The sequence below is a fragment of the Mycolicibacterium pyrenivorans genome, from assembly GCF_025821625.1.
GTDB classification, from domain to species: Bacteria; Actinomycetota; Actinomycetes; order Mycobacteriales; family Mycobacteriaceae; genus Mycobacterium; species Mycobacterium pyrenivorans.
Genome location: NZ_JACKSH010000250.1, coordinates 1 through 56,132 on the forward strand (window position 1 = coordinate 1; position 56,132 = coordinate 56,132).

The window sequence follows — 56,132 nt, forward strand, 5'->3', positions numbered from 1 at the left end:
CTCTCGATCTGGCTCCCGGACACCGACACGGGGCAGCCGACCTCGGTGATCAGGATGCGGCGCAGCCGCTCCTTGTTGCGCTCCAACGCCTCATGCAGCTGGGTCAGGCAGTGATAGCGAAAGTCCACATCGCGCGACCAGTCGGTCTCGTCGAACGCCCGCCGCGCCGCACCCACAGCCCGACCCATGTCCTCGACGGTGCCGTCGGTGGCCTGACCGGCGACCTGCTCAGACGCCGGATGAACCACATCGAATGTCGCTCCGCTGTCGGTGAATTGCAATTCACCGTCGATGAGCATGCGCTGCTCGCCGGCGAGCACACCGGTTTCTGTCTCTGTAGCGGTCATGGCAGCTAGCTTTACAAGTTTTTGGCTCAGTGTCACGCGTTCTCGCCGACTTCGGTCGGCGGACGTCAGGAGGTCTTGATCCCCACGGCGTGCCGGAGCTGGTCGAGAAACTGATCGTCGTCGTCGCTGCGGACGATGTAATGCGACACGGCGACGCGGATCGCCGTCGCTGCCTTGACGGCTCCGTTGGGTCCTGGCAGCAGCTTCTCCAGCTGGGTCCGCATCGCGGGGATGATGTGCGCCAGCCGCCCGATCACGACCTCGGGCTCGATGTCGACGAGACGCACGCCCGAATAGGACTGCTGGTATTCGACGATGAACCGCATCGCCGCGTCGACGCGGTCGGTCCCGCGCAGCCCGGCGGTCGCGCGGGCGATTCCGGACTCGAACATCTCCCGCTCGAAGATCCCGAATGCGTCGAGCAGCTCCTGCTTGGAGGCGAACCAGCGGTACAGCGTCGGGCGGGACACCCCGGCCTGCAGGGCCACCTCGGACAGGCTCAGCTTCGTCTGACCGCTACGACCGAGCACCTCGGCAGTCGCGACCAGGATCCGGTGCCGCGTCGAGGTGTCCTCGGCGGCGTCGGATGATTCGCGTGCGGGTTCGTTCACGTCCTGGCCTCGGCTAGGGGTGTGGCGGGGGGTCGATGTCGATCGTAGAGGGTGCTGGTCTGCGGGGACGGCGGCTCGCGACGGGTGTCCGTCACAGGGACTTCTGCAGCATGGCGACGGTGTCGAGGTCCTCGAGCGCGGCGAGGCTGCGTTCGACCCCCTTCATCGCGATGTCCTCGACCTGCATGCCGCCCATCCCCGCCGTGATGAGGGCCGCGACATACGGGTAAAGCGCGCCCTGCCGGTAGCGATCCCACAGCTCGTCGCGGTCCAGCTCGGGACCCCCTCCCGCGACGAGCGCCCGCCGATAGACATCGAGAAGGTCCCGTTGCGAGGCCTGGCGGTCCTCGGCGGTCATGCTGGTGACCAGCGTGTAGGCGAGCTCCCTGCTCGGGTGCCCGCGGCGCACCGCCTGCCAGTCCAGCAGCCCGGCCCGCCCGTCGCGGAAGTACAGGTTGCCCGGGTGGGCGTCGCCGTGCATGACGGTGTGCGGCGGGCGGTCGATGAGTGCGGCGACCGCGCGGTAGTTCTCGTCGATGAACCGCCCACGCTCCAGCGGCAGGTCGGTCCGCTCGGCGAGCCGGCGCGACGACGTCTTGAGCAGTGGACCGGTGAGCAGCGCCGCGCTGTCGGCCGATGCCGCATAGAGCCAGCCCAACGGACCGGTGCCTGCAGCGGGCAGGCGACCCCAGAACGTCGCATGCAGGCGGGCGAGGAGCTCGACGACCTGCGCGGCGCGGTCGGTGTCGATCGGGTGCAGGGTGTCGGGAAACTCGCACGGTGTGGCCGCGGGGTCCGCCGGCTCTGCGAGATCCTCGAGGACGAGCACGAACCTGCCCGTCCACGGATCGAACTTCGCGCCGTGGCATCGCGGCACACCCGTCAGCTCGGGTGCCAGCTGGCGGTAGAAGCGCGTCTCGGTGTCGGCGAGGTTGCCGAGTTCGCCCATCAGCCGGGTAGCCACGGTCTCGGCCGCCATCTTGACGAAGACGGTGGCGGGGACGTCCACGCCGGTGAGCGCCAGCCGGGCCCGCGATGAGGTGCCGGCGTCCCCGTCGATGACCGACACCGAGGTGACCGTGCGTCCGATGAGTTGCGACATCGCCGCGGCGTCGAGGTCGCCGGTCGTGCGCGGCAGCCGACGCAGACGGCCGATCGCGGTGTCGGCGACGATCCGTCCCAAGCCGCGGCCCAGATGGGAGGCCAGGCCGGCGGCAGGAGCGATCCGATTTTCGAGGACGGACACCACGGGGCCTCCCTAGGCTGGACCTGCTAGCCCCACCAGGGTTACAAGACAGCGGCCCTTTGTAAAGGCTGCGGACAAGGACGGTGCATGGCCGGACCGCTGGAGGGCGTCAGGGTCGTCGAACTCGGGGTGTGGGTGGCGGGTCCCGCCGCCGGGGGCGTCCTTGCGGACTGGGGCGCCGACGTCGTCAAGATCGAACCGCCGGGCGGCGATCCGGCCCGGATGTTCGGCCGGATGCTGGGCATCAGCCCGCAGGACCGTCACCACGTCAGCCCGCCGTTCGAAATGGACAACCGAGGCAAGCGCAGCGTCGTGCTCGACCTGACGACCGAGGACGGGCAGGCGCGGGTTCGGGAACTTCTCAGTGACGCAGACGTTTTCCTGACCAACATCCGCACCGGGGCGTTGCGTCGCATCGGCCTGGACTTCGAGGCGGTGGCCACCGACAACCCGCGCCTGGTCTACGGGTTGATCACCGGGTACGGGACGGCAGGGCCCGACGCGGACCGGGCCGCCTACGACGTCGCAGCGTTCTGGGCCAGGGCCGGACTGGCACACCTGTTGAGCACACCGGGGGAGCCGCCACCCTTCCAGCGTGGCGGGATGGGCGACCACATGGCCGGGATGACCCTGGCCGCCGCGGTGTGCGCGGCGCTCGTGGCACGTGCGCGGACCGGGGCCGGGCAGTTGGTGTCGACGTCGCTGTACCGGCAGGGTGCGTACACGGTGAGCTTCGACCTGAACACGTTTCTGCTGACCGGACATTCGATCGCGATCGGCCAGCGGGAGTCGATGGCCAACCCCTGCATGAACAACTACACCGCGGGGGACGGGCGCCGGTTCTGGCTCGTCGGACTGCAGGGCGACCGCCACTGGCCCGCCCTGTGCAGCGTCATCCAGCGCCTCGGTTGGCTGACCGACGATCGGTTCGCGACGGCGCGCGCCCGGGCGGTCAACGCAGTGCAGTTGATCGGCGAACTCGACGCGATCTTCGCCGCCAAGACCCTGGACGAGTGGGCCGAAGCCTTTGCCGCACAGCCGGATCTGTTCTGGTCGCCCATCAACTCGCTGGAGGACGTGGTCGCCGACGAGCAGTTCCATGCCGCCGGGGGTGTCGTCTACGTGCCCGAGTCGGACTCCGGTGACCCGGACACCAGCGTGCCGATGGTCGCCTCGCCCGCCGACTTCTCCGGCACGCCGTGGCGGGTGCGTTCCTGCGCGCCGGAACTCGGGGAGCACACCGAGGAGGTGCTCGCGGAGCTGGCTCAGCGGACGAGTCGGTCGACGTAAGAGGTTCAGCTGTCGGCGATCTCGCCTTCGGGTGCCGGCGCGTGGTGTTTGACGCGCGCCGCGTGGCGCAGCTGGGCCAGGAAGTCTGCGCTGTCATCGCTGCGCACCAGGTACTGGGAGATCGCCACCCGTACCGCGGTCGCGGCCGATAGCGCGGCGTCGGGACCCGTGCACAGGCGTTGCAGGCGCTCCCGCATCAGCGGTAGCACCCGCGCCATCCGCTTGATGACCTGGTCGGGTTCGATGTCCACCATGCGCAGGCCGGGATAGGACAGCTGGTATTCCACGATGACGCGCAACGCCGCGTCGAGCCTCTCGTGAGCGGGTAGACCGGCGGTCGCCGCGGCGATGGCGTGCTCGTAGTAGTGCCGTTCCCAGACCACGAAGACGTCGAGCAGCTCGCGTTTGTCGGCGAAGTACCGGTAGAGCGTGGGCCGCGAGACCCCCGCCTCGGTTGCCACCTGGGACAGGGACAGCTTCGACATGCCGTTGCGGCCAAGGACTTCTGCGGTGGCCGCGAGAATCCGTTGACGGGTCGAGTTGTCGGGGCCTTCGGGGTCGTCTGGCCCCTGTGGATCACCCGGCAGGACTCGCGGCATGGTGACAGCTTTACAAATTAACGCCCGAGTGTCACGCTAATTCTGTGACAGCACCCTCGTTACATGAGCGTGAGCACAGCGCGATCGACATCACCTCACACGATTTCTGGAGCCGACCGTTCGCGGTGCGCGACGAGACGTTCGCGCGGCTGCGCGCCGGTGACGGGCTGACCTGGCATCGGCCGTTCCCTTCGCTGTTCCCGATGGAGGAGCCCGGCTACTGGGCGCTGACCCGACGGGCCGACATCGCCTACGTCAGCCAGCATCCCGAGCTCTTCACCTCCGAGCGCGGCGTGGCGCTCGACCCGATGCCCGCCGAGATCCAGCGCTTCGCGTCGTTCTTCCTGACGATGGACCCGCCGCAGCACACGACGTATCGGCGGCTGATCAGCTCGGCGTTCACGCCGCGAAACGTCCGCCAGATCGAAGAGCAGATCCATCGCGGCGCGGTGGCCATCGTCGACGATCTCGTCGGCGCGGGCGACATCGATTTCGTCGCAGACTGTTCGGCGCGACTCCCGATGCTGACCATCATGGAGATGCTCGGCGTACCGGCGGCCGATCAGCCCGCCGTCGCCGAGGCCGCCGAGAAGTTGTTCTCGATGAGCGACGACGAGTACAGCTCCATCGAAGAGCGGGCCACCAACACCATCAACGAGATCATGCTGCTGTCCAGCACGGGCGCCGAATTGGCGAAGTTCCGCCGCAACAACCCCGGCGACGACCTCATGACCAGCATCGTCAACGCCGAGGTGGACGGTCAGCGGCTCACCGACGAGGAGATCGGCGCGTTCCTGATCCTGCTGTCGTCGGCAGGCAACGACACCACCAAACAGACGACCACCCATGTGATGATGGCCCTTGTCGAGAACCCCGACCAGCGAGCCTGGTTGATGGAGGATTTCGACGACCGGATCGGCACGGCCGTCGAGGAATTCGTGCGGTGGTCCTCCCCGGTGCTGCAGTTCGCCCGCTTTGCCACCCGGGACACCGAGATCAACGGCCAACCCGTCGCCGAGGGCGACAAGGTCGGACTGTTCTACTGCTCGGCCAACCGCGACGAAACCGTGTTCGACGAGCCGGGGCGGTTCGACCTGGCGCGCTCGCCCAACCCGCACCTGGGGTTCGGGGGTGGCGGGCCGCACTTCTGCCTCGGTAACCAGCTGGCGAAGGCAGAGCTGCGAAACCTGTTCCGGGAACTGCTGACTCGGTGCAAGACCATCGAGTTGGGCGAACCCGACCTGCTGTACAGCAGCTTCGTCCACGGCGTGAAGCGGCTGCCCGCGCACGTCCGGTGACCCGTTGGGCAGATCGGACACGAAAGTGGAGGCGTGATGAAGGTCGAAGTCGATCTCGCCAAGTGCACCGGGCACGGCATCTGTGAGTCCATCGCCGAAGACGTCTTCGAGGTGCAGGACGACGGCACCGTGGTGATCCACGACGCCGAGCGCCCCGAGTCCGATCGGGACCGGATGCAGCAGGCCGTGACGCAGTGCCCGGCCGCCGCGCTGAAGCTCACCGACTGAGATCCGTGTGGCCGCGAGCGTGCAGCAGCGGTAGTCACGACGCGCGATCAGCGACATGGAATGCACGTTCGCGTCGCGGCGAGGGCTATCTGGGCGGGCGGGGGCGCACCAGGACCGACTGCTGAATCGCGCCGACCGCGCCGCCCTCGTCGAACAGCGTGCCGATCGTCGTGCCGATCCCGTCGGGCCCGTAACTGGTCTCGGCGCGGATGCCGATCCACTCACCCTCGGGCATCCGGTGCACGTGCACCGCCAGATCGGTGTTCAGGAACGTCCACCGCCGGATGTCGAGCTTGGTGCCGATCCCGTTCGCGTCGTCGGCGACCGCGAACAACCGCTCCAGCGGCGTCATCGCCTCGCCCTTGACCAGATCGACCTCGGGCCTGATCCAGGATTCGCCGGGTCCGTTGCTCATCGGCTTGGTGAGCCAGCGCCAATCCAGGCTGTGGACGTAGTTTCGGTCCCAGTCCTTCTTCATGTCACGGCCGACCGCCTCCGCCACCGGGCGCAGTGGCTGCGCGGGCGCGTGCACCACCGCGGCGGTGTCGAGGGTCTGCAGCCGCCACCCACTGGCCCGGGCGACCGGCCGAGGTGTGCCGTCGGGACCCGGCGCCAGCATCTCGGCGGTGATCAACTCGATCTGCTTACCGGAGCGTTCCCGCCGCGCGCGGACCCACAGATCCCCCTCGGCGGGCACCGGACCCAGCAGATCGACCAGGACACGGCTGAGCCTGGTGTCGTCGCGCGCCTCGCATCGTTGCAGTCCACGGACCAGCAACGCCGATACCGGCGCGGCGTGCTGGATGGCCGCAGACCAGGTGCTACGGACGAAATCGGTTGCGGTGAACCGCTCGCCGCGAGCACCGTCGATCTCGACGTCGCCGTCGACCAACTCGTAATAGGAATCCGACATCTCGGCCTTTCGGGACAGTTCAGCGCAGCACGGCTGCAGGGACATCGACGGTCGTGGCGTCCAGACGGGAGAGCTTCGTCCCGACAAGGCGTTGGGGGTAGGCGTCCGTGGACGACAGCAGGAACAGCGTCCGTCCCTCCGGACCGCCCAGCGCGCAGGCGATGGCCGTCCGGTCACCCATGTCGATCCGGTCGGTCACGGTGCACGCCCCGCTGCTGCTCTCGATGATCCGCTCGAACTGATGGGCCAGCGTCATCGCCGCCCAGACCCCGCCACCGTCGTCGAGGCAGATGCCGTCCGGCGGCCCGTCCAGGCCGTCGGCGAAAACCCTTCGATCGCTGAGGGATCCGTCCGCCGCGATCGTGAACGCGGTCAAACGGCGCCCGGTCGACTCAGCGACGATCAGCGTTGCGCCGTCGGGCGTGATGGCCATGCCGTTGGGGAAGTCGAGGTCGCCGGCGACGACGGTGGCGCGCTCGGCGCCGTCCCGATCGGGGTCGACCCGCACGATCACCCCGCCCTTGCGCGCCTGCGAGCCGACGTAGGCGCACCCGTGCCGATCGACGACCATGTCGCCGAGATCCGCGGGCACCAGCTCGGACAGGTCGGCGACCGTGCTGACCGTTTCGCCGTCGTATCCGAGCACCTGTCTGCACTGCGTGGAGACGATCAGCAGTGTCCCGTCCCGGCGGAATCCCAGCCCGGACGGCGAATGTCCGGCCAACTCCAGCGTGCTCATCTCGCCGCCGAGTGTCACGGTGTGCACGGCCTCACCGAGCATGTCGGAGAACCACACGAGGCCCTCGAACCAACGCGCACCCTCGCCGAAGCAGAAACCGTTGGCCAACGGGACGAGGGTCATCGGACCGGGACCCGGCCACACGCAGACGCAGAGCGCTCAGACACTTTACAAAACACGCGACAAGTGTCACGCTCCCTGAGTGTCACTGTCAACCACCCGCAGCCGATGTGCGCCCGCCGGTGAAGGGAAGTGCCAGCCGTGAACATGAAGAAATACCACAGCCATACCCTCCTCTACCTGCACGAGACGATCGATCTGGGATCTGCGGGCAGCGAGCAGTTCGTTTCGGAGTTCAGCGCCAACTACCACCCGATGATGAGCGAGCTCGGCGCGAGGCTGTTCGCGATGTGGGAGTCGACCCCGTACAACGGACACTGGCCGCAGGTCACCGTCGTCTGGGAGATCGACGCGTTCGCCGACTACGCGCGCATCGGCCGTGCGCAGACCCGCGGCGGCAGCCATGAGGCCGCCGCGGGGAAGTGGACGGCATACCTGCGTGACATCGGGGCCCGCGGAGAAGGCCGCATCATGTACGCGGGACGCAGCAACAAGACGCTGGCCCAGCTGCGGGACGCGGACTTCAAGGCGGGCTTGGTGATCCAGGAGATCATGCAGACCAAGCCGGGCCGTCAGGACGATTACATCCGGGAACTCGAACGGCTCTACGTGCCCTGGTCGGAATCCACCGGAAAGAGGTGGCTCGGGTCGTTCATCACCACGTTCCGGTTCAACGAGGTCATCCATTACTGGGCGCTCGAGGGGGACTGGGACTGCTTCGAGAACCACTACCCGTCGTGGAAGGACAGCCCACCCGCCGAGATCGTCACGTGGATGAGCGTCGCGCCCGCCCTGCGTGACGGCTGGGAGGACTCCATACTCGCCGCCCTGCCACCGTCGCCTCTGCAGTGAGCCTGAACATGACCGGGAAAGAACACTTCACCTACGACCCCTTCGATCCGGCAGTGATGGCCGACCCGCTGTCGTACTACCGGGTGCTGCGTGACCGGTACCCGGTGTACTACCTCGAGAAGTGGGACACCTACGCGCTGTCGCGCTTCGCCGACATCTGGAACGTATTGGAGATCAACGACGGAACGTTCGTCGCCTCCGAGGGGACGTTGCCTGCCGCCGCGGTGCTCGCCGACCACAACGACGGTCCGGTGCCCGACCCGCCGCTGCACCCGATGCCGTTCCACGCGAACTTCGACGCACCGCTCTACGACGAGGTCCGCCGCTGCACCGCCGCACCGTTCCGGCCCAAGTCCGTCTCCAAGCTCGCCGACCGGATCCGGACACTGGCCAACGAGCGCCTGGACGAACTGCTGCCGCGCGGCAGCTTCGATCTTACCCAGGACTACGGCGGAATCGTCGCCGCCTCCGTCGTGTGTGAACTCGTCGGGCTGCCAAGCGATCTCGCCGCCGATGTGCTCGCCACCGTCAACGCGGGCAGCCTGGCCCAGCCGGGCAGCGGCGTCGAGGTGGCCAACGCGCGGCCCGGCTATCTGGAGTACCTGGCGCCGGTCGTGGCGCGCAGGCGGGCGGGCGATGGTGACGATCTGCCGATCGTGGACAACCTGCTCGCCTACCGGTTGCCCGACGGATCGGCACTGTCCGACACCGAGGCCGCCGTGCAGATGCTCGGCGTCTTCATCGGCGGCACCGAGACGGTGCCCAAGATCGTCGCGCACGGGTTGTGGGAGCTCTCCGGCAGGCCCGACCAACTCGCCGCGGTCCGCGCCGACCCGGACGCCAACGTTCCGGTAGCGCGCGAGGAGATGATCCGCTACTGCGCACCCGCGCAGTGGTTCGCCCGCACCCTACGCAGGCCGTTCACCCTGCACGACACCACGATCCGGCCGGGGCAGCGGATCATCTCGCTGCTCGCGTCGGCCAACCGGGACGAGCGCGAGTACCCCGACGCCGACGAGTTCGTCTGGAACCGGCCGATCCCGCGGTTGCTCGCGTTCGGGCGCGGCCAGCACTTCTGCCTGGGCGCCCACCTCGCACGGCTGGAGATCGCGATCATGGTGACCGAGTGGCTCAAGCGGGTGCCCGACTTCCTGGTCGACGCCGACGCCGCGTCGCGGCCGCCGTCGAGCTTCCAATGGGGCTGGAACAACGTCCCCGTACAGATCCGGGCGGAGGTCGGCTGAATGTGGTCCCACCGGCTCGTCGCCCCATTCACCTTCGTGAAAACCGATGTGCCGCAACGCTCGCCGGAGTCCCTGGACGACGGCCAGGTGTTGCTGCGATTCCTGGCCGGCGGGATCTGCGGCAGCGACCTTCCCGGATTCCGTGGCGCCAAGGGCAGGCTGCCGGGGGACACCGGCGTCTCGGCCGCGGAGATGGACGGGTTCCCGATCCACGAGGTCGTCGGCGAGGTGATCGCCAGCCGCCATGCGGACCACCGCCCACGTGACCGCGTTGTCGGGTGGGCATCGGGGTTCGACGGGCTGATGGAACAGGTCGTCGCCGACGGGGACGGCCTGGCGCCCTACGACCCCGCGCTGAGCCCCGAAAACGCCGTCGGGTTGCAGCCGCTGGCCTGCGTCCTCTACGCCGTAGAGCAACTGCCCGACCTGACCGGCAGGCACGTCGCGGTCCTCGGCCAGGGCTCGATCGGGTTGTTGTTCTCCTTCGTCGCCAAGGCGGCGGGGGCCGCGCATGTCACCGGCGTCGACCCGGTCGACCGCGACGACGTCGGCCCGGCGTTCGGGGTCGACACCGTGGTCCGCGCGACCAGTGATCGCTGGGTGAGCCGGCTCGCCCCGGATGCCAAGCCCGACATCGTGATAGAGGCCGTGGGACACCAGGTCGCGACCCTCGGGCACGCGGTGGAGGCCGTCGCGCCGGGCGGCACGGTCTTCTACTTCGGGGTGCCCGACGACGACTCCTACCCGATCAGCATGCGCACCATGCTGCGCAACAACCTCACCCTGAAAGCCGGGATCACACTCGACCGGCGGCGGGTCCTCGACCGCGCGGACGCGTTCGCGCGCCAGCACCCCGGTCTGCTCGGCCGCTACCTGACCCACACGTTCCCCGCCGACGAGGTACAGGCAGCGTTCGAACTGGCCTGCCTGCCGGTGCCCGGCAGGGTCAAGATCGCGATCGTGCCGTGAGGTGGTGGTGACGATGAGCAGGCTGCAGGATGCGCTGGCCACCAAAGACCGGGTGTGGGGCGGCTGGGTGGTGGGGCCGACGATCCTCGGCCCCGAGGAGTTCGCCAGGGCCGGTTACGACTACATCGGATTCGATGTTCAGCACGGATATCTCGGCGACGCCGACGTCGCACTGATGCTGCGCAGGCTCGAACACGTCCCCGTCGCCACCGCGGTACGCCTGCCGACACCCGATGCCGCCCCGATCGGCAGGGTGCTCGACGCCGGTGCCGACGCCGTCGTCATCGCGATGGTCGAGTCCGCCGAACAGGCCGCCGCAGCCGTCGCCGCCACCAGGTACGCGCCGGCCGGCGTGCGCAGCTTCGGGCCGCTGCGCGCCGACGTGGGCCACGACCCCGCCGGTCTCCAGGCACGGGCGTCGGTGTTCGCGATGGTCGAAACCGCACGCGGGCTCGCCGCGATCGACGAGATCTGTGCCGTCGACGGGTTGACCGGTGTCTATGTGGGACCTGCCGATCTCGCGATCTCCATGGGTCATGCGCCGACCGACGCGTGGACCCGGCGGGAGGTCCGCGACGCGATGACGCACATCCACCACACCACCGACGCGGCCGGGCTGGTCAGCGGCGTCCACGCCGGCACCGGGAAGCTCGGAAACACCGCTGCACAGCTGGGATTTCGGATGATCACCGTCGCCTCGGAATCACAGGCGCTGCACCGGGGCGCGACAGCACACCTCGGCGAGGCACTCGGGACCGCCGGCGTGGCGGATCCCCGGAAGGCGGGGTACTGATGACCGGCGACCGGGTCGCACTGGTCACGGGAGCCGCCCGCGGGCAGGGCGCGGCGATCGCCGCCCGGCTGCTCGAGGACGGTTTCCGCGTGGCCGCCTGCGACCTGCTCGCCGACGAGCTGGCGGCGACCGTGGCCGCGCTCGACACCGACAGGGCGGTCGCGGTGGCGCTGGACGTGACCTCGGCCGACCAGTGGACACATGCGGTCCGCACCGTGGTCGACCGGTTCGGCGCGCTCACCACCCTGGTGAACAACGCCGGCGTGCTGCACCGCGCTTCGCTGGCCGACGAGACTCCGGCGGGCTTCGAGTGCAGCTGGCGGGTCAACTGCCTCGGCCCGTTCCTCGGAATCCAGGCGTCGCTTGCCCACCTGCGCGACGCCGACTGCGCGGCCATCGTGAACACGTGCAGCACCGGAGCGGTCCGGCCGTTCCCGAACCACGCCGCGTACGGGTCGTCGAAGTGGGCGCTGCGGGGTCTCACCCAGGTCGCCGCGGTCGAACTCGCGCCGTCGGGGATTCGGGTCAACTCCGTGTTCCCCGGCCCCGTCGAGACGCCGATGCTCGACGCGGACACCCAATCCCGGCTCGCCGCAACCGCTTTGATGGGCCGTATCGGTAAGCCCGTGGAGATCGCCGATGCGGTGGCGTTCCTGGTCTCCGAGCATGCGTCGTTCATCACCGGATCCGAGCTCATCGTCGACGGTGGGCAGTCCCTGAAGATTGGATGAGGACCTCAATGGCGAAGACGCTCTCCGTGGGCATCATCGGGGCCGGCCCTGGCGGACTGGCGCTCGGAATCTTCCTGCGAAAAGCAGGATTCGACGATTTCACGATCTTCGACCGCGAGGACGGCGTCGGCGGTACCTGGCGGGTCAACACCTATCCGGGTCTGGCCTGTGACGTGAAGTCGCATCTGTACTCGTATTCGTTCGACCTCAACCCGCGCTGGTCACGGATGTGGTCGGGGCAGGCGGAGATCCTGGAGTATTTCGAACGGTGCGCACGCCGCTACCGCCTGGACGCGCATCTGCGGCTGAACACCGAGATCGTCTCGGCCAGGTGGGATACCGCCAGCAGGACATGGCGGCTGGGCACCGCGACCGGTGAGGAGTTCACGTTCGACGTCGTGGTGTCGGCGATCGGGATCTTCACCCAGCCGGTGATGCCGGACCTGGTGGAGGAGGAGCCGTTCACCGGAACCCTCATGCACACCGCACGCTGGGATCACTCGGTCGACCTCCGAGACGCCCGGGTCGCGGTACTCGGCACGGGATCGACTGCAGCACAGCTGGTCCCAGAGGTCGCGAGGGTCGCGTCGAAGGTCTACTCGGTGCAACGGTCGTCGACCTGGGTGCTGCCGAAACCGGACCGGCCCTACACCGAACGCGAGAAGTGGCTGTTCGCCCATGTTCCGCTGGCCAAGAAGATCTACCGCACCAGGCTGTGGCTGCGCAGCGAGTCGAACATCTCGGTCATCGAGAACGGCAGCGACAAGACCCAGGAGTTCAAGGGGATCGCGTTACGCACACTGGAGGCGACGATCCCCGACGAAGAGCTGCGGGCCAAGCTCACCCCGACCCACCCGTTCGGGTGTAAACGCCTGGTGTTCGCCACCGACTATCTGCAAACACTGAACCAGCCGCACGTCGAGGTGGTGTCGAGCCCGGCGCGCACGCTTCGGGCGAGGTCGGTGATCACCGAGGACGGCACCGAACTCGACGTCGACGTGGTGCTGTGCGCGACCGGCTATGCGGCGGCGGATTATCTGGGCCAGATCGAGGTCCAGGGCGCAGACGGCACCGCGCTGCGCGACACCTGGCGTGACGGTGCGTTCGCCTACCTCGGGATGGCTGTGCCCGGCTACCCCAACTTCTTCATGCTCTACGGACCGAACACCAACGTCGGCTCCAACAGCGTCATCTTCATGCTCGAGGCGCAGGCCCACTACATCGTGCGTGCGCTGAAGTACATGCGCCGCAAGGACAAGCCCTACATCGAGGTGCGGGCCGAGGTGATGCAGCGATTCCTGACCAGGATCGACACCTGGATGCAGGGCACCGTCTGGCTGACCCGGTGCAGCAACTACTTCCGCGCCGCCAACGGGAGGGTCGTCACCCAATGGCCGCGAAGCGCGCGGGCCTTCTGGGGACTCACCCGCTGGTTTCGGCCCTCTGACTACACCTTCTCCGAGACCTCCGGGTCGTCCGGCAGCCGCCGGGACATCCGCGTCGGGGTCCAGACCGCGGTGAAGCGGTAGACCGCCATGACGATTCCCCAACGTCCGCCGGCCCGCGACATCACCGACAGACTCGATCCGGTGTTGCGGCAGTTCGCCGCGGTGCGAACCGACCTGTCGCCGGCGGTGCTCGGCGCGGTCCGGGATTCGCTCAACCAGCGGCGTGCCGAGATCGCGAGGACCGCGGACACCGTGGCTGTCGAGATCGAGCAGCGCGCAGTCCCCGTCGAGGCGGGACGCGTCGTGACCGTCCGGATCTACCGCGGCGGGCCGCCGCCGTCACCCGCCGTCATCTACTGCCACGCGGGCGCTTTCGTGCTCGGCAACCTCGACACCGACCACCGGCAATGCATCGAGTTCGCCCGTCGCGGACGCTGCACCGTCATCTCGGTGGATTACCGGTTGGCGCCCGAACACCCGTTTCCCGCCGCGTTGGACGACGCACGCGCGATCCTCGAGTGGGTGTCGCGCAGCGCCGCCGAACTGGGGGTCGACGCCGACGCACTGGCGGTCGCCGGCAGTAGCGCCGGGGCGGCGCTGGCGGCCGGTCTTGCCCGGGGCGCCGCGGACGGGACCGCGCCCCCGGTCGTCTTCCAGATGCTGCACCAACCCGTACTCGACGACAGGCCGACACCCTCGAAGGAGGAGTTCACCTCCACGCCGGGGTTCGACGGCCCGGCCACGACGTGGATGTGGCGGCACTACTGCGGGGCAGGACCGCCGGCCGCCGAGGCGGCGCCGGGTCGAGCCTTCGAATTGGACTTCCTGCCAAGCGCATTGATCACCTGCTCGGAGCTCGATCCGCTGCGCGACGAGGCGGTCGACTATGCGCTGCGGCTGATGTGGGCCGGCGTGACGACCGAGCTGCATGTGTTCGCCGGCACCTGCCACGGGTTCGACTCGCTGGTGCCCGACTGGGAAACCAGCGGTCAGCTGTTCGACATCCAGGGCGCCGCGCTACGGCGCGCCTTTCTGCGCTAGTGCCAGTTCGCGGGCGACGGCGGCGTGGTAGGCGTCGATGTTGGCGGGATTGACGGTGCGGAAGAACCCGTCCGGTAACGGGGAGTCCCTGTATGCCTCGACCGTCATCGTCCGGCTGAACAACGTGACGTCCTCGCCGGGCCGGGTGAACTCGTACTGCACGGTGATCCGGCCGGGCATCCCCCCGCTGCCGTCCGCGTCGTGGCCGAGATTTCCCACGGAGGTGAACATCCACAATTTGGGACGCGTCGCGATCGCCAGATGCCAGGTGAACATCCGTTTGCCGTCCGGGCCGGACTCGGTCCAGGTGTCACCGACCTCGAGGGGCAGCTTCTCGACGACCTTGCCGACATGTGCGCTGCCGGGGTAGGTCTTCGGCCAGTTGGCGGGATTGGTCACGAAGTCGTAGATCTCTTCGGGAGATTGGGTGAATGCCGTCTCCGACGTCGTCGTCACGATTCCCACGGGGGTCCGCCCTTCTGTCCGGTCGCGGTTTACTTTACAAAGTATCTGCCAAATGTCACGCTCGTGTGGTCGGCGCAGCCACCCGGAAAGGACGGGATGTCAGCATGGACTTCTCCGAAGTAGAGCTGTCCGAGGAGGATCGGGCCTTTCAGGCCGAGCTACGGGCATTCTTGCGGTCCGTGGTGACCGAGGATGTCATCCGGCGCGACCGGGAGACCGGCGACAACTTCGACGAGGACGTCCATCTGGCCCTCGGCGCCGCCGGATACCTCGAACGCGACTTCCTGGACGAGGAAGAGGGCGGCTTCAGCCCGCTGCGTCGCAGGATCTGGGAACTCGAGATCGGCCGCGCGCAGACCCCGTGGTTCCACTGGGGCACCACGGCGATGGTCGCCTCCGCGGTGAAGCGGTTCGGGGCGCAGGACCTCAAGGACGAGGTGCTCGAGAAGGTGCTGTCCGGTCACTACCGGCTGTGCCTGGGCTACACCGAACCCGACGGCGGCTCCGACGTGGCGACCTGCAAGACCCGTGCCGTTCGCGACGGCGAGGGGTGGGTTGTCAATGGCTCGAAGATGTTCACCTCCAATGCCCATCACGCCCGGTACGTCTTTCTGATCACCAACACCGATCCCGCGGGGCCCAAGCATCAGAGCCTGACGATGTTCCTGGTTCCGCTGGACTCGCCGGGTGTCGAGATCCAGCCGATCCGCACCGTCGACGGTGACCGCACCAACATCACCTTCTACAGCGACGTCCGCGTCGATGACAGATACCGCGTCGGCGCCGTGAACGGCGGCTGGGCGGTGCTCCGAGAGGCCCTCAACGCCGAACACGGCACGGTGGAACGCGACAACAGCGGCCTGCACAAGATCGCGGTGATGACCGAGCACGCGCTGCTGCTCGCCGGTGCGGTCGACAGGGTGGCCGCCCAGGCCCGGATCGCGGACGATTCCGTCGGGTTCCGCCTCGGCCGCGCGATCGCTCGGTTGGAGGTGGCGCTGAGCACCCCGCAGATGTTCGGGCGGGTGGCGATCGCCCAGGCGTTGCGCGACCTCACCCCCGACCTGATGGACATCGCCGGGGCCGCGTCGAGCCTGCCGGTGGGCTCCGAAGGAGCGGAGTACCTGTTCCGCTTGGCGGGTCCGACCGGAATCTACGGTGGCACGCTCGAGGTGTTCCGCAACATGATCGCCCAGCATGCGCTCGGCCTCGGCAGGCCCCAGTACGCGCCGCCGGCGGCGCCGCGCACCTAGAGGTGGGGGATCACCTCGGAGGCGAGCAGCCCCAGGGTCTCATCCGAGCAGCGGTCGTGGGTGAACAGCACGATCTGACCGAAACCCATCTCGACCAGCTCACCCAGCCGGTCGACCACGGCGGGTGCGGTGCCGATCAGACCCGCCTCGTGCAGGCCGAATCCGGCTATCCCGAAGCGCTTCTCGGCGAGACCGCGGACCTTGGGCAGCGCGTTATCGTCCGGCGCGAGCGCCATCACCGCCTCGATCGACAACACGATGGAGTCCGGATCACGGCCGACGTCCTCGCAGATCGCCCGGAGCGCCGCGATCTTCTGCTCGATCTCGCCGAGGGCGTAGGTCGGCACGTTCCACACGTCGGCGTAACGCGCCACCAGCGGCAGCGTGAACTTCTCGCCGACACCCCCGACCACGATCGGCGGCCTGGGCGTCTGGACGGGCCCCGGCTTGATCGGCATGTCCGAGACCGTGAAGTGCTTGCCGGAGAAGTCGATCCGCTCCTCGGCGAAGGCCTGGTGCAGCATCGCCAGGGTCTCGCCCAGGCGCTCCGACCTGTCGGCGAAAGTGCCCCAGTCCAGGCCCGCGCGCCGGTGCTCGTCCTCGATCGAGCCGCTGCCGATGCCGAGCGCCAGCCGGCCCCCCGAGATCTGGTCCAGCGTGGTCGCCATCTTCGCCAGCGTGACCGGATGCCGAAACTGGTTGCACAGCACCATGTGTCCGACGCGAATCCGCTCGGTCCGGCTGAGCAGGGCGGTGGCCAGGGTCCACGCCTCCATCGACGGGTAGTCGGGCATGCCAGGGCCGTACAGGTGGTCGTAGAGCCACAGGGAGTCGATCCCCAGCTCTTCGCACCGCCGGGTGCGATGCAGAACGTCGTCGAAGGAGAAACCCATCTGGGGTAGGTAGACGCCGATCTCGGGCCTGTTCATGTCGGGTTGCTCAGCCTTTCGCGCGCCGGTGGTTCTGTACATTCCGCCGCCTGCATGGTAACGACATTCTCGGAACTGGAGAAGACAGTTCTGATCACCGTCGCGTCACCTAGAGCCAGAGGGGCTGACCATGCAGTTCACGATCACCCATCCGATGCACAGTCACCCCTACAACCCCGAACTCGTCACGGGTTCGGGTATCGCGCGGGTCGCCGCGGCCGCCGAGGCGGCCGGGTTCGGCGGCTTCGGCTTCACCGATCACCCCGCGCCGTCGCAGCGGTGGCTCGACTCGGGCGGGCACGACGCCCTCGATCCCTTCGTGGCGATGAGCTACGCGGCGGCCCACACCACGACGCTGCGGCTCATCCCGAACATCGTCGTGCTCCCGTACCGCAACCCGTTCGTGGTGGCCAAGGCGGGCGCGACGCTGGATCTGGTCTCGGGCGGCCGCTTCACGCTGGCGGTCGGTGTCGGCTATCTCAAAGGCGAATTCTTCGCTCTCGGAGTCGATTTCGACGAGCGGGCCGCACTCTTCGAGGAGGCGCTCGAAGTAATCACGGGCATCTGGACCACCGATGACCTGACCTTCGAGGGCAGGCACTTCAGCGCACGGGGGATCACCGCCCACCCGAAGCCCATCGGCCAGCCCCATCCGCCGATCTGGATCGGCGGTAACACCTCGGCCGCGCGTGCGCGGGTGGCGGCCCACGGCCAGGGATGGTGCCCATTCCGGGCGCCCGCGGTGCTGGCCCAGACCGCCCGTACCGCCGCGCTGGACTCGGTCGAGCATCTCGCCGCCGGAATCGGGGATCTGCGCCGCAGACTGGAGGAAGCGGGCCGAGATCCGTTCGACGTCGATGTCGTGTTCACCAACGACGCGGGTGGCAACCCGGGCGACGACGACTTCAACGCCGACGCATTCCTTTCGGGGGCGGCCGAACTCGAGGCGGCGGGGGTGACCTGGGTCCAGGTGTCGGTGCCGGGGGACAGCCTGGCCCACGCGCTGGAGGCCACCGAGCGGTTCGGGTCGTCGGTCATCGCGTGACGACTTCGGCGCGCAAAGCGACCGTCACAGTCGGGATGCGCGCCAGATTCGCCTGAGCGAGGTCATGACCCGCTGAGCCGGACCAGGGTCTTGCCGATGTTGGCCCCGGTGAACAGACCGTTGAGGGCGTCGACGCAGGACTCGATGCCCTCGAAGACGTGCTCGCGATGCACGAGCAGGCCTTCCTCGTCCCACCGGCGCAGCGCGGCGAACGCCTCGTCGAAGCGGCCCCACTCGTCGAGGGCGTTGAACCCCTGCATCGACGCGGTCTTGGCGAGCAGGTTCACATAGTTCGACGGGCCGGGATGATCGCCCGTCAGGTAGCTGGAGATGACACCGCACAGCACCACCCGCGCCTTCGGCGCCAACCGGCCGAGGACCGCGTTGAGGATCGGCCCGCCGACGTTGTCGAAGTACACGTCGACGCCGCGCGGGCAGTGCTTCTTGAGCGCCGCCGCCAGATCGTCCCCGCGGTAGTCGATGCATGCGTCGAACCCGAACTCCTCCACCACGACCCGGCACTTGTGCGGCCCGCCGGCGATACCCACCACGCGTGCGCCTGCGATCTTGGCGATCTGCCCCGCCACCGAACCGGTCGCTCCCGCGGCGGCGGAGACCACCACCGTCTCGCCCGGCGCAGGGCGGCCGACGCCGGTCATGCCGAAGTAGGCCGTCGCGCCGGTCGGCCCGTACACCGACATCACCGCGCGTTGGTCCACCTGATCGCCGGGACCGGGTACGGGAGTGGTGAACAGGTCGTCGCGCACGAGCGTGTACTCCTGGAAACCCGTCAGCGTCGTCACGACGTCGCCGACGGAGTAGGCATCGCACCGGGACTCCACCACCTCGCCGATGCCGGCCGCCCGGATGCACTCACCCAGTTGCACCGGCGGAAGGTAGCTCGGCTGATCGTCGAGCCACGTCCTCGCCGCAGCGTCGATGCCGACATAGGTCGTGCGGACCAGGGCCTCACCGTCGGCGGGTTCGGGGGCCGCCACCGTCACCAGTTCGGTGTCCTCGGGCTCGACCAGCCCGCGTGGACGGCGGCGCAACAGGATCTGGCGGTTCGTCAGCGTCGGCACGCCGACGAAACTACCGCCGGAACTGCATTCCGGCGGTAAAAGTGCGAGAGCGCCCCTGCTGGAATGCAATTCCGGCGCAGACGTTAGGTCATTTCCCCGGTATCTGGCATCCGCAGTCGGAATAGCTTGCGGACTCCGGCATTTCGGCCAGCACGTCGACCTTGGTCTCGTCGAAGCTCAGCATGCCCTTGATCGGGAGCGTCTCGGGCAGCGGATCGTCGTAGCTCCACGCGGCGTCGGTGACGACGGTGCCGCCGACATCGACGTTCCAGTACGTCGCGTACCCCTTGTAGTTGCAGTAGCTCGTGGTCGCCGAGCGGCTCAACAAGTCGGTGCGCACGAGCGATGGGTTCACGTAGAGCCGGGGTTTGAGCGCCGTCTCGAACACGATCATCGTGTCGACGGTGTCGACCAGGATCGTGCCGGACACCTCGACGCGCAGGCCGCGTGCCGTCGGCCGGCAGTCGACGCGGTGATACGGGTTGGGTGGATAGTGCACCAGCGCCCGCCCCTCCTCGAGCCAGGAGTCCATCGCCGTCCACGGCACCACGACGAACCCGGGAGCCTCCGGCACCGGGTCTGCCGGCAGGTCGCCGATCTCGTCGGCGGCGAACGCGTAGCTCAGCGGAGCGCCGCGGCGGTGCACCATCAGCGCCCGCTCGGTGTCGATCACCGTGGCGCCGTCGCGGATTCCCTGAACGCGCCGCGGGTGCGGCTCGATGTAGACGACGTCATCGGCGACCGGCGGGCTGAGTTGCCCGGCGCGGTCTCGGCTGAGCGGACCGGTGCCGGCGACCAGGCTCATCGAAGCGCCCCTGCGGCAATCGTTTCCGTGCGCATGTCCACACCCTTCCGGTCTCCCGCAGCTCACCAAGGTGCGGTCGAGAGAGAACCAAAGTTTACAAACTCATCTCGGTATGTCACGAGCGGCGCCGTCCGGCCGCGCCGACGGCCGGCCGAGTTTCTGCCAACACGGGGTGTCAGTTTGGTCGAAGACGACATCTGGTGGGTCAAACCCTGTGGAATGGGTACCAGGATCGGGGCCTCCACGGCGGGGGCGTCAGCGCGGTTCCGAAACGAACGGGGTGCAGGTGAAGCGGCTCAACGGCGTGGACGCCATGATGCTGTACAGCGAGACACCCGAGATCCACATGCACACCCTCAAGATCGGGGTGCTCGACGTTTCGGGTGTCGACGGCTTCGACTTCGACATGTTCCGAACCGTCGCCCGCGCGCGCCTGCACGCACTGGCCCCGCTGCGATATCAGCTCGTCGACATCCCGCTGCAGTTCCACCACCCGATGTGGGTGCAGAACGCCGAGCTCGACCTCGACTACCACCTGCGCAGGGCGAAGGTGGCGGCACCGGGCGGGCGCCGCGAACTCGACCAGCTGATCGGGGAGATCGCAGGCACGCCGCTGGATCGAGACCACCCGCTCTGGGAGATGTACATCGCCGAGGGATTGGCGGACGACCGCGTCGCGATCATCCACAAGGTGCATCACGTCCTGGCCGACGGCGTCGCCTCCGCCAACCAGCTGGCCATGGCGATTCAGCCCGACGAGCCCCAGGTGGGTGGGCAACTGGCGGCGACGCCCGCCGAATCGAGGACGCCGGCCAACCTGCTGCGGGCCGCCGGACGCGATCACGTGCGGCTGATCCGCAGACTCCCGCGGCTGATGAACGAGACCGCCACCGGTGTGGCGCGGGTGCGCAGGAAGGCCAGGGAGCGGGGGCGCCACCCCGACCTGGCGCGCAACTTCGCGCCGCCGGCGACATTCATCAACCACGTCGTGTCCCCGGGGCGGCGCTTCGCGACCGCGCCGCTGGCACTGGCCGACGTGAAGGAGACCGCCAGGCAGCTGGGCGTCACCCTCAACGACATCGTGCTCGCAACCGCCGCGGGCGCGTTGCGGCAGCTGCTGCTGCGCTACGACAAGAAGGCCGACTCGCCGTTGATCGCCGGGGTCCCGGTGAGTTTCGACACCTCGCCGCAGCGGTTGGTCGGTAACGAATTCACCTATATGACACCGTCTTTGCCCGTGCATGTCGACGACCCACTCGAACGCGTCAGGCTCACCGCGACGTCGACGGCGATCGCCAAGGAGAACAACCACCTGCTCGGGCCGACGTTGATTCCGTCCTGGCTGTCCTATCTGCCTCCGGCGGTCACACCGCGGATCTTCCGGATGCAGGCCCGACGGGTGGAGTCCGCCAGCGTGATGAATCTGACGATCTCCAACGTGCCGGGACCGCGGGCACGGGGCTGCGTCAAGGGCGCGACGGTCGACGAGATCTACTCGGTCGGGCCGATCGTCGCGGGCAGCGGGATGAACATCACCGTTTGGAGCTACGTCGATCAGCTCTCCATCTCGGTGCTCACCGACGACCGCACCCTCGACGACCCCCACGAGGCGACCGATGCGCTGATCGAATCGTTCGTCGAGATCCGGCAGGCGGCCGGCCTGCCGGGCGAGTTGACTCCCGTCCAGACGGCGTTACCGCTGGCTCCGGCCACCTAGAGGCACCCCGGGCTCCCGTCCCGCGTCGGCGCTGCCCCGAAAACTGTTGCTTCCAACATTGATTCGCTTCGGCCTGCACCCGGGGCGACGTGCGCCCGGCTACCGCAGCCTTTACAGATCATCGTATAAGTGTCACGCTGTGGGTGTTGTTCAACAGGCTCCATGGGAGGCTCACGGTGACCGCTCGCACGTTCGAGGCGGATGACCTCGCGCTCGTCGGACGCAAAGGCCCAGGTGTCCGGGCCTCGGACGAGCAACTGCTCGGCTACGACGTGACGGTGATCGCCGCGGATGTCGGGGGCGTCGTCGCCGCTGCTGGTGGCTGGCTCTGTGACCGGGTGCGGGCGGGCTGGCAGGTCACGGTGCTGGTTCCCCGGGGATGTGACACGCGCGCGCTGACGATTCTCGGGGTCCGCTCCGGGGTGTGGGAATCCGGTGCCGACACGTTGCGCCTGATCTCCACGGCCGCGCTCGCGATCGATGCGCGCGTCCTGCACCATGACGACGCGCCGCGCCGGGAACTGCTGCGCAAGGTCGACGGTGGAGGCATCGAGATCACGGTGTGGGGGGAGTCGGGGCTCTTCGCGGCCGATCGCCGGTTCGGCCGGGTGCGGCACCGCCTCAGCGCTGCCGCGCGGGCGTACAAGCAGCAGGCGCTGTCCTGTTGCGGCGCCGCCTGCGAGCAGGTGGTCGAGGAGTTCGTCAGCTCTGCGCTGTGGTATCCGCCGGACGGCACCGACCTGGCCCCGATCCCGGCGCGTCAGTGAATCGGGATCAGACGCCGATGGCTTCGCGACCGTTCAGTCCAGGCGACATCACCGCCGACGAGCATGCCGACGAGCGTGCCGGCGACGGTCGCCTGCATCGGTACCGGCTGATCGTGCTCGCCGGCGGGGTCGGCGACGTGGTCGGGTCGGCGGGGGGTTTCCTCTGTGACCGGGCGCGTGCGGGCTGGGACGTCAGCGTGCATCTCACCGGCGGCGTAGACGCGCGTGCGCTGGCGATCCTCGGGATCACCGCGGCCGAACCCGACGCCGACCCCGGCGCGGTGATCCGCAGGTGTCCGCGGGGTGCGGTGCTCGCCGTCGACGCCGGCCTTTTGGCTCGGGACGCCGCGATCCGCGAGGACGTGTCGCGGATGGTGGTCCAGGGTCTGACGGAGGTCACCGTCTGGGGTCGGCCCGAACTCGGCGAGCTCGGTCAGGGGCTCGAGCCGGCCACCCAGCCGCTCAGTGCGGCGGCCAGGGCGTTCAAGGCCCAGGCGCTGCTGGCCACCGGTCTGGCTGCGAAGAACACCGGCACCGTCGCACCGGACGAGATGCTGTACCGGCTGCGCGGGCGGCCCGCGCGCCTTCTTCGCTCGGTCTGAGCCGGTGCGCTAGCGGGTGGTGCTGTTGCGGTGGACGTACCAGCTGCGCGCCACCACGCCCAGGACCAGCGCCGCGAAGCCGATGAGGAACCAGTCCTCCACTCGCCCCGTGTGGTTGCCGTGGAGCATCAGCAGCAGGAAAACCGCTCCGATCACACCACCGATCTGCTTGAGCCGGGGGTTCTCCTTCGACCAGCCCCACTCCGCCGACGGCACCTCCTCGACGTCGACGCCTGAGTGACGCTCCACCTCGGTGCTTGCCACGGGTGCTCCTCACGATCGGGCGGCTTGGTTGCGGCCATTCTGACACAGGCCTACTACGGGCTGCCGTAGAAGGCTGGGCTACCGGCAAAAGCACAGTAGGCTCGCCGGTCATGGCAGCCCAACAGGACCGCGGACCCTCCGGCGTCTTCAGTGACAAGGTCGTCTTCATCACCGGCGCGGCCCGGGGTCAGGGACGAGCGCACGCCGTCCGGTTCGCCGAGGAGGGCGCCGACGTCATCGCCTACGACCTCTGCGGCCAGCTCGACAGCGTCGCCTACCCGATGGCCACCGAGCACGATCTCGACGAGACCGTGAAGCTGGTCGAGAAGACCGGGCGCCGGATCGTCGCCGAACGCGGCGACGTCCGCGACCGCGACCGGCTGGCCGAGGTGGTCGCCCGCGGCGTCGCCGAGTTCGGCCGCATCGACTACGTCCTCGCCAACGCCGGGATCCTGCCCGCCGCCGGTGCGCAGGGCCGTGACATCACCGCCTACACCGACGCGATCGGCGTGATGCTCAACGGCGTCTACTTCACCATCGAGGCCGCGCTCCCCGCGATGCTGCGCAACCCCGACGGGGGGGCCATCGTCATCACCAGTTCGGCGGCCGGGTTCAAGTCCGTCAGCACCGATTTCGACAGCATGAGCCACGGCGCGGCCGGGTACACCGCCGCCAAGCACGGCGTCGTCGGACTCATGCGCCACTTCGCCACGTCGTTGGCCGAGAAGAACATCCGGGTCAACTCGGTGCACCCCGGCGGCGTCGCCACACCGATGGTCCTCAACGAGGCCATGGCCGGCTTCGTCGCCGAGCACCCGTCGTTCGGCGAATCCCAACGCCCGCTGCTGACGATCCCGATGATGGAGCCCGACGAGGTGAGCGAGACGATGGTCTACCTGTGCGGGCCGGCCGGTCGCCACGTGACCGGGGTGGCGCTGCCGCTCGATGCGGGCCTGATGCTCAAGTAGGCGTCCGGTCAGCTCAGCTCGCGGTACCGGCGCAACGCCTCGGCGCGCTCCCTGCCATGGTCGACGATGGGCTCCGGATAGCCGACAGGCCGGTGTGTGAGTTTGTGCACGTCGGCCGTGTCGTCCAGCCCGGCCAGCTCCGGCACCCAGCGCCGCACGTAGTCGCCCGATGGATCGAACTTCGCCCCCTGCGTCGTCGGGTTGAACACCCGGAAATACGGGGAGGCGTCGGTGCCGCTGCCCGCCGCCCACTGCCACCCGTGCTGGTTGTTGGCCATGTCGCCGTCGACCAGCTGCTCCAGAAACCACCGGGCGCCCCACTGCCAGGGCAGGTGCAGGTCCTTGACCAGAAACGACGCGACGATCATCCGCACCCGGTTGTGCATGAACCCGGTCTGGGCGAGCTGACGCATCCCGGCGTCGACGATCGGGAAGCCGGTGCGGCCGCTCTTCCATGCCTCGAAGGCCTGCTGCGCGTCGGCGTCGTCGTCCACCTCGATGCGGTCGAAGGACTTGTTCCAGTTCCATCACACGCTGTCGGGCCACTCGTGCACCACGGCGGCGTAGAAGTCGCGGAACGCCAGCTCGCGCAGGTAGGCCTGCGCATCCTTGCCCCGGCCCAGGTCCGCGGCCAGCGTGCGCGGATGGATGGTGCCGAACTTCAGGTGCGCCGACATCCGGCTGGTGCCGGGGAGGTCCGGGCGGTTGCGATTGTCGGCGTAACCGGAAAGGCCGGTGTTCAGGAACTGCTCCCATTGGCGGCGGGCCGCCCGTTCGCCTGCGGGCAGTTCGAGGGCCACGCCCGGGTCCGGGATGTCGGCGATGCCGGGACGCCCCGGCACGTCGGCCGGATCGATCCAGCGCGCCGCGTCCTTGCCCGACGCCGCCGGCGGGCGCCAGCCGTGCCTGCGCCAGGCGTCGTAGAACGGGGTGAACACCTTGTACGGCGTGCCGTCACCCTTGGTGACCCGGCCCGGCGACACCAGATACGGCGACCCGGTCGCCACCAGCTCGACGTCACCGAGCGCGTCGCGCACCTGCTCGTCACGGCGACGTCCGAACGGCGTGAAATCGCCGGAGACGTGCACCGACGCCGCACCGATCGCCTTGGCCAGCGCGGGTACCCGGCTCTTCGGGTCGCCGCGGGTCACCAGCAGCCGGCCGCCGAGCCCGTCACGCAGGTCGCGCAGCGCGTCGTACAGGTACTGCAATCGGCGTGCACCCGCCGAGGCCTGCAAGCGCGGGTCCAGCACGTAGCAGGCCAGCACCTCGCCGTCGACGTCGGCGGCGGTCGACAGCGCGGGCAGGTCTTCGAGCCGCAGATCGCGACGGAACCACAACACGGCGGGCATGGCATTGATGCTGCCCGCAATCTCCGGTAGAGAAACAAGACACCGACGAGAGGCACCTGATGCAGTTCTGGAGCGGCACCCCGTTCATGGAGGTCGCCGACGCGATCGCGGTCGCCAGGATGGTGGATGAGGCGGGCTATGACGGGATCATCTGTGCCGACCACCTGATCTACCCGCGGGAGCTGAAATCGCTGTATCCCGATTCACCCACGCAGAAGCCGCCATGGTCACCGGACACCGGCTGGCCGGATCCCTGGGTGCTGACCGGCGCGATGGCCGCGGTCACGACGCGGCTGCGGTTCTCGAATGCGGTCTACATCGCGCCGGCGCGTCCGCTGCTCGAGGTCGCCAAGCAGGTGGCCACCGCGTCCGTCATCTCCGGTGGGCGGGTGTCGCTCGGGGTCGGCGTCGGCTGGATGCGCGAAGAATACGAGCTGCTCGGGCAGGACTTCCGGACCCGAGGCAAGCGCCTCGACGAGATGATCCCGGCGCTGCGGGCGCTGTGGGGCGGGGGTTGGGTGTCGTGGAGCGGCGAGCACTACCAGGTTCCCGAGATGATGATCGAACCCCACCCGCCGGGGCCGGTGCCGATCCTGTGCGGTGGCGAATCCGAGGCCGCGCTGCGCCGCGCGGCGCGCTTGTGTGACGGTTGGGTCGGCTACGCCTACGCGTGGGACGACGCCGTCGGGTACGCCCGGCGACTCGGCGCGTTACGGCGCGAGTACGGGCGGCAGGACGAGCCGTTCGACATCCTGCTCGCGCTGCTCGAACCCCCGAGCCCGGACCTCTACAAGCGCGCCGAGGATGAAGGCATCACGGCGGTGATGTGCGCGCCGTGGATGGGCGCCGAGGGCACGCGCACCGGTGGCGTCGATCGATTCCGGGGTCCCATCGAGCGGTTCGCCGAGACCGTCATCGCCAAGGTCAACGCCTGAGCGACAGTCCTGCCAGAATGCCTGCATGACGCTGGGGCCTGCCGAGAGCTATCCGCGGGACATGGTCGGCTACGGCCCGCACCCACCGCACCCACAGTGGCCGGGCGACGCCAAGGTCGCGGTGCAGTTCGTGCTCAACTACGAGGAGGGCGCGGAGAACAACGTCATGCACGGCGATGCGGCCTCGGAGACATTCCTCTCGGAGATCATTGGCGCCCAGCCCTTTCCGAACCGCCACATGAGCATGGAGTCGCTGTACGAGTACGGCTCCCGGGCGGGGCTGTGGCGGGTGCTGCGGGCGTTCGACCGCCGCGGCCTGCCGCTGACGATCTTCGGCGTGGCGATGGCGCTTGCCCGAAATCCGGAGGCGGTCGCCGCTTTCACGGAGCGCGGCGACGAGATCGCCTGCCACGGCCTGCGGTGGATCAGTTATCAACTCGTCGAACCCGAGATCGAGCGCACGCATCTCACCGCAGCGGTGGAGTTGATGACCGAGGTGACGGGTGCGGCCCCGCTTGGCTGGTACACAGGGCGCGACTCGCCGCACACCAGACGACTGGTCGTGGAGCACGGCGGTTTCCTCTACGACTCGGACTCCTACGCCGACGATCTGCCGTACTGGACGCGGGTCGCCGGCACCGACCACCTCGTCGTGCCGTACACGCTCGACACCAACGACATGCGGTTCGCGATCGCCGGGGGCTTTCCCAGCGGTGACGAGTTCTTCACCCACCTGCGCGACGCATTCGACGTGCTGTATGCCGAAGGTGTCGCTGGCGCTCCGAAGATGCTGTCGGTCGGCCTGCACTGCCGCCTGGCGGGCAGGCCCGCGCGCACCGCCGCGCTGGAACGCTTCCTCGACCACGTGCAGACCCATGACCACGTGTGGGTGGCCCGACGCGTCGACATCGCCCGGCACTGGATCGAGCACTTCCGGCCCGGCTGACGGTTCCGGGACGAGGAATCCCCCGCACGGCCGGGGGGAAAGGTGCGGGGGATCCTCTGTCGGTGGGCGGATACCGCTACGCCGCCGGCGGCATCAGCACGGTGTCGATCAGGTACACCGTGGCGTTGGCGGTCTGCACGCCGCCGCATGCCACAGAGGCGTCGTTGACCATGAGCTGGCCGGGATGCCCGGTGACGGTGACCTCACCGCCCTGGACCGTCTTGTGGGTGCCCACCACCTGCGACGGGTCCGCCTGTCCCGGAACCACATGGTAGGTCAGGATATTCGTCAACAACGGCGCGTCGGTCTTGAGTTGCTCGATGGTCGCGGGATCGATCTTGGCGAACGCCTCGTCCGTCGGCGCGAACACCGTGAACTCACCGCCGTTGAGGGTGTCGACCAGGTTGACCTCTGGATTCAGTTGTCCTGAAACCGCTTTGGTGAGGGTGGTCAGCAGCGGGTTGTTCGACGCCGCCACCGCGACGGGCGCCATCGACATGCCCTGGACCGAGCCCGGGCCGTCAGGTACCTGCTGGACGTAGGCCCCACACGCCGGTCCCACAGGCGCGGCGCCGGCGGTCGCTGCCGATCCCAGAGTGAGCCCGACCGCGGCGGCGACCGCAAATCCCGCTCCCGTCAAGGCTTTTGCGTTCACGCTTCGATAAACCATATCCGCGAGTTCCCTTCGATCCGTCGACCGGCTGTGTCGGCCACTGGTGTGTTGTGCGTGCTTACATCCGGTATTCGGCGCCGATGGCCCGGCGGATGGGTGGTGGCGCGAGAATTTCTGCCCGGCGCAACGGAATTGGCCGGCGGTCAGCGCAGAATCCCCCGGACACGCCGAGGCGTGCCGGGGGATCCGGGTGGCTGTGCCGATCAGCTGGCCGGCGGCATGAGCACCGTGTCGATCATGTAGACCGTCGCGTTCGCGGTGGTCACCCCACCGCACACCAGTGCGGCGTCGTTGACCTTGAGGTCGTTACCCGCGCCGGTCACGTTCAGGGTCGCACCCTGCACCGTCGCGTGCTCGCCCGCAACCTGATCCGGGGCCGCCTGCCCTGGCACCACGTGATAGGTCAGGATGCTGGTCAGCAGGTCGGAATCGGTCTTGAGCGTCTCGATCGTGGCGGGGTCGATCTTGGCGAACGCGTCGTCGGTCGGCGCGAACACGGTGAACTCACCGCCGTTGAGGGTGTCGACGAGGTTGACGTCCGGGTTGAGCTGACCCGACAGCGCCTGGGTCAGCGTGGTGAGCATCGGGTTGTTGGACGCCGCAACGGTCACCGGGTCCTGTGCCATGCCCGACACCGATCCCGGTCCCTCCGGGACCTGCTCCGCGTAGGCCGCGCACCCCGTGCCGATGAGGTTGGCTGCGGGGTCGGCCATCGCGCTGGTGGGCGAGGGGGCAGCCGAGGCCGTGGTCTCCGCGGCGGCCGACGTGGTGGTGGCGGTGTCGGAGGCCTCCGAGGTGCTGTCGCTGGAACAGGCGGCCACTCCGAATATGGCGACCGCCGCCAGGCCTGCCGCGGCAACCGACTTCCGGCGAACTGTGTTCATCACTTCCCCATCCCTTCGCGGACGGACACCGTTGCCCGTCCTGTTCATGTGACATTCGGTTCGGGGCGACCACCGGATGGGCACCAGCGGCATGCGTCACATTCGTGTCACATTCGCGACGGGGACCCGCCGGCCGCGCCGACTCGTTGCGGTGCAGCACCGGAGCCCGGGCACAATGAAGCGGTGACCCGATCCGGTGAGACGCAGCAGCGGGACAGGGTGCGTGTACTGATCCTGGGCAGTACCGGCTCGATCGGGACCCAGGCGCTCGACGTCATCGCCGCCAACCCCGAGCGTTTCGAGGTCGTCGGGCTGGCCGCCGGTGGCGGAAACACCGACCTCCTGTCGCAGCAGCGCGCGCTGACCGGTGTGACGAACATCGCGGTCGCCGACCCCGCCGCTGCCGACGTCGTCGGCGACGTCACGTTCTCCGGCCCGGACGCGGTCACCCGGCTGGTCGAGACCACCGCCGAAACGGCCGGGGTCGACGTGGTGCTCAACGCGCTGGTGGGCGCGCTCGGTCTCAAACCCACACTGGCGGCGCTGGCCACCGGCGCCCGGCTGGCACTGGCCAACAAGGAGTCCCTCGTGGCGGGCGGGCCGCTGGTGCTCAAGGCGGCCGCGCCCGGGCAGATCGTCCCCGTCGACTCCGAGCACTCCGCGCTGGCGCAGTGCCTGCGCGGCGGCACCGCCGACGAGGTCGCCAAGCTGGTGCTGACCGCGTCGGGTGGGCCGTTCCGCGGCTGGCCCGCGGAGCGCCTCGAGCACGTCACGCCCGAACAGGCAGGCGCACATCCCACCTGGTCGATGGGACCGATGAACACGCTGAACTCGGCGTCACTGGTCAACAAGGGCCTCGAACTCATCGAGACGCACCTGCTCTTCGGGGTCGACTACGACCGCATCGACGTCGTCGTGCACCCGCAGTCGATCGTGCACTCGATGGTGACGTTCGTCGACGGCTCGACGCTGGCGCAGGCGAGCCCTCCCGACATGAAACTGCCGATCGCGCTGGCGCTGGGTTGGCCCGCCAGGGTCGCCGGCGCCGCCTCGGCCTGCGATTTCACCATGGCCTCGAGCTGGGAGTTCGAACCGCTGGACAACGACGTGTTCCCGGCGGTCGACCTCGCCCGGGACGCCGGCCGGGGCGGCGGATGCCTGACCGCGGTCTACAACGCCGCGAACGAAGAAGCCGCGGCGGCCTTCCTCGACGGGCGCATCCCGTTCCCGGCGATCGTGCGGACCATCGCCGACGTGCTGCGCGCTGCCGACCAGTGGGCGTGCGAACCAGCTACCGTGGAGGATGTGCTCGACGCGCAGGATTGGGCCCGCGACCGGGCTCGGCGTGCGGTCGAGCGTGATTACGCAGGTACCGGGAAAACCCAGTAGACATCTCAGAACACCACTCGGAAGACATCTCGGAAGACAAGGACTGGCCGCCACATGATGTTCGCGCTCGGCATCGTGCTCTTCGCACTCGCCATCCTGCTGTCGGTCGCGCTGCACGAATGCGGCCACATGTGGGTCGCGCGAGCGACCGGGATGAAGGTGCGCCGTTACTTCGTCGGCTTCGGTCCCACGCTGTGGTCCACACGAAGGCCCAACAGGCTGGGGGAGACCGAGTACGGCGTCAAGGCCGTCCCGCTGGGCGGCTTCTGCGACATCGCGGGCATGACGTCGGTCGAGGAGCTCACTCCCGACGAGCGTCCCTACGCGATGTACAGGCAGAAGACGTGGAAGCGGGTCTCCGTGCTGGCCGCCGGGCCCGCCATGAACTTCGTCATCGGCCTGGTGTTGATCTACGCGATCGCGGTGATCTGGGGCCTGCCCAACCTGCATCCGCCGACGACCGCCATCGTCGGCGAGACCGGTTGCGTCGCAGCACAGGTCAGCAAGGACAGTGTGGCCGAATGCTCGGGTCCCGGCCCGGCCGCTGAAGCGGGGATTCGTGCCGGCGATGTGATCGTCAAGGTCGGCGACACACCGGTGAGCACCTTCGACGAGGCCCGCACGGCGCTGCAGAAGTCGTCGGGACCCACGCTGGTCGGCTACGAACGTGACGGTGAACAGCTCAGCTCGGTGGTCAACGTCACGCAGACCAAGCGCTTCACCGGCGAGGGCGACGAGATCACCACGGTGGGGGCCATCGGGATCGCCGCGGCCTACTTCGGGCCGACGCAGTACAACCCGCTCTCCGCGGTGCCCGGCACGTTCGCGTTCACCGGTGACCTCGCCGTGGAACTGGGCAAGGCGCTGGCCAAGATCCCGACCAAGGTCGGCGCCCTGGTGCACTCCATCGGCGGCGGGGAGCGCGATCCAGAGACGCCGATCAGCGTCGTCGGTGCCAGCATCATCGGCGGCGACACCGTCGACCACGGGCTGTGGGTGGCGTTCTGGTTCTTCCTGGCCCAGCTGAACTTCGTTCTGGGGGCGATCAACCTGGTGCCGCTGCTCCCGTTCGACGGCGGCCACATCGCGATCGCCGTGTTCGAGAAGATTCGCAACCTGTTCCGGTCGGCGCGCGGCATGGTGGCCGCCGCGCCGGTCAATTACCTCAAGCTGATGCCCGCCACCTATGTCGTGCTGGTCCTGGTGTCCGGCTACATGCTGTTGACCGTCACCGCCGACCTGGTCAACCCCATCAGACTTTTCCAGTAGGAGAGTTCATGACGATGTCCATCGGGCTGGGAATGCCGGCGCCACCTGCGCCGACGTTGGCCCCCCGCCGCAAGACGCGCCAGCTGATGGTGCGCGATGTCGGTATCGGCAGCGATCACCCCATCGCGGTGCAGTCGATGTGCACCACCAAGACGCATGACATCAACGCCACGCTGCAGCAGATCGCCGAGCTGACCGCGTCGGGCTGTGACATCGTCCGGGTGGCGTGCCCCCGCCAGGAGGACGCCGACGCCCTGGCCACCATCGCGAAGAAGTCGAAGATCCCGGTGATCGCCGACATCCACTTCCAGCCCAAGTACATCTTCGCCGCCATCGACGCCGGATGCGCGGCCGTGCGCGTCAACCCGGGCAACATCAAGGAGTTCGACGGCCGGGTCAAGGAGGTCGCCAAAGCGGCCACGGCGGCGGGCATCCCGATCCGCATCGGGGTCAACGCCGGCTCGCTGGACAAGCGCTTCATGGAGAAGTACGGCAAGGCCACGCCGGAGGCGCTGGTGGAGTCGGCGCTGTGGGAGGCCTCGCTGTTCGAGGAACACGGCTTCGGCGACATCAAGATCAGCGTCAAGCACAACGATCCCGTCGTCATGGTCGCCGCATACGAATTGCTGGCCTCCAAGAGCGACTACCCCCTGCACCTGGGCGTCACCGAGGCCGGTCCCGCCTTCCAGGGCACCATCAAGTCCGCCGTCGCCTTCGGCGCGCTGCTGTCCAAAGGGATCGGCGACACCATCCGGGTGTCCCTGTCGGCCCCGCCCGCCGAGGAGGTGAAGGTCGGCAACCAGATCCTCGAGTCGCTGAACCTGCGGCCGCGCGGCCTGGAGATCGTGTCGTGCCCGTCGTGCGGGCGCGCTCAGGTCGACGTCTACACGTTGGCGAACGAGGTGACGGCCGGACTCGAGGGCATGGAGGTGCCGTTGCGGGTCGCGGTGATGGGCTGTGTGGTCAACGGACCCGGCGAGGCCCGCGAAGCCGACCTCGGCGTGGCCTCCGGAAACGGCAAGGGACAGATCTTCGTCAAAGGCGAGGTCATCAAGACCGTGCCGGAAGCCCTCATCGTCGAGACGCTCATCGAGGAGGCGCTGCGGCTCGCCGAGAAAATCGGGGCGGAACGCGGCTCAGATGATGGCACCGGTTCGCCTATTGTGACCGTAAGCTGACATCAGACCCCCCGGGTGGGGGTTGGCTGCTCAGGGTATGTCGCAGAAAGAGTCCAGATGTCGGCTCCTCCGCTTTTTCGCCTCGTTGACGAGCGAAGGGTGTCGGTGGTGCGCGACACCCGCGACATGGCAGCGGTCCTGCAGGTGCTCGACGACGACCCGGTCGCTGCGTGCATGGTCGCTTCCCGCGTCGCCGAGCACGGCATCGACCCCTCCGGCATCGGCGGCGAACTGTGGACACGGCGGCGAGCGACCGAATCTCTGTGTTACGCAGGCGCCAACCTGATCCCGTTGCGTGGCGGGATGAGCGATCTGAACGCCTTCGCGGACAAGGCGATGAGCCAGGCGCGGCGGTGCTCGTCGCTGGTGGGCCGAGCTGAGCTGGTGCTGCCCATGTGGCAGCGTCTCGAGCATGTCTGGGGACCTGCCCGCGATGTCCGTGCGCACCAGCCGCTGATGGCCCTGAGCACGGCGCCCGCCTGCGCGATCGACCCGGGTGTGCGTCCGGTCCGCATGAACGAGCTCGACGCCTACCTCGTCGCGGCCATCGACATGTTCATCGGCGAGGTCGGCATCGACCCACGCGCCGGCGACGGCGGGAGGGGGTACCGGCGCCGGGTCGCAGGACTGATCGCCGCGGGCCGCGCGTGGGCCCGGTTCGAACGTGGCCAGGTGGTGTTCAAGGCCGAGGTGGGCTCGCAGTCGCCCGCCGTCGGCCAGATCCAGGGCGTGTGGGTGCACCCCGACTGGCGCGGTCGCGGGATCGGCACCGCCGGGACCGCCGCGCTGGCCGCGGCGGTCGTGGGCGGCGGCCGCATCGCGAGCCTGTACGTCAACAGCTTCAACACCGTCGCGCGGGCGACGTACGCGCGGATCGGGTTCACCGAGGTGGGATCGTTCGCCACGGTATTGCTGGACTGACCGCCACGGCCGCATACGCTGCACCCATGACCGAGCAGGACACGACGGCACAGCGCAGGGTTGTCGCCGATGCGCTCGTACACGCGCTGGAACGCCGACACGAGGTGCTCGACGCCGTCGTCGCCTCCGATGATTACGACGCGGCCATCGAAGCGATCGCCGATCTGCTCGACACCTCCGAGGTGGCGGCCGAGGCGGTCCTGAGGCTGTCGTTCGACCGGCTCACCAAGGTGTCGCGCCGCAGGATCGCCGCCGAGTTGGAGAACCTCACCAGCCAGGAGCTGAGCTTCACCTCCGAGCAGACCGGCCGGTCAGCACGCCGGATGATGTTGCGGCCGTTCGCCGCCGACAGGGACCGCGACATCTTCGCCGCGCGGACCGAGGACATGCGCTCGGCCGGTGACGGCACCGCCGCGCCCGCGGGCGATCTCGGGGACGAGATCCGAGATGCGGTCGCCCGGGTGGCCGCCGAGGAGGCGGCCTGGCTGGTGGCCGAGGTGGGCTCGACGAAGGTCGGCATGGTCTTCGGGGAGCTCTCCGACGGTGAGGTCGACGTACGGATCTGGATTCACCCCCATCACCGCAAGCAGGGTTACGGCACCGCGGCGCTGCGTACGTCGCGTTCGGAGATGGCCGCTTACTTCCCTGCGGTGCCACTGGTCGTGCGGGCACCGGCGGCCGGCGCCTAGCGCGGCGGCCCGGCCGTCCGGGCGTGCGTCAGCAGTTCGTCCACCGACCACTGGTCGTCAGCGTGACGGCCGTACTTGGCGGCGACGACGCGGCCGTCGGAGCCGACGAGAAAGTCGGCAGGCAACCCCAGTCGACCGCCGGGCTGCCGGGTCTGCGGCGCGCGGAATCGGCCGGTCAGCGTCAGCGCCACACCCCGCACGATCGCCCGCCAGGCACGCGGATCGAGCAGGGCACGCGCCGACGCCTCCACACCGAACTGCCGGTAGTAACGCCTGTGCGGGTCGGCGACCGCGGCGAACGGCAGGTCGGCCACATGGGGGCGCAGCTCGTCGGCCCCGGAGTGGAAGAACACCACCTCCCGGATGCCTGCGGCGTTGATCTCCTCGTGGCGTCGCGCGAACGACCGCAGGTGCAGGTTGCAGATCGGGCAGCCGGCGAAGCGCCGAAACTGCAGGTGCACCAACGCGTTCGGATCGGGAACGGCGATCGGCTCGCCGCCGACGCCGTGCAGTCGTAGATCGGAGATCGAGGCCGGGCCCATCGCAATCGGTCCTTCGTAGGCGTGTGTGGTACGCCTACAAACCTATAAACGTACGCTGTACGCTGTCAACCGTCATGCCTCGACCACGCTCACTGACCGCCGGTCAGATCGCCGACGCCGCCCTCGCCGTGCTCGATCGCGACGGGTTGGCGGGCCTTTCCATGCGCACGGTGGCGCGGGAACTGGGCATGGGCACGATGTCGCTCTACCGCTACGTCGCCGACCGCGAGGAACTCGAAGCGCTGGTCGTCGACCGCGTGCTGGCCGGGGTCGACGCGCGGGTGCCCCGCGGATCGACCAGGCGCAGGCTCGCCACGCTGGCCGACCGGGTGCGCACCACCGTCGGCGAGCATCCCGCGGTGACACCGCTGCTGCTGGCCAATCGGCACCGCTCCCCGGGCTCGCTGCGTTGGGGGGAGACGGTGCTCGGAGTCCTGGCCGACGCCGGGGTCACCGGAGTGCGGCGGGTCGTCGCGTTCCGGGCGGTGCTGGCCTACGTGTTCGGCGCACTGGAGATCCACCACTTCGCGCCGCTGTCCGGGGCCGGTACCGCCGCGCTGGCCGGCTTGCCGGCAGGGGAGTTCCCGCTGCTGGCCGACACCGCTTCCCATGCGCGCGGCGTCGGCGCCGACGCCGAGTTCCGCCGCGGGTTCGACATCCTGCTGGCGGGCCTGGAGCTGTGAGCACGCGGCGGTGCCGCCGCGACGAGATCCACGTTCTGCAGACGTCTTCTCGACATTCCCCGGCAAAAAGTGGATCTCGGCGCGGCCGGTCGGTGCGCCTACGCCGAAATCGGATCGTTACTTCATAACATCAGCCTCAATGGCAACACTGATCTCATCAGCATCACGGGTCACGGGAATCGCTACGGTGGCCGCGCTGGTCCTCACCCTCGGCGCGTGCACGCCACGACCCAACGGGCCCGAGCCCGCGGCCGAGGAGTTCTTCGCCGCGCTGGCGGCCGGGGACACCGGCGCCGCAGCCGAACTCAGCGACCGCCCGGAGGCCGCCCGGGCGGCGCTCAACGAGGCGTGGGCGGGCCTTCAGGCCACCGGCCTGGACGCCCAGATCCTGAGCTCGAAGTACGCCGAGGACACCGGAAGCGTCACCTACCGCTACACCTGGCACCTGCCCAAGGACCGCACCTGGACCTACGACGGACAGTTCAACATGGTCCGCGACGAGAAGGGCTGGGACGTTCGCTGGAGCGCCACCGGCATACACCCGAGGCTGGGCGAGAACCAGACGCTCGCGCTGCGCGCCGACGCGCCGCGCCGCGCCTCGGTCAACGAGCGTGGCGGCACCGACGTCCTGGTGCCGGGCTACCGCTATCACTTCGCCCTGGACGCCAAGGCGGCGGGCAGCGAGCTGATGCCCACCGCGCGGGCCGTCGTCGGCGCCCTCCACCGGTTCGACAACACCCTCGATCCGCAGCGCCTCGCCGAGCTCGCCAGCTCCAGGAAGGGACCGCTGAGCCTGGTCACGCTGCGCCAGGCCGATCACGACGCGGTCGCAGGCGCCATCGGCGCGCTGCCGGGCGTGGTGATCACCCCACAGCCCGAGATGGTCCCCACTGACGAGGACTTCGCACCCGCACTGGTCAACCAGGTCAAGAACGCCGTCGTCGACGAACTCGACGGCACCTCCGGCTGGCGGGTCGTCACCGTCAACCAGAACGGGGTCGACGTCGACGTCCTGCACGAGGTGGCCGGTGACCCGGCGCCGTCGGTGACCATCAGCCTGGACCGCTCGGTGCAGAACGCCGCCCAACACGCCGTCGACACCACCGGCAAGCAGGCGATGATCGTGGTCATCAAGCCGTCGACCGGCGAGATCATGGCCGTCGCGCAGAACGCCGCCGCCGACCGGGAGGGGCCGATCGCCACGATGGGCCTGTTCCCGCCCGGATCGACGTTCAAGATCGTCACCGCCGGCGCGGCGATCGAACGTGACATGGCCACGCCCAACACGCTTCTGGGCTGCCCGGGGCAGATGGACATCGGCCACCGCACCGTGCCCAACTACGGCGGCTTCGACCTCGGCACCGTGCCGATGTCGCGCGCGTTCGCCAGCTCGTGCAACACCACGTTCGCCGAACTGGCCAGCCGGATGCCACCGCGCGGCCTCACCCAGGCCGCCGCCCAGTACGGCATCGGCCCCGACTACAAGGTCGAGGGCATCGACACCGTCACCGGATCGGTGCCGCCGACGGTGAACCTCACCGAACGCACCGAGGACGGGTTCGGCCAGGGCAAGGTGCTGGTCAGTCCCTTCGGGATGGCGTTGGCCGCCGCCACCGTCGCCGCGGGCCGCACCCCGGTTCCCCACCTCATCGACGGTCGCGAAACCGAGATCACCGGGGAGAGCGAGCCCATCCCGGCCGTCGTCGTCGACAGCCTCCGGCCGATGATGCGCCTGGTGGTCACCAACGGCACCGCCGAAGACCTCCAGGGTGCCGGGGATGTGCGCGGCAAGACCGGTGAGGCCGAGTTCGTGGGCGGCTCGCACTCGTGGTTCACCGGCTATCGCGGCGACATGGCGTTCTCGGCGCTGATCGTCGGTGGCGGAAGCTCGGAGTACGCCGTGAGGATGCTCAAGGGGATGCTCGACGAACTGCCACCGGGCTACCTCGCCTGAGGATCGGATCACGGCGACGCGGATCACGGCGACTCGGTGCGATTCGCGCAGCTGACGGCGGTACCGTGGAAGACGTCATGACCGAGATCAACCACGTGCCCGCCGAGGCGATCGAGATGCGGATCTCCGATGCCGACCGCAACGGCACGCTGCGCCGACTGCACAACGCCGTCGCGCTCGGGCTCATCGACATCGACGAGTTCGAGGAACGTTCGGCGATGGTGTCGCGGGCCCGGTTGCGCTCCGACCTCGACACACTCGTCGGCGACCTGCCCGGCCCCGGCGCGATCGTCACCTCCGCCGCCGACCGCGTCGAGTTGCGCGGCGTGCTCGGATCGTTGAAGCGCCAGGGCGAATGGGTGGTGCCCAGCCGCCTGGCCCTGCACCGGCGGATGGGGTCGGTCGAACTCGACCTGACGCGGGCACGGTTCGCCGGACCCATCGTCGTCATCGAACTCGACATGAAGTTCGGCGGCCTGGACCTGCGGCTTCCCGACGGGGCGAGCGCCTCCATCGACGACGTCGAGGTCAACGTCGGCAGCGCTCACGACCACCGCAGAGACGCCCCCGCCGAGGGCAGGCCGCACGTCATCCTGACCGGCAAGGTGGTGTGCGGCTCGGTGGACGTCCGCGGCCCCCGCAAGTCGTGGCGGCTTCGCCGCCCATTCGGCCACACCTAATGGGCAGCTACCGCAGCGGCTCGTCGGGAACGCCGTAGCGCTGCTGATACCCGCGCACCTGCTCACGAACCTGCCCGGCGTCCAGGCCGGTGTCGGCCCAGCGGTATCTGCTGCCGTTGGCGCCTCGATCCCCGGGATGGCCCGCCAGGAAGTCCCGCATCCGCTGTTCGGCAGCGGGTTCCAGCTCGCGGTCGAGCGCCGTGTAGAGCGTGCGGACGGTGGCGAACGGGTCGTGCATGAAGTCGACGAACTGCACGTCGACCACCCGCTGGCCGGCCAGCGCATCCGAGTCGCGTAGCCTCATGCCGCGCTCGAGGCCGACAACGATCTCCTCGTGCGACTGTGCGGCACACTCGGCGATCGACGACTCGTCGGAGGCCAGGCGGCGCAGATGGTGGGTGAGCGCGCTGACCGAGGAGATGACGTTGAGCGGGTCGCGGTGGGTCTGAACGATCAGCGCGTCGGGGTATTCGGCCACCAGCCTGTCCAGTTGCCACAGGTGCGCGGGTGACTTCAGCAGCCATTGACATTCCGGCCCGCCGACTCCGGACTGCAAGTGCTGCAGGAACATCCGGTGATAGCGATAGGCCGGGCCATGGTCGGCGTCGTACAGCAGCCAGCGGTAGTACCCGGGCAGTCGGTACTGCACCGAGAAGATCATGCTGCAGAACTGGCCCGCGGTGATGCGCACGCACTCCTGGCCGACCAGCGCCCCCATCGGGTGATGGGCCAGCAGGCCCGGGACGATCTGCTCCGACATCTCGATGGCGGCCTGCGTCTCGGCGATCCGGGGGTCGGTGTCGTAGGTATCCGGACATGGTGGGGGACAGGGGTTGTCGACCTCCCAAGTCAGCGGCGGGCGCAGCGCCGGGTCCTGCGCCAGGAGGTCGAACAGGATGGTCGTGCCCGTCCGCGGCTGACCCACGATGAAGATGGGCCGCGTCACGGGTGCGGCGGCGACTTCGGGGTGGTTCTTGCGCCAGTCGACGATCTGCAGCCGGCTGGTCAGGGCGCGGACGACGTCCGCCACGGCGATCTCGACGCCGAGGCCGGACAGGTGCGCCTCGTTGATCAGCCCGTCGCACAGCCGGGACAGCCCGTCGCGCCACGAGTCGTCGTCACCGAAGTCGTCTCTCGCGGTGAGCTCGCACGCCTGCTCGACGAGGCGGTCCGGGTGCAGACGCTCGGTGGTCACGAGGTGGCTCCGCGGCGGACCGTCGTCAGCACGTCGGGGGGATCGGGCCGGTCGAGCCACCGCAGGATCACGAAGCCGCGCTCTCGGCCGCCGGTGTCCAGCCAGTGTCCGTGTCCGAAGTCCTTGGCGCCGATGGCGATCCGAACCCTGCCCGTCTCGTCGGGGCGGACCCCCTTGTCGGTGACCGAACTGTGTCGGTGACGCGGTTCAAGGCATTCGTGCCAGATGCTCTCGAGGGTGATGTTCCAGTAGCGCGAGTCGGGCGGTGTGAACTCCAGCACCAGGGATTCGTCGGGCGCCAACGCGAAGGTGCCCATCATGTAGAGGTTGTCGGGTGTGGTGTCCGCGCCGCCGAGTTCGGCCGCCGCGGCCGTCACCAGGGTGTTGGGCTGGGTGAGAAGTTCGGGCTTGACGGTGCGGTGCAGCGTGGCGAGCTTGACGATGGTCCACGCCATCGCGGTGAACGCCTCGGCCGCCACCTCGTCGGAAACCGGTTGCAGCGCTTCGCCGTCGAGGCAGTCGATGCGCATCGACGCGGGCTGCTCGGTTGCCGGGTCGCCGATGTACTCGCGCACCACGATCGCCGATGCGTCGGGTGGGATCGGCACCCACTGCGCGTCGCCGAGGATCTCCGGCGGTGGTTCGGCGGCCGACAGCAGCAGCGCGAACGAGCCTGAGTCACAGGCGAGTTCGGTGTCGCTGACGTAGCCCGCCATCCGGCGCGGCGTCAGGCCGGTGCCCGCAAGCACCTGGAACCCGAGATAGGCGGTGCTGCCCCGGCTTCCGACGATACGGTAGGTCCGGTCACCGCGGATCATGGCGAGTAGGTATCTGCCGTCGGGGTTGGGGCCGCCGACCATCCTGCTGTCGGTGCACATGTCGAAGAAGTGCGGACGTTGCGGGTCGGCCTCCACGGACAGCTCCGTGCACAGCGCGGTGACCTTGGCCAGCACGCGCAGCCCCTCCAGCAGTTCACGGTCACTGGTCGCGTCCTCGACCACGGTGGTGGTGAGATCGGCCAGCATCTGCTGGACGAATCGCCAGGATTGCAGGGACGCCGGCGCCGCGTCGTTGAGATCGGTGTCCATGATGAGACATAGTCTCACTATGGACGTCGTCTCAGAAGAGAAATCGCGGGAAAGCCTGACCGCCCGCAAGCAGCGTGCGACGAGGGCCCGGATCGCGGCGGCCGCGGCGCAGACCGTGGCCGATCACGGGCTGGCCGGTGCGACCGTGGAGCAGATCGCCGCGGCCGCGGAGGTCGGACGCGCCACGTTCTTCCGGTACTTCAGCGCCAAGGAGGATGCGGTCGCCGAGGGGATGACCACCCACTGGCTGGACCGCATCACGGCCGCGATCGCCGCGCGGCCGCCCGGGTTGTCGGCCGAGGAGGCGGTGGTCGGGGCGTTCGAGGATCTCGGTGACGGCTTCGACGCGGTCAGCGCTCAGGTTCGTGAGCTGGCCACGTTGACGCGGTCGTCGCCGGTGTTCAGCGCGTGGACGCTGCAGATCTACCTGCGCTACGAGGCCGCCATCGCCGATCTGGTCGCTCCCCGGTTCGGCGATGTCGCCCCCGACGATCCGCGGCCGCGGCTGTTGGGGGCGCTGACGATGGCATCGATCCGGATCGCCCTCGACGACTGGCTGGGCAACGGCGGTTCGCTGCCGGCGCGGGTGCGCTCGGCACTGGCTTCGATCACGGTGAGCCGCACGTGAGCTCCGCGCCGCGGTCAGCGCGGGTCGAGGACCGCGAAGCTGAGGGTGGCGCGCGCGGCCAGCCGGCCCCTGGCCGCGTCGGTGACGTCGACGGCGATGACCGACAACCGCCGCCCCGCGCGCACGACGGTGGCCTCGGCGCGGGCCGGGCCTTCGATGATCGGTGCCAGGAAGTGGACGGTCATGTCCGCCGTCGTGACGTCCTGGCCGGGACCGACGTGCCGGTCGGCCAGTCTGCCTGCGGCGATGTCGATGAGCGTCGCGACGAGCCCGCCCTGCAGCGCGCCGCGCCTGTTCACCAGGTCGGGGCGGTTGTCCAGTTCCAGCACCAGCCGTTCGTCGGACTCCTCGACGTCACGGAAGTCCAGCTGACTGAACAAATGTCCCGGGGTGACCTGCATGGCGGAACGCTAGCATTGCTACATGTCCGTACGAACCGCCCTCCGTCCCGGCGTGGTGTCACCGACGCTGCCGGTGCCCAAGTCGATCGCCCGCCCCGAGTATGTGGGACGGTCGACCGCGCGCGAGGGCAGTGAGCCCTGGGTGCAGACACCCGAGGTGATCGAGAAGATGAAGGTGGCGGGCAGGATCGCCGCCGGGGCGCTCGCCGAGGCGGGCACGGCCGTCAGGCCCGGGGTGACCACCGATGAACTCGACCGGGTCGCCCATGAGTACATGGTCGATCACGGCGCCTACCCGTCGACGCTGGGCTACAAGGGATATCCCAAATCGTGCTGCACGTCGCTGAACGAGGTGATCTGCCACGGAATCCCGGACTCGACCGTGGTCGAGGACGGCGACATCGTCAACATCGACGTCACCGCCTACATCGACGGCGTGCACGGCGACACCAACGCGACGTTCCTGGCGGGTGACGTCTCCGAGGAGCACCGACTGCTCGTCGAACGCACCCATGAGGCCACCATGCGGGCGATCAAGGCCGTCAAGCCGGGCAGGGCGCTCTCAGTCGTCGGCCGCGTCATCGAAGCCTACGCAAACCGGTTCGGTTACAACGTCGTTCGTGATTTCACCGGACACGGCATCGGCACCACCTTTCACAACGGGCTGGTGGTGCTGCACTACGACCAGCCGTCCGTCGAGACCCTGCTCGAACCGGGTATGACCTTCACGATCGAACCGATGATCAACCTCGGGACCCTGGACTACGAGATCTGGGACGACGACTGGACCGTGGTCACCAAGGACAAGAAGTGGACGGCCCAGTTCGAGCACACCCTGGTGGTCACCGACACCGGCGCGGAGATCCTCACGCAGCTGTGAGGCCTGCGCCGTGAGTAGCCTGAAGTGATGACCGGGCGGCGGATACCCACGGCCGCCGCGGCGGGCCTGCTCACGCTCGCCCTCGCCGGGTGTTCGCACATCGTCACCGGCACCGCGGGATGGCCCGGCGCCCGGCTCGAGCGTGCGACGCTCACCGAGGCGGACTTCGCGCCCGGTGTGCGCTACCAGCGCATCGTCAGGAATCCCGGGGAGGCAGACGGCACGGGCGCCCCGCCGCCGATGCTCTCGAAACCGGAAGGCTGCACCGATGGCCTGACACGCGACATCGCCGGCACCGCCGAGCGCGGAGCGGGCAGTGCCGCGGAGTACATGGCGGCCTACGACGGCGTGCGGATGGTCATCACCGTGCTGACGTGGTCGCTGGATCTCGAGCGGCTGGCCGCCACCGCCGAACGGTGCGCCGAGTACGAGACGTTCTTCGAGCCGTCGGACCCCGGCATCCCCGTGACCACGACGAGGCTGGCGACTCCTCGCGAGGATGCCCTCGTCTATCAGCAGACGATGAATCTCAACGGCACGCGCAGCAGCGTCTACTTCTCGTTCGAGAACACCGCGACCATGGCCGTGTTCGGGATCGCCCTTCCCGCGCCGGACCCCTCCATCACCGTCAAAGGCTCGCTCCCGCAGACTTTTTTGGAGATCACCGGCAAACAGGCCGAACGCGCGGCAGCGGCGTGAGCGCTTCGGTTAAGACCATGAAAAGCCGCCCACGGACTTCGCCGCTGCCTGTAGTTTGACGCAATGCCTTCTCCCATGATCACCGTCGACGGCTTCGACGTCCCCGTCGCGGTCGCCGGCCCGGAGAAGGGATCCGTCGTGGTGGTGCTCGGTGCGGCCCATCAGTCGCCCGCGGCCTACGAGGCGGTGTGTCAGCGCCTGCACACGGCGTCGCTGAAGACCGTCGTCATCGGCCCGGACCCGCGACTGACCGCCAAGTCCGTGATCGGAATCCTCGACGCACTGGAGGTCCGGTGGGCGCTGCTGGTCGGGGACAGGCTCGGCGGGGAGCTCGCATGGGAGCTGGCGGCGACCCGGCTTGACCGGTTCATCGGGCTGGTGGTGATCGACCGCGGCCATCCGCGGGTGGCCGATCTCGCCGGCGTGATCCGCGACGAGCACTGCCCGCCCGTCGAGCTGAACACCACCGCGCTCGTCAGCACCAACGCCGCGCGGGCCGTCGCCAGGGCGAGCCAGCGCTTCGTCTACGGCGATTACCGGGTCGTCGAGCTGCTGGGAAGACGCAACGCGGCCGACTCGACCGCGCAGCTGGCCGCCGAGATCGTGATGCGCACCAGCACCTGGTGACGATCGGGGTCAGGGCCTGTCCGGATCGGCGCGGTCGATCTCGTCGGGCGTCCAGGCCTGCGGTAGCCCGGGCTGGCCGGGAAACAGGAAGTCCACGAATGCCTTTGCGGTGGGCTGTGGCTCGTGATTGGCCAGGCCCGGGCGTTCGTTGGCTTCGATGAACGCGTACTCGGGCCGGGTCACGTCGGGCACGAGCAGGTCGATGCCCGTCACCGGGATGCCGATCGCCTCGGCCGCGGCCACCGCCACCGCCCGCAGTTCCGGGTGCACGGTGGCGGTGACGTCGTGGATGGTGCCGCCCTGGTGCAGGTTCGCCGTTCGCCGGACGCGCAACCGCTCACCCTCGGGCAGGACGTCGTCGAACGAATAGCCGGCCTCCCGCACCGTGGTCTCGGTGACGGCGTCGACCGGGATCCGGGACTCGCCGCCGGTCGCGGCCGCACGCCGCCGGCTCTGCGCATCGATCAGCTCACGGATGGTGTGGCGACCGGTGCCGGTGACCTCGGCGGGCATCCGCAGCGCCGCGGCGACCACCTTGCCGTCGATCACCACGAGCCGCAGATCGTCGCCCTCGGCGCGCTGCTCGATGAGGACCTCGGGATGCTGCTCCCTGGCCCGGGCCAGCGCCGCGTCGAGCTCGTCGGGGCCGTCGACCCCCACCGTGATCCCCTTGCCCTGTTCACCCCGGGTGGGCTTGACGACGACGTCACCGACCTCGGCGAGGAACTCGTGGTCGGCCTCGTCGAACGTCGCCAGCCGGCCCTTGGGCACGGTGATGCCGGCTTCGGAGACGATGCGCCGGGTGAGTCGTTTGTCGTCGCAACGGCTCATCGCCACCGCGGAGGTGTACTCGGACAACGATTCACGGGTCACGACGCTGCGCCCGCCGTGCGACAGACGCATCTCGCCGGCTTCCGCGTCGAGCACCTCGACCCAGATCCCGCGGCGCATGGCCTCGTCGGCGATGATCCGCGCGTACGGGTTGAGGTCGTCGACCGTCTCGGGTGGATGCGTGAACAGCGGTTCGTTGATGGCGTTCTTGCGTTTGACCGCCATCACCGGCACCCGGGTGAAGCCGAGCTTCTCGTACAGGGCGATCGCGGCGTTGTTGTCGTGTGCCACCGAGAGATCCATGTAGGCGCGATCGCGGTCCCGGTAGATGGCGGCCAGGCTGTGGGTCAGCGCGGCGCCCACACCGGGAAGGGACGCGGTCGGATCAACGGCCAGCGTCCACAGGCTCGAGCCGTTCTCCGGGTCGGAGAACAGGCCCTTGTGGTCCACACCCGTCACCGTGCCCAGCACGGCCCCGTCGCCGTCACGCACGGCCACGAGGTAGTCGACCGAGGCCTGGTGGCAGTGGTTGTCCCAGATGACGTCGATGGGTGCGGGCACCATGCCGCACCGCACGTAGACCCGGTTCATCTCGTCGGCGTCCTCGCGGCTTTCCAGCGTACGCACGCTGAACCCGCTCAGCGTGGGAACGCTGTCCTCGGTCTCGGCGAACCTCAGCCGATAGGTGTGGCTCGGGTCGATGAACAGCTCGGCAGGCGCCAGGGACACCAGGACATGGGGTTCGCGGGCGTAGATGCAGATGTCGCGGCGGCCGTGCCCCTCCTGGCGCAACACCTCAGCCAGCTTCTCGGGGTCGGCGAACGTCTGCCCGAAAATGAGCCTGCCCCAACCCAGTTCGAGGACCACATCGTCGGACATCGCGTCCACCATGTGCGGCGGGGAGGGCTCGTGCAGGGCGAGCGTCATCGCCTCCGGATGGTCGGGGTCGGGGTCGACTGTCATACTTCGACTCTCGCTCGTTCGTTCCCTACTCGCGGTCGCCTTCGGGCGGTCATACGGCCGGCCCGTTGATCCCGTGCCGCTGCAGCCACAGCTCCAGCAGCGCGATCTGCCACAGCTCGTTGCCGCGCAGCGGCGTCAGCCTGCCGTTGGGATCGGCCAGGAGTCGCTCCACCGCCTCCGGACGGAACAGCCCACGCTCCTTGGCGGCGGGCGCGTACAGCGCGTCGCGGACCAGATCGAGGTACGGGCCCTCGAGATGGGTGAGCGCGGGCACCGGGAAGTAGCCCTTGGGACGGTCGATCACGTCGGAGGGGATCACCTTGCGGGCCGCCTGCTTGAGCACCCCCTTGCCCTCGTAGGCGGTCTTGTACTGCGGGGGACAGGTGGCGGCCAGCTCGACGAGTTCGTGGTCGAGGAAGGGCACCCGGCCCTCCAGCCCCCACGCCATCGTCATGTTGTCGACCCGCTTGACCGGGTCGTCGACCAGCATCACGGTGCTGTCCAGGCGCAGTGCCCGGTCGACGCCCGTCTCGGCGCCCGCGCGGGCGAAGTGCTCGGCGACGAAGAGCTCACTGGGATCGTCGGCGGTCGCCAGCGAGGGAGACACCAGGGCCGAGTAGGCCGCCTGGTCCCGGTCGAAGAACGCCGCGCGGTAGCTGGCCACCGAGCCCGGCACCGATGCCGCCGCAGGTTCCCCCATCGGCGGGTACCAGTGGTAGCCGGCGAACACCTCGTCGGCGCCCTGACCGGACTGCACGACCTTGACGTGCTTGGACACCTCCTGGCTGAGTAGGTAGAACGCCACGCAGTCGTGGCTGACCATCGGCTCGCTCATCGCGGCGATCGCGCCGTCGAGGGCGGGCAGCATCCGCTCGGTCCCGATGCGGATCTGATGGTGATCGGTGCCGAACCGCTCGGCGATGATGTCGGAGTAGCGGAACTCGTCACCCGCGACGCCGCCGACCGATTCGAAGCCGATCGAGAACGTCTTCAACCCGTGCTGACCGGCTTCGGCGAGCAACCCGACGATCAGGCTGGAGTCCACACCGCCGGAGAGCAGACAGCCCACCGGCACGTCGGCGACCAGCCGCCGCTTGACGGCCACCCGCAGGGACTCGAGAACCGCGTCCTCCCAGTCCTGTTCGGACCAGCCGGAGCGGTCGTCGTGCCGGGTGAAGTCCGGCTCCCAGTACGTCGTGGTGACCGGCCTCCGGTAACCGCCGTGCCAGTCGGGCTCGATCGCCACCAGCGAGGCGGGCGGAACCTTGCTGACCCCGCGCAGGATCGTGCGTGGGGGAGGCACCACCGAGTGGAACGTCAAGTAGTGGTGCAGGGCCACCTGGTCGATCCGGGTGTCGACGCCCCCGCCGGCGAGCAGCGAGGGCAACGAGGACGCGAATCGGATCCGGTCGGCGTCCTCGGTCATGTACAGCGGCTTGATGCCGAGGCGGTCGCGACCGAGCAGCACCCGGCCGCTGTCGCGCTCGACGATGGCGAAGGCGAACATGCCCTTGAGGTGGTCGACGAACCGGTCACCCCAGTGGTGGTAACCCTTCAGCAACACCTCGGTGTCGCTGTGGGAGAAGAACCGGTAGCCGTGGCCGGAGAGTTCGTCGCGCAGCTGTTCGTAGTTGTAGATGCAGCCGTTCCAGGCCACCGCCAGCCCGAGCTCGGAGTCGATCATCGGCTGCGCCCCGGCCTCGGAGAGATCGATGATCTTCAGGCGTCGATGCCCGAGGGCGACGCCCCCCTGCGACCACGCCCCGGCGGCATCCGGCCCACGCGGGACCATGACCTCGGCCATCGCAGCTACGGCGCTGATATCTGGGGTTCTTCCGTCGAGGCGTACCTCGCCGGTGGCTCCACACACCCGTTCGACCCTACTCTGTGTCGGCGCTTCCTCAATCGGACAGTTCGCGACCGGGCGGCAGCCCGCGGCGCCGTCGTAACGCACCCAGGCCGGATGGAGTCAAACGCCGCTGCGGCAATCAAGATCGAGACGCTCGTCACCGTCTGGTCGAGGGGGCCGTTTCGTCTATTGGTCTGGTGTCCTACCTTTGAACGTGGCAGTTTGTGGAGGGTAAGAGCGAGTTCGTGACACCGAAGGACGCGGAGGAAGACCGGGCATGCTGTCGAAAACCGATCTCGAACGGCAGGTCTCCGCGGGGGACGTGGACACGGTCATCGTCGCGTTCTGCGACATGCAGGGCAGGCTGACCGGAAAGCGGATCTCGGCGCGGCTGTTCGTCGAGGAGGTCGCCGCGCACGGCGCCGAGTGCTGCAACTACCTGCTGGCCGTCGACGTCGACATGAACACCGTCGACGGCTATGCGATGTCGAGCTGGGAGACCGGTTACGGCGACATGGTGATGACACCCGACTTCAGCACCCTGCGGCTGCTGCCGTGGCTGCCCGGTACCGCGATGGTGATGGCGGATCTGTCGTGGACCGACGGCCGGCCGGTGACCCAGGCGCCCCGCACGATCCTGCGGACCCAGCTCGACCGGCTCGCCGAGCGCGACATGGGCGTGATCGCCGCCACCGAGCTCGAGTTCATGGTGTTCGACGACGCCTACCGCGACGCGTGGAAGTCCGGCTATCGCGACCTGACGCCGGCCACCGACTACAACATCGACTACGCGATGCTGGCGTCCACCCGGATGGAACCGCTGCTGCGCGACATCCGCCTCGGGATGGAGGGTGCGGGACTGTACTGCGAGGGCGTCAAGGGGGAGTGCAACCTCGGTCAGCAGGAGATCGGGTTCCGGTACGACGACGCACTGATCACCTGCGACAACCACGCGATCTACAAGAACGGCGCCAAGGAGATCGCCGATCAGCACGGCAAGAGCCTGACGTTCATGGCGAAGTTCGACGAGCGCGAAGGCAACAGCTGCCACATCCACATCTCGTTCCGGCGGCTGGACGGTAGTCCAGACGGTGTAGCCGTGTTCGCCGACGACACCGACGAGCTGGGTATGTCCGCGATGTTCCGCAGCTTCGTGGCGGGCCAGCTGGCCACCCTTCGTGAGATGACGTTGTTCTACGCGCCGAACATCAACTCCTACAAGCGCTATGTCGACGGCAGCTTCGCGCCGACCGCGGTCGCGTGGGGGATCGACAACCGCACCTGCGCGCTGCGGGTGGTCGGCCACGGCCACGGCATGCGGATGGAGTGTCGCGCCCCCGGCGGTGACGTCAATCAGTACCTGGCGGTGTCGGCGCTGATCGCCGGTGGTCTGCACGGCATCGACCAGAAGCTCGAGCTGCCGGATGCGGTGCAGGGCAACGCCTACACCAGCGACGCCGAACGGCTCCCGACGACGCTGGCCGAAGCGGTCGAGTTGTTCGACAATTCCCAGGTCGCGCGCGACGCGTTCGGCGACGACGTGGTCGACCACTACCTCAACAACGCGCGCGTCGAGCTCAAGGCGTTCAACGCCGCGGTGACGGACTGGGAGCGGGTGCGTGGCTTCGAACGGCTTTGAGGCCGGCGCCGAGCCGGTTCGGGACCGTCCGGTGCTCGGGCTGACCACCTATCTGCAGCCGGCCCAGACCGGAGTATGGGACGTTCGTGCCAGTTTCCTTCCCGCGATCTATTTCGAGGGCATGGCCATGGCGGGCGGCATCTCGGTGCTGCTGCCGCCGCAGCCCGCCGATGCCGCGGTCGCCGAGCGGGTGCTCGACGGTCTCGACGCGCTCGTCATCACCGGCGGCCGCGACGTCGACCCCGCGGCCTACACCAGCCCGCGGCACCCGATGACCGACGAACCGCTCGCCGACGGGCGCCTGCGCGACACGTTCGAGTTCACGCTGCTGCAGGGAGCGCTGCGCCGGCGTATGCCGATCCTCGGCATCTGCCGGGGCGCGCAGGTGCTCAACGTCGCGCTGGGCGGCACCCTGCACCAGCACCTGCCGGACGTCGTCGGCCACACCCGCCACCAGCAGGGCAACGCGGTGTTCACGACGTCGTCGATCACGACGGTGCCCGGGACCAGGTTGGCGGCACTCGTCGGGCCTGCCACCGATGCGCAGTGCTATCACCACCAGGCCATCGACCGGCTCGGTGACGGCCTGATCGTCAGCGCCTCCGACACCGACGGCGTCATCGAGGCCGTCGAGCTCGACCCACGACGAAACCCGGACCACTGGCTCGTCGCCGTGCAGTGGCACCCCGAGGAGCGACTCGACGACCTGAGGTTGTTCGCCGGCCTGGTCGAGGCCGCGGGCCGTTACGCAACACAGAGAACGCAGAAAGTGAGTTCATGACATCCAGCGAGGTGATCAATCCGGCGACCGAGGAGGTTCTGCGCACCGTCGAGCAGACCGACGAGGCCGGGGTCGACGACGCGGTGGCGCGCGCCAAGGCCGCCCAGCGGGGATGGGCCCGGCAGGCGCCGGCAGAACGCGCCGCCGCGATGCGGGCCTTCGCGGCGGTGGTGGACGCCCACATCGACGAACTGGCCGCTCTCGAGGTGGCCAACTCCGGGCATCCGATCGGGAACGCACGGTGGGAGGCCGGGCACGTCCGCGATGTCCTGCAGTACTACTCGGCGACACCGGAACGACTGTCGGGCAAGCAGATTCCGGTCGCGGGCGGCTGGAACGTCACCTTCAACGAGCCGCTCGGAGTGGTCGGCGTCATCACTCCGTGGAACTTCCCGATGACCATCGCGGCGTGGGGGTTCGCCCCGGCGCTCGCCGCAGGCAACGCGGTGCTGGTCAAGCCCGCCGAGTGGACGCCGCTGACCACCATCCGGCTCGGCGAGCTCGCGGTCGAGGCGGGCTTACCCGCCGACGTGTTCCGCGTGCTGCCCGGCAAGGGATCGGTGGTCGGGGAGCGCTTCGTCAGCCATCCCGACGTGCGCAAGATCGTGTTCACGGGATCCACGGAGGTCGGCACGCGCGTGATGGCAGGTGCTGCGGCACAGGTCAAACGGGTCACCCTGGAGCTGGGTGGCAAGAGTGCCAACATCGTCTTCGACGACTGTGACCTCGAACGCGCAGCGGCGAGCGCTCCGTATGGGGTTTTCGACAACGCCGGGCAGGACTGCTGCGCGCGCAGCCGGATTCTGGTGCAGCGCAACGTCTATGACAAGTTCATGGAGTTGCTGGAACCCGCCGTCAAAGGTGTCGTGGTGGGAGACCCCCTGTCCGGTGACACCGAGATGGGCCCGTTGGTGTCGAAGGCGCACTGGAACTCGGTGTCGGCGTATGTGCCCGACGGCGCACCCATTGCGTTCCGGGGTTCCGCTCCCGACGGCCCCGGCTACTGGTTCGCGCCGACGGTGCTGACCCCGCCGCGCGACGACCGCACCGTCGTCGAGGAGATCTTCGGTCCCGTCGTCACCGTCCTGCCGTTCGACGACGAAGCCGACGCCATCGCGCTGGCCAACGACACCGTCTACGGCCTGTCCGGATCCATCTGGACCGACAACCTGTCGCGGGCGCTGCGGGTGTCGCGCGGCGTGGAATCCGGCAATCTGTCGGTCAACTCGCACTCCTCGGTCCGCTACAGCACGCCCTTCGGCGGGTTCAAGCAGTCCGGGCTTGGCCGCGAACTCGGACCCGACGCCCCGTTGTCGTTCACCGAAACCAAGAACGTCTTCATCGCCGTGCAGGAGGCTTTGTGACCAAAGTGGATCTGACCCAACGACTCGCCGGCAAGGTCGCGGTCATCACCGGGGGCGCCAGTGGCATCGGCCTGGCGACTGCCAAGCGGATGAGGGCCGAGGGCGCGACGATCGTCATCGGCGACATCGACCCCGCGACGGGCAAGACCGTCGCCGACGACCTGAACGGCACGTTCGTTCAGGTCGATGTCTCCGACCAGGTTGCCGTCGACGCGCTGTTCGACACCGCCGCCGAGGCTCACGGCTCGGTGGACATCGCCTTCAACAACGCGGGCATCAGCCCCCCGGAGGACGACCTGATCGAGAACACCGGCATCGACGCGTGGGACCGGGTGCAGGACATCAACCTCAAGTCGGTGTTCTTCTGCTGCAAGGCGGCACTTCGCCACATGGTGCCCGCGCAGAAGGGGTCGATCGTCAACACCGCGTCGTTCGTCGCGGTGATGGGGTCGGCGACGTCGCAGATCTCCTACACGGCCTCCAAGGGCGGGGTGCTGGCGATGTCGCGCGAACTCGGCGTGCAGTACGCGCGCCAGGGGATCCGGGTCAACGCGCTGTGCCCCGGACCCGTGAACACGCCTCTGCTGCAAGAGTTGTTCGCCAAGGATCCCGAGCGCGCGGCGCGCCGACTGGTGCACGTGCCGGTCGGCCGGTTCGCCGAGCCGGAGGAGCTGGCCGCCGCGGTCGCGTTCCTGGCCAGCGATGACGCGTCATTCATCACCGCGTCGACCTTCCTCGTCGACGGCGGCATCAGCGGTCACTACGTGACGCCGCTGTAGGCGGTCCGATGACGGCCTCACCGGACCCAAGAGACGCTTACGCAAGCGACGCGCTACTGCGTCCGGTGCGGCCGCTGAACGCCTTCGAGGACACCGTCGAGCGGCTGTTGCAGACGATCCGGCTGGGTGTGCTGCATCCGGGCGAATCCCTGCCGCCGGAACGGGAGTTGGCGACCCGGTTGGGCGTCAGTCGCGACACCGTGCGCGAGGCGATCAAGTCGCTGGCCGACGCCGGGTATCTGGTCTCCCGCCGCGGTCGCTACGGAGGCACGTTCCTGGCCGACGCCCTCCCGGCGCCGAGCGCCGACGAGGTCCGGTTCACCCGCGCCGACATCGACGACGCCCTGAGGCTGCGGGAGATCCTGGAGGTGGGTGCCGCGCGGATGGCGGCGGGCCGGACGCTCACGGCGAGCGAGCGCGAGGCGCTGTGCCAGCGGCTGGCCGACGTGCGCGGTGCCGACCCGCAGGACTACCGCCGTCTGGATTCCCGCCTGCACCTGGCGATCGCCGAGGCCTCGGGGGCCCCGTCGCTGGTGCCCCTGGTCGCGCAGAACCGGATGCGGCTCAACGAGCTGCTGGATTGCATTCCGCTGCTCGCCCGCAACATCGCGCACTCCGACGAACAGCACGAGACGATCGTGACGGCGATCCTCGCCGGCGACGCCGACAGCGCGGCACAGACGATGACGGCGCACGTGTGGGCGTCGGCGGCGCTGCTGCACGGATTCCTGGACTGACCTCCGCAACCGGGTCCACCCGGGACTAGATTTGCAGTCGTGGAGGATCAACGGTTGGTCGAACGGGCGACGTCGGCGCTGGCCGAGGTCGACACGCCGGGTTGGGCGCAGCGGTTCGACCTGGTGTCCGATCCACATCGACTGGAGATCCTGCTGAGCCTGCACCGAGCACCCGGCATCTGTGTGAGCGATCTCGCCGCGGCTCTCGGCAGGTCGGAGAACTCGGTATCGCAGGCCCTCCGGGTGCTGCGCCAGCAGGGCTGGGTGAACAGCACCCGCGCAGGCCGATCGGTGACCTACCGGCTGGAGGATGAGACCGTGCACGATCTCCTGCACTGGATCGGCGCCCGGCACGGCTGAGGTTGCCAAGTCGGTCGTAGACCGGCACCTGGCCGGGTAAGCTCCCCCTCGCCAGACATCCCCGCGTTCGCTGGGTGTCTGAGGAAAGGGTGCACCGGATGTCCGTGGAATTCCGGTTGCTCGGCGACGTCGAGGCACGATCACGCGGGCAGCGTCTCGACATCGGTCATGCTCGGCAGCGGTGTGTGCTGGTGGCGCTGCTGGTCGACGTCAACCGACCCGTTCCGGCAGACATGCTCATCGATCGCGTTTGGGCGGATGAACCGCCGCACCGCGCCCGGAACGCGTTGGCCTCGTACGTATCCCGGCTCCGCCAGGTGGTGGAGGATGACGGCGACGTGCAGATCGTGCGTCAATCCGGGGGATACGTCCTGACAGCGGACCCGATGACGGTCGACCTACATTGCTTCAGGCGGCTGGCGGCCAAAGCGCGCGCGACCGTCGATCCCGCTGCCGCCGCGCAGCTGTTCGACGAGGCCCTCGAGTTGTGGCACCGCGAAGCGTTCGTATCCCTTGACACCCCTTGGGTCAACGAGGTGCGGACATCGCTTTCGGTAGAACACCTTTCAGTCCAGCTGGACCGCAACGACGTGCTCCTGCAGGTCGGACGTCACGCGGAGCTGCTCGGCCGTCTCGCCGAAGCGGTCAAGGTGAACCCGCTCGATGAACGGCTGGCCGGCCAGTTGATGCTGGCTCAGTACCGCAGCGGTCGGCAGGCCGATGCCCTGGACATCTACCGCACGATGCGCGAGAGGCTTGTCGAGGAACTCGGTGTCGACCCGGGACCGTCGCTTCGAGCGGTGCACCGGCGGATCCTCGACGGTGACCCGACACAGGCCGTCGCACCAGCCAGGCCGTCTGCGCGCGTCGTCACCCGCGTCCGCGAGAACCTGCCCCGGCGAGCCACCCGGCTCATCGGTCGGGACGACGACGTGGTCCGCGTCGCCGCCGTCGTCGACGACGGCCCGCTGGTCACGCTCACCGGGGTGGGGGGCGTCGGCAAGACCAGGCTGGCGCTCGAGGTGGCCGACCACATCCGGGACCGACTCGAGGACGGCGCGTGGTTCTGCGAACTGGCACCGGTCGAAGACGCCTCGGCGGTGACCCACGCCGTCGCGGCGACGCTGCGGTTGCAGCAACAGCAGGGCCTCGGCATCGAGGCCACGGTGATCGAGTATCTGCGCTCTCGCGAGTTGCTGTTGGTGATCGACAACTGCGAGCACGTCCTGGACACAGCCGCGAGGCTGCTCGATCAGATCGTTCGGTATTGTCCGCGGGCATCGGTGCTGGCCACCAGCAGAGAAGCGCTCGGCGTCGAGGGTGAGCGGATTCTGCAGGTCCCGCCGCTGACGGCCGAGGACGCCGTCGCGTTGTTCGCCGATCGGGCCAGGGCCGGCCGGCCCGGCTTCGACATCGACCACGAGCCGGTGGGCGCGGTGGCCGAGATCTGCCGACGCCTCGACGGCCTGCCACTGGCGATCGAATTGGCCGCCGCCCGAATGCGAGTGACGAGCAGCCTCGACATTGCGCGTCGGCTGGACAAGTTGCGGCTGCTCAGCGGTGGGGCCCGTGGTGTCGCGCCCCGCCAGCAGAGCCTCGCCGCGACGATCGAGTGGTCCTACCGACTCCTCGCGCAATCCGAGCAGTCCCTTTTCATGCGATTGTCGGTCTTTGCGGGCGACTTCGATCTCGAGGCGGCACACGGCGTGTGCGCCGAGAACGGGGCGAGCGAAGACGACACCCTCGAGCTGCTGGCCGGTCTGGTCGACAAATCGATGGTGACCGTGCGCGGTGACAGCCACCGGACCCGCTACGGCGTCTTGGAGACGCTGCGCGCATTTGGGCGTGATCGGCTGCGCGACAACGGCGTCGACGACCACTACGGCATGCGACATGCGGTGTACTTCACCGAGTTGGCGCAACGTGCGGCCGCCGGCATGCACAGCGCAGATGAACGGGCCTGGGTCGAGCGCCTGCTGCCCGACTGCGACAACCTGCGCGCCGCGTTCGAGCGTGCGATGGCCGACCGGGACATCGACCTTGCTCTCGGGCTGGTCACCTCGCTGTCCGAACTCGTCCATCTGCGCGTCGGTTACGAGTCCGCCGGTTGGGCGGAACGGGTGATCGTCGACGCGGATCCCGACCATCCGTTGTTCGCGTCGGCCGTCGGCGTGTGCGCACGGGGTGCCTGGAACCGCGGCGAGTTCTCGCGTGCGACGTCACTGGCAGCCCTTGCGCGCGGACGCATTCCGGGGCGGGGGGCTGGACGAGTGGCCTATCCGGCCGACGTCCTCGCCGACGTGGCGCTGTACGAGGGTGACCCGGTGGCCGCCCTCGCGCACTACCAGGGCGCCGTCGACGCCGCCCGCTCGGATGCCGATCCGATTCGGTTGGTGTGGGCCCTGTTCTATGTCGCGATCTGCCAGGCCGCGCTGCGCACCCCGGAAGCCGGTGTGCCCGCCGCCGAGGAGTCGATGGCGGTCGCGGAGGCGACCGAGAATCCGACCGCGCGATCCATGGCGCGCTACGCACTCGGCCTGGTGCTCAAGAAATCCGACCCGGACAGGGCCCTCGCATTGTTCGACGAGGCGGCGGAGTTGGCCGCCGGGGTGCAGAACTTCTGGTGGCACGGGATCGCGTTGATGGAGGGCGCGGCCACCCGCGCGGTGCACGGTGACCCCGCCATCGCGGCACCGGCCCTCGTCGAGGTCCTCGACCACTGGGACCGAGTGGGCGACTGGAGCCAGCAATGGCTCAACCTGCGTTACGTGACGCGGTTCCTCTTCCGTGTCGGTGCCGTGGAGGACGCGGCAGCGCTGCATCGGGCGTTGCTCGCGGCCGGTCGATCGT

The 56,132-nt window shown here is 68.8% G+C and carries 56 protein-coding genes and 1 pseudogene (1 of these 57 running past the window's edge); 37 read left to right on the forward strand and 20 right to left on the reverse strand.

What is annotated here, in order from left to right; genetic code table 11:
* From H7I57_RS26880 to H7I57_RS26890, 3 genes are all read right to left on the reverse strand, one after another.
* A partial coding sequence (locus H7I57_RS26880; protein WP_264027357.1) for an aldehyde dehydrogenase family protein occupies positions 1-347 on the reverse strand: 347 nt, incomplete at its 3' end.
* Between the two features lie 65 nt (positions 348-412).
* Complete coding sequence (locus H7I57_RS26885) at positions 413-958, reverse strand: TetR/AcrR family transcriptional regulator (protein ID WP_264027358.1); 546 nt, start codon at positions 956-958, stop codon at positions 413-415.
* Positions 959-1,049: 91 nt separating this feature from the next.
* Positions 1,050-2,204 carry a phosphotransferase gene (locus tag H7I57_RS26890; protein WP_264027359.1) on the reverse strand — a complete coding sequence of 385 codons (1,155 nt, stop codon included), beginning with the start codon at positions 2,202-2,204 and terminating at the stop codon, positions 1,050-1,052.
* Positions 2,205-2,291: 87 nt separating this feature from the next.
* On the opposite strand from H7I57_RS26890, the gene H7I57_RS26895 reads away from it, so the two are divergent.
* The gene (locus H7I57_RS26895; RefSeq protein WP_264027360.1) at positions 2,292-3,494 is read left to right on the forward strand and encodes a CaiB/BaiF CoA transferase family protein; all 1,203 of its coding nucleotides are present in this window, start codon (positions 2,292-2,294) and stop codon (positions 3,492-3,494) included.
* Positions 3,495-3,499: 5 nt separating this feature from the next.
* On the opposite strand, the gene H7I57_RS26900 is transcribed toward H7I57_RS26895, so the two are convergent.
* Positions 3,500-4,093, reverse strand: coding sequence for a TetR/AcrR family transcriptional regulator (locus tag H7I57_RS26900; protein WP_264027361.1), 594 nt, complete (start codon positions 4,091-4,093; stop codon positions 3,500-3,502).
* Positions 4,094-4,137: 44 nt separating this feature from the next.
* On the opposite strand from H7I57_RS26900, the gene H7I57_RS26905 reads away from it, so the two are divergent.
* The gene (locus H7I57_RS26905) at positions 4,138-5,391 is read left to right on the forward strand and encodes a cytochrome P450 (protein ID WP_264027363.1); all 1,254 of its coding nucleotides are present in this window, start codon (positions 4,138-4,140) and stop codon (positions 5,389-5,391) included.
* 36 nt (positions 5,392-5,427) lie between these two features.
* Positions 5,428-5,619, forward strand: coding sequence for a ferredoxin (locus tag H7I57_RS26910; RefSeq protein WP_264027365.1), 192 nt, complete (start codon positions 5,428-5,430; stop codon positions 5,617-5,619).
* Between the two features lie 85 nt (positions 5,620-5,704).
* On the opposite strand, the gene H7I57_RS26915 is transcribed toward H7I57_RS26910, so the two are convergent.
* Together H7I57_RS26915 and H7I57_RS26920 are read right to left on the reverse strand one after the other, a co-directional pair.
* Positions 5,705-6,532: a thioesterase family protein gene (locus H7I57_RS26915; protein ID WP_264027443.1), complete on the reverse strand. Its 828-nt coding sequence runs from the start codon at positions 6,530-6,532 to the stop codon at positions 5,705-5,707.
* Between the two features lie 19 nt (positions 6,533-6,551).
* Positions 6,552-7,394, reverse strand: coding sequence for an SMP-30/gluconolactonase/LRE family protein (locus H7I57_RS26920; RefSeq protein WP_264027366.1), 843 nt, complete (start codon positions 7,392-7,394; stop codon positions 6,552-6,554).
* 144 nt (positions 7,395-7,538) lie between these two features.
* Between H7I57_RS26920 and H7I57_RS26925 the strand changes: the two genes are divergently transcribed.
* From H7I57_RS26925 to H7I57_RS26955, 7 genes are read left to right on the forward strand one after another with little or no spacing between them, the layout of a single operon-like run.
* Complete coding sequence (locus H7I57_RS26925) at positions 7,539-8,243, forward strand: NIPSNAP family protein (RefSeq protein ID WP_264027445.1); 705 nt, start codon at positions 7,539-7,541, stop codon at positions 8,241-8,243.
* Positions 8,244-8,251: 8 nt separating this feature from the next.
* On the forward strand, positions 8,252-9,487 hold the full coding sequence (locus H7I57_RS26930) for a cytochrome P450 (protein ID WP_264027368.1): 1,236 nt from the start codon (positions 8,252-8,254) through the stop codon (positions 9,485-9,487).
* A complete protein-coding gene (locus tag H7I57_RS26935; protein ID WP_264027370.1) occupies positions 9,488-10,456 on the forward strand; it encodes a zinc-binding dehydrogenase in 969 nt (322 codons plus the stop codon). It begins immediately after the preceding gene.
* 7 nt (positions 10,457-10,463) lie between these two features.
* The gene (locus tag H7I57_RS26940) at positions 10,464-11,249 is read left to right on the forward strand and encodes an HpcH/HpaI aldolase family protein (protein ID WP_264027449.1); all 786 of its coding nucleotides are present in this window, start codon (positions 10,464-10,466) and stop codon (positions 11,247-11,249) included.
* On the forward strand, positions 11,249-11,980 hold the full coding sequence (locus H7I57_RS26945) for an SDR family NAD(P)-dependent oxidoreductase (protein WP_264027371.1): 732 nt from the start codon (positions 11,249-11,251) through the stop codon (positions 11,978-11,980). Before H7I57_RS26940 ends, H7I57_RS26945 begins: the two co-directional genes overlap by 1 nt.
* Positions 11,981-11,988: 8 nt before the next feature.
* Positions 11,989-13,509, forward strand: a complete 1,521-nt coding sequence (locus H7I57_RS26950; RefSeq protein ID WP_264027373.1) for a flavin-containing monooxygenase — start codon at positions 11,989-11,991, stop codon at positions 13,507-13,509.
* A 6-nt stretch (positions 13,510-13,515) separates the two neighbouring features.
* Entirely contained in the window at positions 13,516-14,469 is a 954-nt protein-coding gene (locus H7I57_RS26955; RefSeq protein ID WP_264027376.1) for an alpha/beta hydrolase, read from the forward strand.
* On the opposite strand, the gene H7I57_RS26960 is transcribed toward H7I57_RS26955, so the two are convergent.
* Entirely contained in the window at positions 14,446-14,934 is a 489-nt protein-coding gene (locus tag H7I57_RS26960) for an SRPBCC family protein (RefSeq protein ID WP_264027379.1), read from the reverse strand. The two genes, H7I57_RS26955 and H7I57_RS26960, sit on opposite strands and share 24 nt — an antisense overlap.
* Positions 14,935-15,038: 104 nt before the next feature.
* Between H7I57_RS26960 and H7I57_RS26965 the strand changes: the two genes are divergently transcribed.
* Positions 15,039-16,187, forward strand: a complete 1,149-nt coding sequence (locus H7I57_RS26965; RefSeq protein WP_264027380.1) for an acyl-CoA dehydrogenase family protein — start codon at positions 15,039-15,041, stop codon at positions 16,185-16,187.
* Here H7I57_RS26965 and H7I57_RS26970 read toward each other — a convergent pair.
* Positions 16,184-17,116: an LLM class flavin-dependent oxidoreductase gene (locus H7I57_RS26970; protein ID WP_264027381.1), complete on the reverse strand. Its 933-nt coding sequence runs from the start codon at positions 17,114-17,116 to the stop codon at positions 16,184-16,186. The two genes, H7I57_RS26965 and H7I57_RS26970, sit on opposite strands and share 4 nt — an antisense overlap.
* A 130-nt stretch (positions 17,117-17,246) precedes the next feature.
* Between H7I57_RS26970 and H7I57_RS26975 the strand changes: the two genes are divergently transcribed.
* Positions 17,247-18,161 (forward strand): LLM class F420-dependent oxidoreductase, encoded by a 915-nt coding sequence (locus tag H7I57_RS26975; RefSeq protein ID WP_264027383.1) that lies wholly within the window; start codon positions 17,247-17,249, stop codon positions 18,159-18,161.
* Positions 18,162-18,223: 62 nt separating this feature from the next.
* Here H7I57_RS26975 and H7I57_RS26980 read toward each other — a convergent pair whose 3' ends face one another.
* Together H7I57_RS26980 and H7I57_RS26985 are read right to left on the reverse strand one after the other, a co-directional pair.
* Positions 18,224-19,243, reverse strand: coding sequence for an NADP-dependent oxidoreductase (locus H7I57_RS26980; protein ID WP_264027385.1), 1,020 nt, complete (start codon positions 19,241-19,243; stop codon positions 18,224-18,226).
* A gap of 88 nt (positions 19,244-19,331) precedes the next feature.
* Positions 19,332-20,048 (reverse strand): DUF427 domain-containing protein, encoded by a 717-nt coding sequence (locus tag H7I57_RS26985; protein ID WP_264027386.1) that lies wholly within the window; start codon positions 20,046-20,048, stop codon positions 19,332-19,334.
* Between the two features lie 286 nt (positions 20,049-20,334).
* On the opposite strand from H7I57_RS26985, the gene H7I57_RS26990 reads away from it, so the two are divergent.
* The 3 genes from H7I57_RS26990 (at position 20,335) to H7I57_RS27000 (ending at position 23,134) form a co-directional block, all read left to right on the forward strand.
* Complete coding sequence (locus tag H7I57_RS26990) at positions 20,335-21,765, forward strand: WS/DGAT/MGAT family O-acyltransferase (RefSeq protein ID WP_264027387.1); 1,431 nt, start codon at positions 20,335-20,337, stop codon at positions 21,763-21,765.
* Positions 21,766-21,941: 176 nt separating this feature from the next.
* Positions 21,942-22,532, forward strand: a complete 591-nt coding sequence (locus H7I57_RS26995; protein WP_264027388.1) for a hypothetical protein — start codon at positions 21,942-21,944, stop codon at positions 22,530-22,532.
* Positions 22,533-22,549: 17 nt separating this feature from the next.
* Entirely contained in the window at positions 22,550-23,134 is a 585-nt protein-coding gene (locus H7I57_RS27000) for a hypothetical protein (RefSeq protein ID WP_264027389.1), read from the forward strand.
* Between the two features lie 9 nt (positions 23,135-23,143).
* On the opposite strand, the gene H7I57_RS27005 is transcribed toward H7I57_RS27000, so the two are convergent.
* Positions 23,144-23,398: a DUF2631 domain-containing protein gene (locus H7I57_RS27005; RefSeq protein WP_264027390.1), complete on the reverse strand. Its 255-nt coding sequence runs from the start codon at positions 23,396-23,398 to the stop codon at positions 23,144-23,146.
* Between the two features lie 110 nt (positions 23,399-23,508).
* Here H7I57_RS27005 and H7I57_RS27010 point away from each other — a divergent pair, with 110 nt between their 5' ends.
* Complete coding sequence (locus H7I57_RS27010) at positions 23,509-24,366, forward strand: mycofactocin-coupled SDR family oxidoreductase (RefSeq protein WP_264027391.1); 858 nt, start codon at positions 23,509-23,511, stop codon at positions 24,364-24,366.
* 8 nt (positions 24,367-24,374) lie between these two features.
* On the opposite strand, the pseudogene H7I57_RS27015 reads toward H7I57_RS27010, so the two are convergent.
* Positions 24,375-25,718, reverse strand: a pseudogene (locus tag H7I57_RS27015) (cryptochrome/photolyase family protein).
* Between the two features lie 59 nt (positions 25,719-25,777).
* On the opposite strand from H7I57_RS27015, the gene H7I57_RS27020 reads away from it, so the two are divergent.
* Positions 25,778-26,653 carry a TIGR03619 family F420-dependent LLM class oxidoreductase gene (locus tag H7I57_RS27020; protein ID WP_264027392.1) on the forward strand — a complete coding sequence of 292 codons (876 nt, stop codon included), beginning with the start codon at positions 25,778-25,780 and terminating at the stop codon, positions 26,651-26,653.
* 25 nt (positions 26,654-26,678) lie between these two features.
* A complete protein-coding gene (gene puuE / locus H7I57_RS27025; protein ID WP_264027394.1) occupies positions 26,679-27,599 on the forward strand; it encodes an allantoinase PuuE in 921 nt (306 codons plus the stop codon).
* Between the two features lie 76 nt (positions 27,600-27,675).
* On the opposite strand, the gene H7I57_RS27030 is transcribed toward puuE, so the two are convergent.
* Positions 27,676-28,269 carry a fasciclin domain-containing protein gene (locus H7I57_RS27030; RefSeq protein WP_264027396.1) on the reverse strand — a complete coding sequence of 198 codons (594 nt, stop codon included), beginning with the start codon at positions 28,267-28,269 and terminating at the stop codon, positions 27,676-27,678.
* 206 nt (positions 28,270-28,475) lie between these two features.
* A complete protein-coding gene (locus H7I57_RS27035; RefSeq protein ID WP_264027397.1) occupies positions 28,476-29,156 on the reverse strand; it encodes a fasciclin domain-containing protein in 681 nt (226 codons plus the stop codon).
* A 183-nt stretch (positions 29,157-29,339) separates the two neighbouring features.
* Here H7I57_RS27035 and dxr point away from each other — a divergent pair, with 183 nt between their 5' ends.
* The 5 genes from dxr to H7I57_RS27060 are packed head-to-tail and all read left to right on the forward strand — an operon-like array spanning position 29,340 to position 34,602.
* Positions 29,340-30,545 (forward strand): 1-deoxy-D-xylulose-5-phosphate reductoisomerase, encoded by a 1,206-nt coding sequence (gene dxr / locus H7I57_RS27040; RefSeq protein WP_264027399.1) that lies wholly within the window; start codon positions 29,340-29,342, stop codon positions 30,543-30,545.
* A 54-nt stretch (positions 30,546-30,599) separates the two neighbouring features.
* Complete coding sequence (locus H7I57_RS27045) at positions 30,600-31,814, forward strand: M50 family metallopeptidase (RefSeq protein WP_264027401.1); 1,215 nt, start codon at positions 30,600-30,602, stop codon at positions 31,812-31,814.
* Positions 31,815-31,828: 14 nt separating this feature from the next.
* Positions 31,829-32,992 (forward strand): flavodoxin-dependent (E)-4-hydroxy-3-methylbut-2-enyl-diphosphate synthase, encoded by a 1,164-nt coding sequence (gene ispG, locus H7I57_RS27050; protein ID WP_264027451.1) that lies wholly within the window; start codon positions 31,829-31,831, stop codon positions 32,990-32,992.
* 57 nt (positions 32,993-33,049) lie between these two features.
* Positions 33,050-33,913 (forward strand): GNAT family N-acetyltransferase, encoded by an 864-nt coding sequence (locus tag H7I57_RS27055; RefSeq protein ID WP_264027403.1) that lies wholly within the window; start codon positions 33,050-33,052, stop codon positions 33,911-33,913.
* Positions 33,914-33,939: 26 nt separating this feature from the next.
* A complete protein-coding gene (locus H7I57_RS27060; protein ID WP_264027405.1) occupies positions 33,940-34,602 on the forward strand; it encodes a GNAT family N-acetyltransferase in 663 nt (220 codons plus the stop codon).
* Here the strand turns inward: H7I57_RS27060 and H7I57_RS27065 are convergent.
* Positions 34,599-35,144 carry a peroxiredoxin-like family protein gene (locus H7I57_RS27065; RefSeq protein ID WP_264027407.1) on the reverse strand — a complete coding sequence of 182 codons (546 nt, stop codon included), beginning with the start codon at positions 35,142-35,144 and terminating at the stop codon, positions 34,599-34,601. The genes H7I57_RS27060 and H7I57_RS27065 overlap by 4 nt on opposite strands.
* 74 nt (positions 35,145-35,218) lie before the next feature.
* Between H7I57_RS27065 and H7I57_RS27070 the strand changes: the two genes are divergently transcribed.
* The 3 genes from H7I57_RS27070 (at position 35,219) to H7I57_RS27080 (ending at position 38,461) form a co-directional block, all read left to right on the forward strand.
* Positions 35,219-35,827 carry a TetR/AcrR family transcriptional regulator gene (locus H7I57_RS27070; RefSeq protein WP_264027410.1) on the forward strand — a complete coding sequence of 203 codons (609 nt, stop codon included), beginning with the start codon at positions 35,219-35,221 and terminating at the stop codon, positions 35,825-35,827.
* Positions 35,828-35,966: 139 nt separating this feature from the next.
* Positions 35,967-37,781, forward strand: a complete 1,815-nt coding sequence (locus tag H7I57_RS27075) for a penicillin-binding transpeptidase domain-containing protein (RefSeq protein ID WP_264027412.1) — start codon at positions 35,967-35,969, stop codon at positions 37,779-37,781.
* A gap of 77 nt (positions 37,782-37,858) precedes the next feature.
* Entirely contained in the window at positions 37,859-38,461 is a 603-nt protein-coding gene (locus tag H7I57_RS27080) for a DUF1707 SHOCT-like domain-containing protein (RefSeq protein ID WP_264027413.1), read from the forward strand.
* A gap of 7 nt (positions 38,462-38,468) precedes the next feature.
* Here H7I57_RS27080 and H7I57_RS27085 read toward each other — a convergent pair whose 3' ends face one another.
* Together H7I57_RS27085 and H7I57_RS27090 are read right to left on the reverse strand one after the other, a co-directional pair.
* Positions 38,469-39,656 carry a sulfotransferase family protein gene (locus tag H7I57_RS27085; RefSeq protein WP_264027414.1) on the reverse strand — a complete coding sequence of 396 codons (1,188 nt, stop codon included), beginning with the start codon at positions 39,654-39,656 and terminating at the stop codon, positions 38,469-38,471.
* Positions 39,653-40,744, reverse strand: a complete 1,092-nt coding sequence (locus H7I57_RS27090) for a DUF1214 domain-containing protein (RefSeq protein WP_264027416.1) — start codon at positions 40,742-40,744, stop codon at positions 39,653-39,655. Before H7I57_RS27090 ends, H7I57_RS27085 begins: the two co-directional genes overlap by 4 nt.
* 19 nt (positions 40,745-40,763) lie before the next feature.
* Here H7I57_RS27090 and H7I57_RS27095 point away from each other — a divergent pair, with 19 nt between their 5' ends.
* Positions 40,764-41,372 (forward strand): TetR family transcriptional regulator, encoded by a 609-nt coding sequence (locus H7I57_RS27095; protein WP_264027417.1) that lies wholly within the window; start codon positions 40,764-40,766, stop codon positions 41,370-41,372.
* Between the two features lie 14 nt (positions 41,373-41,386).
* Here H7I57_RS27095 and H7I57_RS27100 read toward each other — a convergent pair whose 3' ends face one another.
* Positions 41,387-41,773 carry a PaaI family thioesterase gene (locus tag H7I57_RS27100; protein ID WP_264027418.1) on the reverse strand — a complete coding sequence of 129 codons (387 nt, stop codon included), beginning with the start codon at positions 41,771-41,773 and terminating at the stop codon, positions 41,387-41,389.
* Between the two features lie 22 nt (positions 41,774-41,795).
* On the opposite strand from H7I57_RS27100, the gene map reads away from it, so the two are divergent.
* The 3 genes from map to H7I57_RS27115 all read left to right on the forward strand — a co-directional run bounded on the left by map (position 41,796) and on the right by H7I57_RS27115 (position 43,979).
* On the forward strand, positions 41,796-42,653 hold the full coding sequence (gene map / locus H7I57_RS27105) for a type I methionyl aminopeptidase (RefSeq protein ID WP_264027419.1): 858 nt from the start codon (positions 41,796-41,798) through the stop codon (positions 42,651-42,653).
* A 27-nt stretch (positions 42,654-42,680) separates the two neighbouring features.
* Positions 42,681-43,352: a hypothetical protein gene (locus H7I57_RS27110; protein ID WP_264027420.1), complete on the forward strand. Its 672-nt coding sequence runs from the start codon at positions 42,681-42,683 to the stop codon at positions 43,350-43,352.
* 63 nt (positions 43,353-43,415) lie between these two features.
* Positions 43,416-43,979 carry an alpha/beta fold hydrolase gene (locus tag H7I57_RS27115; protein WP_264027421.1) on the forward strand — a complete coding sequence of 188 codons (564 nt, stop codon included), beginning with the start codon at positions 43,416-43,418 and terminating at the stop codon, positions 43,977-43,979.
* Between the two features lie 9 nt (positions 43,980-43,988).
* Here the strand turns inward: H7I57_RS27115 and ngg are convergent, their stop codons facing one another.
* On the reverse strand, positions 43,989-45,773 hold the full coding sequence (ngg, locus tag H7I57_RS27120; RefSeq protein WP_264027422.1) for an N-acetylglutaminylglutamine synthetase: 1,785 nt from the start codon (positions 45,771-45,773) through the stop codon (positions 43,989-43,991).
* A gap of 49 nt (positions 45,774-45,822) precedes the next feature.
* The gene (locus H7I57_RS27125; RefSeq protein WP_264027423.1) at positions 45,823-47,643 is read right to left on the reverse strand and encodes an N-acetylglutaminylglutamine amidotransferase; all 1,821 of its coding nucleotides are present in this window, start codon (positions 47,641-47,643) and stop codon (positions 45,823-45,825) included.
* 256 nt (positions 47,644-47,899) lie between these two features.
* Here H7I57_RS27125 and H7I57_RS27130 point away from each other — a divergent pair, with 256 nt between their 5' ends.
* The 7 genes from H7I57_RS27130 to H7I57_RS27160 form a co-directional block, all read left to right on the forward strand.
* A complete protein-coding gene (locus H7I57_RS27130) occupies positions 47,900-49,261 on the forward strand; it encodes a glutamine synthetase family protein (RefSeq protein ID WP_264027424.1) in 1,362 nt (453 codons plus the stop codon).
* Positions 49,242-50,042, forward strand: a complete 801-nt coding sequence (locus H7I57_RS27135; protein ID WP_264027425.1) for a gamma-glutamyl-gamma-aminobutyrate hydrolase family protein — start codon at positions 49,242-49,244, stop codon at positions 50,040-50,042. The genes H7I57_RS27130 and H7I57_RS27135 overlap by 20 nt, the downstream gene beginning before the upstream one ends.
* Complete coding sequence (locus H7I57_RS27140) at positions 50,039-51,406, forward strand: aldehyde dehydrogenase family protein (RefSeq protein ID WP_264027426.1); 1,368 nt, start codon at positions 50,039-50,041, stop codon at positions 51,404-51,406. The genes H7I57_RS27135 and H7I57_RS27140 overlap by 4 nt, the downstream gene beginning before the upstream one ends.
* 5 nt (positions 51,407-51,411) lie before the next feature.
* Complete coding sequence (locus H7I57_RS27145; RefSeq protein WP_264027452.1) at positions 51,412-52,185, forward strand: 3-oxoacyl-ACP reductase; 774 nt, start codon at positions 51,412-51,414, stop codon at positions 52,183-52,185.
* Positions 52,186-52,193: 8 nt separating this feature from the next.
* The gene (locus H7I57_RS27150; RefSeq protein WP_264027427.1) at positions 52,194-52,922 is read left to right on the forward strand and encodes a FadR/GntR family transcriptional regulator; all 729 of its coding nucleotides are present in this window, start codon (positions 52,194-52,196) and stop codon (positions 52,920-52,922) included.
* Between the two features lie 39 nt (positions 52,923-52,961).
* Entirely contained in the window at positions 52,962-53,282 is a 321-nt protein-coding gene (locus tag H7I57_RS27155; protein WP_264027429.1) for an ArsR/SmtB family transcription factor, read from the forward strand.
* 98 nt (positions 53,283-53,380) lie between these two features.
* Positions 53,381-56,132 carry the 5' portion of an AfsR/SARP family transcriptional regulator gene (locus tag H7I57_RS27160; RefSeq protein ID WP_264027431.1) on the forward strand. It continues 104 nt past the right edge of the window, so only the first 2,752 of its 2,856 coding nucleotides appear in the window; the start codon lies at positions 53,381-53,383; its stop codon lies beyond the right edge, outside the window.

Bases quoted from the DNA above. Each gene is read 5' to 3' on its own strand.
- H7I57_RS26895 (WP_264027360.1), top strand. From the start codon at position 2,292: ATGGCCGGACCGCTGGAGGGCGTCAGGGTCGTCGAACTCGGGGTGTGG.
- H7I57_RS26900 (WP_264027361.1), bottom strand. From the start codon at position 4,093: ATGCCGCGAGTCCTGCCGGGTGATCCACAGGGGCCAGACGACCCCGAA.
- H7I57_RS26910 (WP_264027365.1), top strand. From the start codon at position 5,428: ATGAAGGTCGAAGTCGATCTCGCCAAGTGCACCGGGCACGGCATCTGT.
- H7I57_RS26915 (WP_264027443.1), bottom strand. From the start codon at position 6,532: ATGTCGGATTCCTATTACGAGTTGGTCGACGGCGACGTCGAGATCGAC.
- H7I57_RS26920 (WP_264027366.1), bottom strand. From the start codon at position 7,394: ATGACCCTCGTCCCGTTGGCCAACGGTTTCTGCTTCGGCGAGGGTGCG.
- H7I57_RS26925 (WP_264027445.1), top strand. From the start codon at position 7,539: ATGAAGAAATACCACAGCCATACCCTCCTCTACCTGCACGAGACGATC.
- H7I57_RS26930 (WP_264027368.1), top strand. From the start codon at position 8,252: ATGACCGGGAAAGAACACTTCACCTACGACCCCTTCGATCCGGCAGTG.
- H7I57_RS26935 (WP_264027370.1), top strand. From the start codon at position 9,488: ATGTGGTCCCACCGGCTCGTCGCCCCATTCACCTTCGTGAAAACCGAT.
- H7I57_RS26945 (WP_264027371.1), top strand. From the start codon at position 11,249: ATGACCGGCGACCGGGTCGCACTGGTCACGGGAGCCGCCCGCGGGCAG.
- H7I57_RS26950 (WP_264027373.1), top strand. From the start codon at position 11,989: ATGGCGAAGACGCTCTCCGTGGGCATCATCGGGGCCGGCCCTGGCGGA.
- H7I57_RS26955 (WP_264027376.1), top strand. From the start codon at position 13,516: ATGACGATTCCCCAACGTCCGCCGGCCCGCGACATCACCGACAGACTC.
- H7I57_RS26965 (WP_264027380.1), top strand. From the start codon at position 15,039: ATGGACTTCTCCGAAGTAGAGCTGTCCGAGGAGGATCGGGCCTTTCAG.
- H7I57_RS26970 (WP_264027381.1), bottom strand. From the start codon at position 17,116: ATGAACAGGCCCGAGATCGGCGTCTACCTACCCCAGATGGGTTTCTCC.
- H7I57_RS26975 (WP_264027383.1), top strand. From the start codon at position 17,247: ATGCAGTTCACGATCACCCATCCGATGCACAGTCACCCCTACAACCCC.
- H7I57_RS26985 (WP_264027386.1), bottom strand. From the start codon at position 20,048: ATGAGCCTGGTCGCCGGCACCGGTCCGCTCAGCCGAGACCGCGCCGGG.
- H7I57_RS27000 (WP_264027389.1), top strand. From the start codon at position 22,550: ATGGCTTCGCGACCGTTCAGTCCAGGCGACATCACCGCCGACGAGCAT.
- H7I57_RS27010 (WP_264027391.1), top strand. From the start codon at position 23,509: ATGGCAGCCCAACAGGACCGCGGACCCTCCGGCGTCTTCAGTGACAAG.
- H7I57_RS27020 (WP_264027392.1), top strand. From the start codon at position 25,778: ATGCAGTTCTGGAGCGGCACCCCGTTCATGGAGGTCGCCGACGCGATC.
- puuE (WP_264027394.1), top strand. From the start codon at position 26,679: ATGACGCTGGGGCCTGCCGAGAGCTATCCGCGGGACATGGTCGGCTAC.
- H7I57_RS27030 (WP_264027396.1), bottom strand. From the start codon at position 28,269: ATGGTTTATCGAAGCGTGAACGCAAAAGCCTTGACGGGAGCGGGATTT.
- H7I57_RS27035 (WP_264027397.1), bottom strand. From the start codon at position 29,156: ATGAACACAGTTCGCCGGAAGTCGGTTGCCGCGGCAGGCCTGGCGGCG.
- H7I57_RS27045 (WP_264027401.1), top strand. From the start codon at position 30,600: ATGATGTTCGCGCTCGGCATCGTGCTCTTCGCACTCGCCATCCTGCTG.
- ispG (WP_264027451.1), top strand. From the start codon at position 31,829: ATGTCCATCGGGCTGGGAATGCCGGCGCCACCTGCGCCGACGTTGGCC.
- H7I57_RS27055 (WP_264027403.1), top strand. From the start codon at position 33,050: ATGTCGGCTCCTCCGCTTTTTCGCCTCGTTGACGAGCGAAGGGTGTCG.
- H7I57_RS27060 (WP_264027405.1), top strand. From the start codon at position 33,940: ATGACCGAGCAGGACACGACGGCACAGCGCAGGGTTGTCGCCGATGCG.
- H7I57_RS27065 (WP_264027407.1), bottom strand. From the start codon at position 35,144: ATGGGCCCGGCCTCGATCTCCGATCTACGACTGCACGGCGTCGGCGGC.
- H7I57_RS27070 (WP_264027410.1), top strand. From the start codon at position 35,219: ATGCCTCGACCACGCTCACTGACCGCCGGTCAGATCGCCGACGCCGCC.
- H7I57_RS27075 (WP_264027412.1), top strand. From the start codon at position 35,967: ATGGCAACACTGATCTCATCAGCATCACGGGTCACGGGAATCGCTACG.
- H7I57_RS27080 (WP_264027413.1), top strand. From the start codon at position 37,859: ATGACCGAGATCAACCACGTGCCCGCCGAGGCGATCGAGATGCGGATC.
- H7I57_RS27090 (WP_264027416.1), bottom strand. From the start codon at position 40,744: ATGGACACCGATCTCAACGACGCGGCGCCGGCGTCCCTGCAATCCTGG.
- H7I57_RS27095 (WP_264027417.1), top strand. From the start codon at position 40,764: ATGGACGTCGTCTCAGAAGAGAAATCGCGGGAAAGCCTGACCGCCCGC.
- H7I57_RS27100 (WP_264027418.1), bottom strand. From the start codon at position 41,773: ATGCAGGTCACCCCGGGACATTTGTTCAGTCAGCTGGACTTCCGTGAC.
- map (WP_264027419.1), top strand. From the start codon at position 41,796: ATGTCCGTACGAACCGCCCTCCGTCCCGGCGTGGTGTCACCGACGCTG.
- H7I57_RS27110 (WP_264027420.1), top strand. From the start codon at position 42,681: ATGACCGGGCGGCGGATACCCACGGCCGCCGCGGCGGGCCTGCTCACG.
- H7I57_RS27115 (WP_264027421.1), top strand. From the start codon at position 43,416: ATGCCTTCTCCCATGATCACCGTCGACGGCTTCGACGTCCCCGTCGCG.
- ngg (WP_264027422.1), bottom strand. From the start codon at position 45,773: ATGACAGTCGACCCCGACCCCGACCATCCGGAGGCGATGACGCTCGCC.
- H7I57_RS27130 (WP_264027424.1), top strand. From the start codon at position 47,900: ATGCTGTCGAAAACCGATCTCGAACGGCAGGTCTCCGCGGGGGACGTG.
- H7I57_RS27140 (WP_264027426.1), top strand. From the start codon at position 50,039: ATGACATCCAGCGAGGTGATCAATCCGGCGACCGAGGAGGTTCTGCGC.
- H7I57_RS27150 (WP_264027427.1), top strand. From the start codon at position 52,194: ATGACGGCCTCACCGGACCCAAGAGACGCTTACGCAAGCGACGCGCTA.